Consider the following 56531-nt stretch of genomic DNA (forward strand, 5'->3'; position numbering starts at 1 on the left):
TTCGCCCGCCGCCATGGCGGGGCTGGCAAGGCCGGCGAGACCGAGCGATGCGGCAAGTGCCGCCTGATGAGCGAGCGGGCGTCGGGATCTGCGCATGGCCGTCTGTCTCCTTGGAAGGGTTCAGGATTTCTTGCGGGTGAGAAGGAAGATCACGGTGACGGCGGCGACCGAGAGCGCCAGCAGCATAGTCGAGATCGCGTTCATCTCGGGCGTCAGGCCGCGGCGGGTCTGGCCGAGGAGATAGGTCGGGAGCGTTTCCTGCCCGGCCGATTTCACCAGCTCGGTGATGACGACGTCGTCGAGCGAGATGACGAAGGCGAGCATCGCCCCGGCGACGACGCCCGGCGCCATCAAGGGCAGGGTCACGTGGCGGAAGGTGCGAAGGGGCGTCGCGTAGAGATCGGCCGCCGCGCGCTCCAGCGAGGCGTCCATCGACTGCAGCCGGGCGCGGATCGGCAGGTAGGCGAAGGGGATGCAGAAGGCCGTGTGGGCGGCGACGAGATAGCCGAGCCCCTGATAACCGGTGGCGACCTTGATCGAGGCGAATACGATGAGGAGCGCGACGCCGGTGACGATCTCGGGCACCATCAGCGACTGGTTGATAAGAGCGTAGATCGCCGTGCGGCCCCGAAAGGCGCGGCCCCGCGCGGTGGCGAGTGCGGCCAGCGTCGCACAGATCGTGGCGCCGGCGGAGGCCAGCACCGCCAGCCAGAGTGAGCGGATCGCTGCATCCTGCACCGCGGCGTTGGCGAGCGCGGCCCTGTACCAGCGCAGCGACAGCCCCTCCCAGATCGCCACCGACGACCCCGCATTGAAGGAATAGGCGACGAGGATCGCCAGCGGCGCATAGAGGAGGACGAAGGCGAGCGCCGCGGTGGCCCCGAAGCCCGGAATACGTCGAACGTCGAACCCGGCCGCGCGCTCAGCCATGCGGGGCGCCCTCGCCGTCGCGGATCGAGCGCACGTAGACGAGCAGCGCTACCATCACCAGCGCCAGGAGCGTGATCGACAGCGCCGAGCCGAGCGGCCAGTTGCGGCCCTGCCCGAACTGCAGCTCGATGAGGTTGCCGAGCATCAGCTGGCGCCCACCGCCGAGGACACGCGGCGTGACATAGGCGCCGAGCGAGGGGATGAAGACGAGGATGGCGCCGGCCACCAGCCCCGGCCGCACGATCGGCAGGGCCACGAAGCGAAGCGCCCGCCAGCGCGTGGCATAGAGGTCGTAGGCCGCCTCCATCAGGCGGAAGTCGAGCCGCTCGATCGTGGCATAGAGCGGCAGCACCATCAGTGGCAGGTAGACATAGGCCATGCCGATCATGATCGCGGTGTCGGTGAAGAGGATCTGGATCGGCTGGTCGATCAGCCCGAGCCGCAGCAGGATCGTGTTGAGGATGCCCTCGTTGCGGATCACCTCCATGATCGCGAAGGTGCGGATGAGGAGGTTGGTCCAGAAGGGAATGGTGACAAGGAAGAGGTAGAGATTGCGCTGCGAGGGCGCGCGCGTGGCGATGAACCAGGCGGTGGGAAAGCCGAGTACGAGCGTCACGACCGTGGTGGCGAACGAGAGCGTCAGCGAGCGGGCAAGGATCGAGAGATGCGCGTCGGCGAGCGACAGGCTGTCGTCGAAGATGTCGCGCTGCGCGACGACGCCGAGCCAGCCCTCCGTCGAGAACTGCCAGACGACGCCGCCATAGGCGCCCGGTGTCAGGAACGAATAGGCGATCACCACGAGAAGCGGACCGGCCGCGGCCAGCAGGATGACGAGGATCGCCGGGGAGGCGAGGAGCCAGCGCCCGCCGGCATGGTCGCTGCGCGGCGCCGCGCGCACCGCGTCCGGCGCGGTCGGGGTGGCGGGGCCGGCGGCGGCGATCTCGCTCATGCGCCCTCGCCGAGGAGCGTCGCGCCGCCGGGTGCGATGGCGAGCGCCACCGGCGAGCCCGGCGGCGGCACGCCGGCACAGTCCACCGAGGCCGGGCCGTTGGCGACGCGCACGCCGACCGGCGCGGCGCGGCCGGGGATCGCGACGAGAACGAGCGTGTCGGCGCCGGTGAAGGTGGTGGAGGCGATGGTGCCGGGTATCGCATCGGGCGTTCCCGCCGGCACGAGGCTCAGATGTTCGGGGCGCACCACGACGAGGGCCTGGGTGCTCGCGGCAAGGCTCGGGCGTGCGGCGGCACGCAGGGTGATGCCCGCCATACCGACGGTGGCGAAGTCGCCCTCGCGCCCGTGGATCTCGGCCTCGAAGAAATTGGTCTCGCCGATGAAGTCGGCGACGAAGCGGCTTTCCGGCCGGTCGTAGATGTCTCTGGGCGCGCCGACCTGATGGACGCGGCCGGCACTCATCACCGCCATCCGGTCGGACATGGCCATCGCCTCGTCCTGGTCGTGCGTCACGAAGACGAAGGTGATGCCGGTCTCGCCCTGCAGGCGCTTCAGTTCCACCTGCATCTCGCGGCGCAGCTTGAGATCGAGGGCCGAGAGCGGCTCGTCGAGGAGGAGCACCTTGGGGCGGGGCGCCAGCGCGCGGGCGAGCGCCACGCGCTGCTGCTGGCCGCCGGAGATCGCCGAGGTCATCCGGTCGCGCATCGGCTCCATGCGCACCAGCCGCAGCATCTCGTCCACGCTCGCGGCGATCTCCGCCTTCGGACGCCCCAGCATCTTGAGGCCGAAGCCGATATTGTCGGCGACGCTCATGTGCGGGAACAGCGCGTAGTTCTGGAAGACGGTGTTGACCGGGCGCTTGAACGGCGGGAGCGCCGCGATGTCGGCGCCCTCCAGGCGGATTTCGCCGGCGGAGGGAAACTCGAAGCCGGCGATCAGCCGGAGGAGGGTGGTCTTGCCGCAGCCGGAGGGACCGAGCAGCGTGAAGAACTCGTTGCGGCGGATCGAGAGACTGACATCGTCGAGCGCCGTGAAGGCCGCGCTGCCATAGCCGAAGGTCTTCGACACGCGCCGGATGTCCACGGCGACGGAGAGATGGGCGTCGATGGCGTTCAAAGGCCTCTCCACCGGGGAGCCAAGGCTTGCGCCCTGATCTCCTGCTTCAAAATGATGCACCCGCAGGCTAGGCACGAAATCTCGGCAACGCAAGTCGATCGACCAAAAATCTCACACACTTGCGAGGTCTCCGGCCGTGACCCGGCCGTCGCAGATCGTCAGGGCGATGCCGAGGCGGCCGATCGCCGCGGAAGAGGCCGCCTCGATGTCGCCGCGGAGCACCACGAGATCGGCGAGGAAGCCGGGCTTGAGCAGGCCGGTCCGCGTCTCGGCAAAGCCGGCATAGGCACCGCCCGCGGTGTAGGCTTCGAGCGTTTCGTGAAGTGACAGCCGCTGGTCCGGCAGACCGGGCGCCCAGGGCTGGCGGGTCATCGCCGCCTCGATCGAGGCCAGCGGCGCCAGCGGCGAGACCGGCCAGTCGGTGGAGAAGGCGATCCGCGCACCGGCCTCCTTCAGGGTGCGCCAGGCATAAGCTTGCGCCCAGCGGGCGCGGCCGATGCGCGAGACCGTGGGCTCCAGCGGCAGGCCGGCGCTGCCAGGCGGATGGGGCGGCTGCATCGAGGCGACGACGCCGAGCGCGGCGAAGCGGGGAACGTCGTCGGGATGAACGAGCTCGATATGTTCGATGCGATGGCGGCTGTCGCGCCGCCCGTTGGCGGCGATCGCCGCCTCGTAGCCGTCGAGAACGGTGCGCACCGCGCCGTCGCCGATCGCATGGACGGCGATCTGCAGTCCCCGCCGGTCGATCTCTACCGCCAGCGCCTTGAAGTCCTCGGCGCTGAACAGCGGGTCGCCGCGCGTCTCCGGCCGGTCGGCATAGGGATCCACCATGACGGCCGTCCAGCTGTCGAGGACGCCGTCGTAGAAAACCTTGACGAAGCCGCTGGCGAGCCGGTCGCCGCCATAGTCTCGCGCTATGGCGCTGGCGAGTTCGAGATCGGCGAGCTTGCGGACGTTGCGGTAGTGGAAGGGCACGCGCACCCGGCAGGTCAGCTCGCCGGCAGCGTCGAGCCGCGCCAGGAGGTCCAGCGTGTAGCGGTTGCCGTCCATGTTGTGGATCGAGGTGATGCCCAGCGAGGCGGCGTAGGCGAGGCCCCGGCGTAGCGTGTCGAGATCGGCGTCGATGCCGGCCGCGTCCGGATAGGGATCGGGCTCGCCGCCTGTGGAGAGCCCGAGCGAGGCGCGTCCGCCGCCGCCCAGCGCGATCACCGGTTCGAACGCTTCGCGCTCGCGCAGCTCGCCCGCCGCCAGACCGTCGGCGCCCATGACGATCTCGTTGCCCGGCCCGAGGTCGCGCCCTTGCAAGAGGCCGGCCTGCTCCAGCGCGATCGTGTTGGCCCAGACCGTGTGATGGTCGGGCGCCACCAGCGCCAAAGGGCGGCCAGGCAGGATCGTGTCGAGATGGGCGCGGGTCAGGCGCTCGGTGTCGGAGAGGATCGTGTAGTCGGCGCTCTGGCCGACGACGAGGGCAAGGCCTGAGCGCTCCGACGCATAGGCGCGAACGGCCGACGCCAGCGCGTCGAAGCCCTTGACGCCGAGCAGGCTGAGGTTGGCCATTTCGACCGCGCCCGCAAAGAGATGGATGTGGCTTTCCACGAAGCCCGGCAGGACGCTCGCTCCGCCGGCATCGACGATGCGGGTGTCCGCCTCGGCGAGCGCGACGATCTCGGCCTCGACTCCGACGGCCTCGATGCGGTTTCCGCGCACGAAGACGGCCTCGGCATGCGGGCGCTCGGGGTCCATCGTGAGAACGCGGGCGTTGCGAATGAGCAGGGATGACACGGGGGGAAGGCTCCGGATGGCGGTGCGGGTGGGTCAGAGCGCCCTTGCGATGACGCCGAAGCTGCGCACCGTGGCGAGCTTGATCGCATCGTCGAGCGGTAGGGCCTGCGAAGCCAGGCGCACGATCACCGTCTCGCGGGCCGGGTTGATGAAGATCCACTGGCCGTGAATGCCGATGGCGCAGAGGCAGTCGTCGGGATCACCGACCGCGTACCATTGGCTGCGGTAGCGCGCGTCCGGCATGGACTCGAAGGGGTCGTTCGCCGCGAGCCACACCTCGCGGCTGCCGCCGCGCCAGAGATCCCCGACGAAGGCGGCCGGCACGATGCCCCCACCGCCGCGCCGCACGAGATCGCCGAGCCGGGCGAGATCGCGCGCGGTGGCCGAGACGCCGCCGGCCGCGCGCGCCGCACCGCGCCGGTCGAGCGTGACGAAAGCGTCGTCGCGAGCGCCCATCGGCTGCCAGAGTAGCGCCTGCAGAAGCGTCGCATAAGGCGCGCCGCCCGCCCGCTCGACGATGATGCCGAGGAGGTCGGCGTTCGGCGAGGCATAGTGGTAGCGCATGCCATGAGGGTGGGCCTCGCGCGGCAGGGTGGCGAGGAAGGTCAGGAGATCGCCCTCGGCCGCACCGGGCGGACAGGGGTTCCAGAGCATCGCCCGGCGATAGCGAGCGAAGGCGCCGCCGGGATCGAGATAGCTTTCCTCGAACTCGAGGCTGACCGCCATGTCGAGCACGTCGCGCACGCTGGCCGACCCATAGGCCGGGGAGGCCGCCATCTCGGGAACGTAGGTCGTGACGGGGGCCTGTGGATCGAGGCGCCCTTGCCCTTCGAGGATGCCGGCAAGGAGGGCGGTGATCGACTTGGAGACGGAGAAGAGGAGATGCGGCTCGCGCGGATCGCTGTCCGGCGCCGTCCAATGATAGGCCGGGCGCCCGCTCTTCCAGACGAGAAGCTCGTCGGCGCGGCTGGCGAAGAGGAGCGCGGCGAGATCGCTTCGCGCGCCGCCGGGGAGTTCGACCTCCAGCCCGTCCAGCGTCTTGGTTGGCGCATCCGGCTCGCTCTCGCTCTGGGCAGCGGCCCGGATCCGCGCCGACGGCACGAGTTCGCCGGCATGGCGGAAGGTCCATCGGTTCTGCGGCGCCTCCCGCCAGTTGGAAAGGTCGGTGCCGGCCGGCCGGCCGGGTTCGAAGGCGGATGTCGTCAACGCATGTCCCTCTTCAGCATCGCCGCATTCGGGCAGGCCCATCAGCGGACGCCTGCGACGAGATCGGCCGCCTTCATGATCTCCGCCTCCTGGTAGGGCTGGAGCGTCTGGCCCTCTTAGGTCTGGAAGACCGGCAGGAAGGGATCGTCGATCGGCGACCTCCAGCCGGAGAGTTGCTCCATGACGGCCAGTCCGCAATAGGGCACGTAGGAGGACGAAGTATCCTGCGCCTGCGCCGACCCGTTCAGCCCGACCAGCATGGTGCCGGCCGCGTCGGCGTTTAGTGCGCCCTGAAGTATCGAACGTCTGCTGATCCCTGTCATGGCGCTTGTCTCCTCGGGTTCAAAACGATGGGTTGCGACGGTCGTCCGGCTCACGCCGGCAGGCCGGACAGGATGCGTTCGGTGGCGGCGCCGATGGCGAGGACCCTGGCGTCCTCGCCGCGCGCGCCCACGATCTGGAGCCCGACGGGCAGTCCGGTCCGTGTGACGCCGCAGGGAAGAACCAGCGCCGGCTGCTGGCTGAGATTGATTGGAAAGCTGAAGCTCGCCCATTCGGTCCATCGGCGGTAAGGGCCGTCGGCCGGGACTTCGAGGCCGGCGCCGAAGGCGGGAATGGCGGCGCCGGGCGACAGCAATCCGTCAAGCCGCGCCAGAAGCCGGTCCATCGCCGCGCCGAACGCGGCGCGCTTGGCCTGCGCCGCCACGAGGTCGGCCGCTCCGAAGGCGGCGCCCTGGCGTGCGATGTCGAGAAAGCCCGGATCGATCGCGCGCCGCGCATCGTCGGGCACCTGCGCCCGTCGCCGCCGCGACCGCCGCGCCGCCGGACGATCCGCCCGGCGTCTTCGAGGGATCGTGCGGATTGCGCGTGATGCCGCAGAGCGCGCTGTCCGTGACGGCCTTCCAGCCGAATTCGGGTGTCGTGGTCTGCCCGATGAAGACGCAGCCGGCTTCGCGCAGCAGGCGGACCGCCGGTGCATCCGTCTCGCAGGGCTCGGGATCGGTCGTCGTGGAGCCGTAGCGCACGCTCCAGCTCTTCGCCCAGACGATGTCCTTCAGCGTCGTCGGGATGCCGTCGACGCTCGACAGCGGCGTGCCCCCGCGCCAGCGACTTTCGGAGGCCACGGCCGCTTCCAGCGCGCCGGCCCGGTCGATCCAGGTGAAGGTGTTGAAAGCCGGGCTTATCGCTTCTGCCCGGTCCAGCACCGCTTTGGCAACCTCGACCGGGGAGATCGTGCCGTCCGCATAGCCCGTCCGAAGGGCGTCCGCGCCCAGCCGGGCCAGGTCGGACGCATCGGCGAGGGGATCGGCTGGCGGGGCGGCGAGAGGCATGCGGACGCATCCTTCACGAAGTCGGCACCGCTGGGAAATCAAAGCGGCTGACCGGTTCGAAGGCAGTGTGGCGTGGCTTCCATTTTTTCAGCAAATGTATTCTTTGGACGCTTCCCACCATAAAATGTTGGAAGCCTGGTCGATGAACCTCACGATCCGCCACCTGCGCTACATCCAATGCGTCGCGCAGTCCGGCAGCGTGCAGGCGGCCTCGCGGCTTCTCAGCATTTCGCAGTCCTCGATCCTGGCGGCGATCGATTTGGCCGAAGGCGAAATCGGTGCCCGGATCTTCGACCGCCGCCCGGCGCGCGGCGCGACGGTGACGCCGGCCGGCGAGCGCTTCCTCGTCGCGGCGCAGCCCATGCTGCTCGCCGCGACCGAGTTCGATCGTGCCGTCGGCGATCTCGGCCAGCGGGTGCCGAAGGTGCTGCGCATCGGCTGCTTCGAACCGTTCGGCGCGCTGTTCATGCCGGACATGCTCCGCACCTATGTCGAGAGCGTCGGCGACGTCGAGATCGCGCTTCTGGAGGGGGATCAGCTGCAGATCCAGGCCTGGCTTGCGGCGGGGCTGGTCGATCTCGCCATCGTCTACGACATCGGCACCATCGAGGCGAACGGAGTGACGCCGATCTGCCGTGTGCCGGCCCATGCCATGCTGCATGCCGAGGATCCCTTGGCCGAGCGTGACGCGGTCTGGCTGGCGGACCTAGCCGAGCGGCCTCTCGTGCTCCTCGATCTGCCGCAGACGGCGACCTACCTGATGACGCTGTTCGACATCCTGGCCAAGCGACCCGAGGTGAAGTTCCGCACGCGGTCCTACGAGACGGTGCGATCGGCGGTGGCCTGCGGCTTCGGCGTTTCGATCCTCAACATGCGCCCCGTCGGCCGCGCCACGGCGGACGGCAAGCTGATCGCCCGGCGCCCGCTGCTCGACGAGCTGCCGATCCCGACGCTTCTCGTCATCGATATGTACGGCGCAGCCAAGCCGTTCTTCGTGCGCGTCTTCATCGAGACGGTCCGCCAGTTCTTCAGGACCGTCGGCCCTGCCGGCTTCTCCGTCACGACCCCGGAACTCGCACCGACGCTTCTCAGCCCGTAGCGCTCGTGACTGCCGTCATCGAGAAACGGCGGTCTGGATCCCGCGGGGAAACCGCATGCCGGACCACGCCGCAGCATGCCAACCGGATCTGGCCGATAGCTCGGGTCGTTTCGACTGCGCTTGGCCATTCCGGGCCTTGGCAACCCCCTTCAGCAACGCATCGAGGTTGGATCAGGCTATTGGTGGACTATTGGATCCCCGTATCCGAGCCAGCCAATTGAGCGAAAGCCATCAGTCGGGAAATCGTCGTAAATCCGTCGCCGAGGCTGGCTAGTCGTTCACGGTGATGTGTGGGCGCAATCGCCTTTGCGGCTGCCGTGCGGTTGACGGCGCGATGAGGCGACGACACGTGTTCGGTCGGACGTGGGTCAGATGAACCGAGCCGATGGTTCGAACGCTCGATCCGGCAGGCGAGTTGGGATTTTCGCGGCGTCCTCGGCGCGGCTTTGCGGGAACTGGCAGACGTCGTCCGGCAGCACGTCGGCCACGGGGACGCCCGTCGTCCCGAACCGACCCCGCGGCGTCCGCCCGCAACGGAGGCACGACACGAGTGGATGCGGTTCTGGCGGATATCGGGCAACTCATCGAGACCCATCGCGCATGGGCGGGGCCGATCGTCGCCGCGATCGCGTTCGCCGAATCGCTGGTGCTCGTCGGTCTCCTGATGCCGGCGACGGCGCTGATGCTGCTACTCGGCGGGTTGGTGGGCTCCGGCGTCGTCGGCCCGGTTCCGGTTCTCGTCGGAGCGATCATCGGCGCCATTCTCGGCGACATCGTCTCCTATGTCATCGGTCGCTGGCTGGGGCCGGGCATCGTCCATCGCCGACCGCTGCGCCGCTACCGGCCCGCCGTCGCCAAGACCCGCCTGTTCTTTCGCAAATACGGGTTCGCGGCGGTGGTGATCGGGCGCTTCCTCGGCCCGATCCGCTCGACCGTGCCGCTCGTCGCCGGCATGATGCGGATGGACCACACGCGGTTCCAGGTGGCCAATGTCCTCTCCGCCATTCTCTGGGCGCCGCTGGTGATGGCGCCGGGCTGGCTGGGCGCGAGGGGCATGGCCGGGTTCGACGGGCTAGGCGGTGTCCATGTCCTCGCCCTTCTGGCGGTGGTCCTCGCCGCCACGGCGATCGCGACCGTCCTCGGCGGACGTCATCTCGGCCGCAGGCGCGAGCGACCCCAGCGCCGGGACGCCGCATCCAAGACCTGATCGCGACAGGCGTGAACGCGCGAGCAATGGCGGCGCGATGTCGGCCCGCGAAGACGGGCGAGGGCATACACCGTTCGATGGCCTAAGCGTCATCCCCCTGTCACCTGCCTCTGCTTGGTCGCGGCGACCGACCAATCACAGGGATCGCCTCCACCGTGTTGACCCATCCGACGCTTCCCCTCGCAGCGGTTCTCCTGGCGTCCTCGTCGATGGCGGTTCAGGCCGAACCCGTGTTCAACCGCGTCTCGTCCTTCGCAGTGGCGCAGAACCTGCCGGCGGATGCCGATCCGAAGTCGCCGACCTCCGCCGAAATCGTCGCGGCCTCGCAGGACGGCAACACGCTGGTCTATTCCGACAGCCCGCATGGCGGCATCGGCTTCATCGACATCACCGATGCCAGGGCCCCGAAGGCCGGCGGATATCTTGCCTTCGACGGCGAGCCGACCTCGGTCGCGGTTGCCGGGGGGCAGGTGCTCGTCGGCGTCAACACGTCCGAGAGCTTCACCAAGCCCTCGGGCCGGCTGGCGGCGGTGGATCTCGCCACGAAGACCGTCGGGGCGTCCTGCGATCTCGGCGGGCAGCCCGATTCCGTCGCCGTCTCGCCCGACCTCACGCTCGCGGCGGTGGCGATCGAGAACGAGCGCGACGAGGACGCGAACGACGGCGCCCTGCCGCAGATGCCGGCCGGCTTCGTCGTCCTCGTGCCGCTGAAGGACGGCGTGCCGGACTGCGCGGCGATGAAACGGGTGGACCTCACCGGCCTCGCGGCGGTCGGCGCGGAAGATCCCGAGCCCGAGTTCGTCGCCTTCAACACGCGCAACGAACTCGCGGTGACGATGCAGGAGAACAATCACGTCGTCCTCGTCGACGGTGCCAGCGCCAGAGTGATCGGCGATTTCAGCGCCGGTTCGGTGGCGCTCGACGGCGTGGATGCGCAGGACGACGGCAAGCTCGCCTTCACCGACGCGATCGAGGCGCGCCCGCGCGAGCCCGACGCCGTGAAGTGGCTGGGCACCGACCGGCTCGTGGTCGCCAACGAGGGCGACTGGAAGGGCGGCACTCGCGGCTTCACGATCTTCGAGCGCGACGGCACGGTGTCCTACGAATCCGGCCCCGCCTTCGAACGGCTGGCCGCGGCGGCCGGCCACTATCCCGACAAGCGCTCCGACGCCAAGGGCATCGAGCCCGAGGGGCTGGAGGTGGCCAGCTTCGGCGAGGACCGGCTGATCTTCGTGCTCGCCGAACGCGCCTCGCTCGTCGGCGTCTACAAGGACACCGGCGCCGAGCCGCAATTCCTCCAGCTGCTGCCGTCCGGCATCTCGCCGGAAGGCGCGGTGGCGATCCCCGGCCGCAATCTGCTGGCCACTGCCAACGAGGCGGACCTCGTCGAGGACGGCGCGGCACGCAGCCACGTGATGCTCTTCGAGCGCAGCGAGGGCACGCCGGCCTATCCGCAGCTCGTCTCGGCCGAGGTGGACGGCAAGCCGATCGGCTGGGGCGCGCTCTCGGGCCTCGCCGCCGACCCGGCCGACGCCGCGCGGCTCTTTGCCGTCAGCGACAGCGTCTACGGCAAGGCGCCGACGATCTTCACGATCGACGCCGGTCAAACGCCGGCCCGGATCACCGCCGCCCTGCCGGTGACGCAGGGCGGAAAAGCCGCCGCCAAGCTCGACCTCGAAGGCATCGCGCTCGACGGGCAGGGCGGCTTCTGGCTCGCCAGTGAGGGCAACCCGGAGAAGGAGATCCCCCACCGCCTCGTCCATGTCGATGCCGCCGGCGCCATCACCGAGGAGGTCGCTTTCCCGCAGGCGCTGCTCGCCTCGCAGACGCGCTTCGGCGCGGAGGGCATAACCAAGGTCGGCGACACGCTCTGGGTCGCCGTCCAGCGCCCGTGGAAGGACGACCCGAAGAACACCGCGAAGCTCCTCGCCTACGATCTGACCACCAAGACCTGGGGGGCGGTGCGCTATCCCCTCGACGCCGCCCCGTCCGAGGGCGCCTGGGTCGGCCTGTCCGAGCTGACGGTCCACGGCGAGCACGCCTATCTCGTCGAGCGCGACAATCTCGTCGGAGCCGACGCGCAGGTGAAGCGGCTGACGCGCGTCGCGCTGTCGGACTTGAAGCCGGCGCCGCTCGGCGGCGATCTGCCGCTGGTGACGAAGGAGACGGTCCGGGACCTCGTCCCCGACCTGAAGGCCGGCAACGGCTACGTCCTCGACAAGGTCGAGGGCTTCGCGATCGGCGCGGACGGCATCGGGCATGTCGTGACCGACAATGACGGCGTCGACGACGCCTCGGGCGAGACGATGTTCTTCCCCATCGGCACGATCGCGAAATAATGGCGGGTTCTGCTTCGGCCCACGCCAGCGCCCTCGCGGGGGCAGCGGAGTTCGGCAGATGAAACGGAGCGAGGGGGCGGGGCTTGGGCTCGCGTCCCCTCGCTCCGTTCTGCGATCTGGACGTGCCGTCCGATGCCTGCCCGATCAACCTGTGCCTGAACACATGTTTTTTAGATTGACAGAAAGTTCAGTCCGGCTATGACTGTCCATCATCGAGACTGCGGCTGAACGCAGCGAAGGACACGTCGGCACGACGCAGATCGTACCCGCGGGAGGACACATGGTTGAGATCTACGATCACGCCGGTCGACCGGTGAAGCACGGTCGTGCGCGGGTGAACGGTCTGCGCATGCACTACGTGACCGCCGGCGCGGGCGAGCCGCTGCTGCTGATGCACGGGACGCCGAAGACGCACTATTACTGGGCCAAGCTGATGCCGCTCCTGACGGAGCACTTCACCGTGGTCGCCCCCGATCTGCGCGGCTTCGGCTACACCGACAAGCCGCCGGCGGAAGAGGGCTACGACTCGCTCACCAACGCCAACGACATGGCGGAGCTGATGACCCAGCTCGGTCACGAGCGCTTCCATCTTCATGGCGAGGACCGGGGCGCGGAATTCGCCTACGCGCTTGCCGCCACGCAGCGCGACCGAGTGAAGACGCTGTCCTTCTGCGAGATGCTCCTGTCGGGGCAGGGGCTGGAGGAATGGTCGAACTTCACCCCGGACAACATCTCCGCGCAGTTCCGCCAGCAGGGCGTCTGGGTCTGGCACATCCCGTTCTTCTGGATTCCCCATCTGCCGGAAATGCTGATTCAGGGCCGCGAGCGCGAGTTCTGGGAGTTCTGGATCAAGGCGGAGACCTGGAACCCGACCGCGATCAGCGACGAGGCGATCAGCGAATGGATCGCGCGCCTGTCGGCGCCGGGCGGCCTGCGCGGCTGCCTCGAAACCTACCGCGCCGGCCTCAAGAACGGCCGCATCAACGACGAGCTGAAGCAGACGAAGCTGACCCTGCCGATCATGACGGTCGGGGCGCCGGAGTTCTTCGGGCCGCTGGTGCGCGACCAGATGCTCAAGGTCTCGAACGGCGTGGAGCGCTCCGAGATCTTCGAGGAATGCGGCCACAGCCTCGCCTGGGAGGCCGAGGAGCGCCTCGCCACCATGCTGCGCGAGTTCATGCTGAACCGCGGCTAGATCGTCGGGCGAGGCGGCACGCTTCGCCCCGGATGACACGGCCGGAACCATCGTTCGAAGGACCCTCGGTGAACCCACGGTTCATCGTCGGCGCTTCGGAAAAAGCGACAAGCCGGAAAACCGGCACGACCTTCACAATTGTCCAACTGGGAGGACATCCATGCGTATGCTCAAGCGGGCCGCCTTCGGTGCTGCCTTCACGATCCTGTCGGCCACGGCGCTGACCTCCGGGGTGTGGGCCGCCGACAACATCGCCCCCGATCTCGACCAGCCGCTCTGGTATCAGGCGCCCACCGAGAAGACGCTCGAACTCGCCAAGATCGACGATCTCTCCTCGACCGTCGTCAGCGACGGCCAGCGCGGCGAGAAGGGGGTTCTGGGATCCTCGATCCAGATCACGCCGGAGCAGGCGGAGAAGATCAAGGCTGGCAAGTTCAAGGCGGCGATCTCGCTCGGCTGGCTCGGCGACGACTGGGCGTCCGAGCAGCTGAACGGCCTGAAGGAGACCTTCGCCTCGCTCGGCATCGAGGTCGTGGCCGAGACCAACGCCAACTGGGACGACGCCCGGCAGATCTCCGATCTCGACTCGATCGCCATCCTGAAGCCCGATCTTCTCGTCTCCATCCCGCTGAACGGGCAGACCACGGCCACCGCCTACAAGCGCATCGCCGAGGCCGGTACCAAGGTCGTCTTCATCGATCAGGCGGTGGACGGCATGGACCCCGGCAAGGACTACGCCTCGATCGTCTCCTCCGACAATCTGGCGCTCGGCATGTACATCGCCGACGAACTGGCCAAGGCGATCGGCGGCAAGGGCGACGTTGCGGCCCTGTACTTCGCCAACGACTTCTACGTCACGAACCTGCGCTACGAGGGCTTCGTCGCCCGCCTGATGGCCAAGTATCCCGACGTGAAACTCGTCGCCGTCGCCGGACACGACGACCCGAACAAGGGCCAGGAAGTGTCGCAGGCGCTGCTGGCCCGCTATCCCAACCTCAACGGTCTCTACGGCTCCTGGAGCATTCCGGCCATGGGGGCGGCCACCTCGGCCGAGATCGCGGGACTGTCGCCCGAGACGTTCAAGATCGTCTGCGAGAACTTCGACCAGATCGTCGCGGCCAACATGGCCAAGAACGGCTTCATCGCCGGCATCTCCTCGCAACGTCCCTACGACCAGGGCACGGCCGAGGCCAAGATCGGTGCGCTCGCGCTGATCGGCGAGACGACCCCGCCCTACGTCGTGGTGCCGCCGCTGGCCGTGAACCGCGCCAACCTGCCGGCCTCCTACAAGACGATCTACCGGCACGACCTGCCGCCCGAGATGGCGGCCGCCCTGTCGAACTGACCAGAGGCCAGCCGGGCGGCGAAGTGGCGCGCCACCTGCCGTCCGGCTGGCCCATCGGCCGAGCCGGACGCTTCGAGGAGGGGTGCAGGGATGCAGGACGCGACCGTTCTTGAGATGCGGGACATGGAGAAGTCGTTCAACGGCATCCCCGTCCTGAAGAAGGCGCGCTTCGAGCTGCGCCGCGGCGAGATCCACGCCCTGATGGGCGGCAACGGCGCCGGCAAGTCGACGCTGATGAAGATCCTCACCGGCGTCTACACGCGCGATGCCGGCACGCTGGTCCTCGACGGGCGCACGCTCGACTTCCAGACGCCGGGCGAGGCCGAGGCGGCGGGCGTCGCCATGATCTTCCAGGAACTCAGCCTCGTGCCGACCCTGACGGTCGCGCAGAACATCCTCCTGCACCGCGAGCCACGCCGCATGGGCGGGTTCCTCGACGACGGCGAGGCGCGGCGACGGGCCGCCGAGATCCTGGCCGATCTCGGCGAGGACATCGACCCGCGCCTGCCGGTCGAGCTGCTCTCCACCGGCGCCCGGCAGATGGTGGAGATCGCCAAGGCGCTGTCGAAGAACACCCGCATCCTCATCATGGACGAGCCGACCTCCTCGCTTTCGGAGGCCGAGACGCAGTCGCTCTTCCGCATCGCCCGGCGCCTGCGCGACGGCGGCATTTCCATCGTCTACATCTCCCATCGCATGTCGGAGATCTTCACGATCTGCGACCGTGTCACGGTGATGCGCGACGGCGCCACGGTGCTCACCGACGCCTGCTCCAACGTCGGCATGGACGGCCTGATCGAGGCGATGCTCGGCACCGGTTCGGTCGCCGCACTCACCTATCGCGAACGCCCGCAGGTGCCGGCCGGCCAGCGCCCGGTTCTCGAAGTCGAAGGGCTCGACGTCGGCGACCGGGTGCGCGGCGCGAGTTTCGCGGTTCATGCCGGCGAGATCGTCGGGCTCGCCGGCCTCATGGGGTCGGGCCGCACCGAGATCGCCGAGGCCGTCTTCGGCGTGCGGCCGGCCAGCGCCGGCACCGTGCGCATCGACGGCGAGCCGGTCGCGACGGTCGCCGAGGCGATGGCGGCGGGCGTGGCGCTCGTGCCCGAGGATCGCCGGCGGCAGGGCCTCGTGCTCGAGCACACGATGCACGCCAACTTCATGCTGCCGAGCCTCAAGCGCTTCGCGCGCGGTCTCTTCGTGCGGGACCGCGAGGCGGCGGTGGAGGGGGAGGCGGCGGTGCGCGATCTCAAGATCCGCACCGACGGACTCGGCAAGGTCGTGCGGCTGCTCTCGGGCGGCAACCAGCAGAAGGTGGTGCTGGCGAAATGGCTGGCCCGCCACCCCAAGCTCCTGATCCTCGACGAGCCGACGGTCGGCGTCGACATCGGCGCCAAGTCGGACATCGTCGAGATCGTGCGCGCCATCGCCGACCGGGGGACGGCGGTGCTCGTGATCTCCTCGGAGTTCGAGGAACTGCTCGCTCTGAGCGACCGTCTCGTCGTGCTGCACGACGGTCGGGTCGTGCAGACCATGGAACGTCGCGACATCGCATCGGAGGAGGTGCTGCACCATGCAGTCCAAGGCTAACGCATCGCCGGCTCCGGCCGCCCCCGTGCCCCGCCCGGCGGGTCTTCGCTCGAAGATCCAGTGGAGCGACTTCGTCGTCTATTTCTTCTTCGCGGCCGTGCTCCTGTTCTTCGCCGTCACCATCGGCGACAAGGGCTTCCTCACCACCGCCAACCTCTTCAACATCACGCGCACCACCTCGATGATCGCGGTGATGGCGATCGCCATGACCTTCGTGATCGCGGCGGGCGAGCTCGATCTCTCGATCGGATCGACGGCGGCGCTGTCGGCGCTCGTCGCGGCCCTGACGATGCAGGCGGGCTTCGGCGTCGTCGGCGGGGTCGTCGCGGCGATCCTGGCAGGCATGGCGGTGGGTGCGGTGAACGGCTTCTTCGTCACCGTCGTCAACATCCCGTCCTTCCTCGTCACGCTCGGCATGATGCAGTTCGTGCGCGGGCTCGACATGCGCCTGACCTACACCAAGCCGGTGCCGATCGCCGATACCGGCTTCACCGGCATCTTCGGCTCCGGCAACGTCGCCGGCGTGCCCTCGCTCTTCATCTGGTCGCTGGTGGTGGCGGCCGCCGGCCACGTGGTGCTGCGCTACACGCCGTTCGGCCGGCAGGTGCTGGCGACCGGCGGCAACCGCATCGCCGCGCAATATTCCGGCGTGCCGACGAAGCGCATCAAGCTCTACTGCTTCCTCATCAGCGGCGCGGCCGGCGCCGTGGCGGGCATGCTCTACTCCGGCATGATGCAGACGGCCCGCTACAATTTCGGCACGGGTGCCGAGCTTGCCGCCATCGCCGCGGTGATCCTCGGGGGCACCAGCCTCTTCGGCGGCAAGGCCACGATCATCGGCACCTTCGTCGGCGCGCTTCTCATCGGCACGATCAACAACGGCCTCATCATCATGGGCCTCGACGTCAGCGAGCAGAACATGGTGGCCGGTGCGCTGATCGTGCTCGCTGTCGCCTTCGGCCGCAAGCGGGCCAGCAGCTGAAGCCGGCTTGCCCACCGGCGTTGTTGGGGAGCGTGGAAGGCGGCCTCCGGGCCGCTTCCCGTCATGCGGGTCTGCGGCTCACGCGGTCTGCGGCAAGGCAGAGAAGCTCGAACAGCATCTGCGCCCCGCATTGCGCCGTGTTGGACGTGGCGTCGTATTGCGGCGCGACCTCCACGACGTCGCCGCCGACGAAGTCGATGCCGCGCAGGCCCCGCAGGATCTCCAGCACCTCGCGCGGCTGCAGGCCGCCGACCTCCGGCGTGCCCGTGCCCGGCGCAAAGCCAGGATCAAGGCTGTCGATGTCGAAGGAGACGTAGGTCGGGCCGTCGCCGACGATGGCGCGCGCCTTCGCGATGAGGGCTTCGAGCCCGATCTTCGGCACCTCCTCGGCGTGGATCACGGTCATGCCGGAGGCGTAGGAGAACTCCCAGAGATACTCGGCGCCGCCGCGAATGCCGATCTGGATGGTGCGGTCGGGGTCGAGCGTGCCCTCCAGCACCGCCTGGCGGAACGGCCCGCCATGGTGGAACTTCGAGCCTTCGTAGAGGCCGCCGGTGTCGCAATGGGCGTCGATGTGGATCATGCCGACGGGGCGCTCGCGCCCGACTGCCGCCAGGATGGCGCGGCTGATCGAATGGTCGCCGCCGACGGCGAGCGGGATGACCCCGGCCGCGACGATCCGGCCGAAGACGTCCTCGATGTCCTCATGGCAGGATTCGAGCGAGAAGCGCGAGCGGAAGGGCACGTCGCCGATGTCGGCGACGCGGCAGTCGGCCATCGGCGTCATCCGCAGCACGTGCTCGTAGGGGCCGATCCGCTCGACCGACCGCACGGCGCGCGGTCCGAGGCGCGCCCCGGCGCGGTTGGTGACGCCGAGATCCATGGGCACGCCGATGAGCGCCACGTCGAGGCCGGCGAACCCCGTCTCGACCGCATCCTGCCGGAACGGCGCGTCGAGAAGGGTCGCGGGATCGGCGAAGGGCCACTTGCGCCGGTCGCTCTCGGAGAACTGCTGGCGCGAGGCCTTGGCGAAGTCGGGATCGTCGATGTCGCCGCCGGTGGCATCCTGGTAGCGGGCCCGCAGGGCCTCGAGCTTCGTCCTGTCCATGGCGGATCGTCCTTCCCTCAAAGCATCGGTCTTCGGCGAATCTCGCAGGCCATCGAGTTTGCCGGCTTCAGGAGGAGGGCCGATCTCGGCGCCGGTGACAAGCCGGTCGCCGGCTTTCCCGTTGGGCGTCGCCCGAAACCTCGACAACCGATGGACCTCGTGCCGCCTTTTCGAAGCGGCCGACCGGTCAGCCGAGCGCGGGGAGGGGGATGGCGGACGCGGCCTCCACGACGGCGCCGGAGCGGACGAGTTCGAGCGCGGCCTCGATGTCGGGATGGAAGTGCCGGTCGTCGGTGAGGGTCGGGACGCGCGAGCGCAGAAGGCGCCGCACGGCTTCCAGTGCGGGGCTGGAGGCGAGCGCCGGGCCGAGGTCGCAGCCCTGCGCCCCCGCCAGAAGCTCGATGGCGATGACGCCGTAGGCGTTGTCCACCATGGCCAGGAGCCGGCGCGCGCCATGGGCGGCCATGGAGACGTGATCTTCCTGGTTGGCGGAGGTCGGGATGGAATCGACGCTGGCGGGCATCGCCCGCTGCTTGTTCTCCGACACGAGCGCCGCCGCGGTGACCTGCGGGATCATGAAACCGGAGTTGAGGCCCGGGCGCGGCGTCAGGAAGGCCGGCAGGCCGGAGAGGGCGGGATCGACGAGCATGGCGACGCGGCGCTCGGCGATCGATCCGATCTCGCAGACGGCCATGGCGATCATGTCGGCGGCGAACGCCACGGGTTCGGCGTGGAAATTGCCGCCCGACAGCGCCTCGTCCGTATCGGTGAAGATCAGCGGATTGTCGGAGACACCGTTGGCCTCCGTCTCTAAGGTCGCAGCGGCCTGGCGCAGGAGGTCGAGAACGGCGCCCATCACCTGCGGCTGGCAGCGCAGGCAGTAGGGGTCCTGAACCCGCGGATCACCGACGCGGTGGGAGTCGCGGATGGCAGAGCCCGCCATCAGCGCCCGCAGCGCCGCGGCCGTCTCGATCTGTCCGCGATGCCGGCGCAGCGCGTGGATGCGCGGGTCGAAGGGCGTGTCGGAGCCGCGCGCGGCGTCGGTCGAGAGCGCCCCGGTGATCAGCGCGCCCTGAAACAGGCGCTCGGCCTCGAACAGGCCGGCCAGCGCGTTGGCGGTGGAGAACTGCGTGCCGTTGAGCAGCGCCAGCCCCTCCTTGGCCGACAGTTCGAGCGGGCGAAGGCCGGCCTGCGCCAGTGCGTCCTGTGCGGGAACGCGCCGGCCGTCCACGAGAAACTCCCCGACGCCGATCATCGCGGCCGTCATATGCGCGAGCGGCGCCAGATCGCCGGATGCGCCGACCGAGCCCTGGCACGGCACGACCGGCACGAGATCCCGCTCTATCAGCGCGCCGAGGAGGTCGACCGTGGCGCGGGTGACGCCCGAGGCGCCCTGTCCGAGGCTCACCAGCTTCAGCGCCATCATCAGGCGGCAGACGGCGGCGGGCATGGGGTCGCCGACCCCGGCCGCGTGGCTGAGCACGATGTTGCGCTGGAGCGTGGCGAGGTCTTGCGTGCCGATGCGCACGCTCGCGAGTTTTCCAAATCCCGTGTTGATGCCGTAGACCGGCTCGCCCCGCGCCAGGATGCGCGAAACCGCCGCCGCCGCCGCCTCGACCGCCGGCAGGCAGGCGGGATCGAGCCTCGGCACGGCGCCGCGATAAACGGCGCGCCAGTCGGCGAGGGTGACATGGCCGGGGGTGAGGAGGAGCGGGGTCATGGGTCTCTCCGGACGGAGCAGGGCGAGGGGATGCTGTGGGATCGCCGCCCTTGGCGGGCCGACATCGTCGCGGTCCATCCTCTCGGCACGGGTCCCCGGCAGCCCGGGTGGAAGCGAAAGGCTATGTCAGGATTTCCATCATGTATAGACATAATCCGCATCGAGGTCGTCGCCTGTGGTGTGTCGGGCACCCCAAAGGGTGGAACGACAAGGCGTACGGTCCTGATTATGTTAGACCTTGGATCACGATCGATGTCGTCACGAATGGCCCCTGCGGAGTCGCCAGCCGTTCCATCCCCCGTTGCCGGAATGCGGGCGCAGCTGCCCAGTCGTTGGGCGAAAATTGTTTTGCACAGCAATTGACACTCATGGCCCGAATGGCTGTTATGTCTAGGCTTATCGCCGGCGACGACGCGTGTCGCGCGGCCCTTCGATTTTCAGTTCCCAACGGGAGACCGGCATGAACAAACGCTCGCTTCTCAAGGTCGTCTTCGGGCTGACCCTGTCGCTTGGCCTGCCGTTGTCGGCCCATGCCGAGGATGCGCTGGCCCGCGTGAAGGCGGCGGGCGTCCTCAAGGTCGGCACCGAGACGGCCTTCGCGCCGTTCGACTTCATCGACGAGGCGGGCGAGCATGCCGGCCTCAACGTCGATGCCTTCGCGGAGATCGGCAAGGAACTGGGCGTCAAGGTCGAGTGGGTCGAGCTGCCCTGGGACGGCGTCCTGCCGGGTCTCGAAGCCGGTCAGTTCGACGTCGTCGCCGGTCCCGCCACGATCACCAAGGCCCGTCTCGAGCGCTACCGCTTCCTGTCGCCGGTGGCCGAAGCCACGGTCGCCCTCCTCAAGGCCAAGGGCGACGAGACCATCACCAAGCCCGAGGACATTGCCGGCAAGCTGGTGGGCGCCGGCAAGGCGACCTCGCAGCTCGCGCAGGTCCAGGCCTACGGCAAGACGCTGCCGACGCCCGTCGAGACGCGCGAATATGTCGGCTTTAACGAAGCCTATGCCGATCTCGCCGCCGGTCGCATCGCGGCCGTCGCCAACTCGCTCCCCAACATCTCCTATGTCGCCGAGAAGCAGCCCGACATCTTCGCGGTGGTGACGCCGCCCTTCGGCCAGAAGAGCTATTTCGGCTTCATCGGCACCAAGAAGGCCGACGACCAGCCGCTGCTCGACGCGATGCAGGCCGCCCTCGTCAAGATGAAGGGCGACGGACGCCTCGCCGACATGCAGACGAAGTGGTTCGGCGTCAGCTTCGACACGCCCGACGTCGCTCCCGAACCCGCATTCTGATCGAGGATCGGGCCGCGTCCTTCACCGGGGCGCGGCCCGTTTCGCCGTCAAGGATAGTGTCATGTCGATGAGGCTCTTCGAGCTGATGCTGTGGGCGGCGGGAAACACCCTGCTCCTCAGCCTCGTGTCGATCGCGATCGGCCTTGCGATCGGGCTTCTGGTCTGCGCCGCCCGCCTCTCGCCGAGCGCAGCTTTGCGCTGGCCGGCGGTCGCCTTCATCAGCTTCTTCCGGGGCGTGCCGCTCCTCGTGCAGCTTCTCCTGATCTACAATCTCCTGCCGGTGCTCGGGCTGATGGTGCCGAGCACCGTCGCGGCGCTGATCGGCCTGTCGCTCTGCACCGCCGCCTATCAGGCCGAGAACCTTCGCGGCGGCTTCGCCTCCGTGCCCCGAGGCCTTCTCGAGGCCGCCGACATGGTGGGCCTCGGCGCCTGGCAGCAGTTCCGCCGGATCCGCGCGCCGATCGCGCTGCGTCTGACCCTGCCCGCCCTCGTCAACGAGGCCATCCTCATTCTCAAGGCCTCCTCGCTCGTCTCGGTGGTCGGCGTCATCGAGCTGACGCGCATGGCGCAGAACCTCTCGGCCAGCACCTATCGCCCGCTTCTCTTCTACGCCGTCGCCGGCGGGCTCTATCTGGCGATGAACTGGACCCTGGCCGGCGCCGGTTCGCTCACCGAGCGCCTCGTGAAGACGGGCCGCACATGAATTTCGACGTCGCTCTCATCCTCGGCCAGCTGCCCGCCATCCTCTCGGGCCTCTGGCTGACCGTCGGCATCTGGGCCGCCTCGACGATCGGTGGTCTGGTGCTCGGCTTTCTCGTCGCCACCGTGCGCCAGTTCGGTCCGGGCTGGGCGGGCGCGGCCCTTCGCATCGTCGTCGAGATCCTGCGCGGCACGCCCTTCCTCGTGCAGATCTTCCTTCTCTATTTCGGCGGGCCGGCCATCGGCCTGCGGCTCGACCCGATCCCCGCCGGGCTGATCGGCCTGACGATCTACGGCGCGGCCTATTTCTCCGAGATCTTCCGGGCCGGCTTTCGCGCCATCCCGCCCGGCCATGTCGAGGCCGCCGAGTGCGTCGGCCTCACCCGCAGCCAGATCGTCCTGCGCATTCTCCTGCCGGAAATGACCATGCTGGTCCTGCCGCAATGCGTGAACATGACCATCCTTCTGGTGAAGGAGACGGCCGTCCTGTCGATCATCACCGTGCCGGAAATGACCATGGTGATCGGCGCGATCGGCTCGCAGCAATATGCGTTCGTCGAGGCGATGTTTCTCCTCGCCCTCTTCTACTGGCTCCTGGTGGAGATCTGCGGGTGGCTCGGCCGCTTCAGCGAACGCCGGCTTTCCAAGTTCAGGTTCTCATGACGACGAGCACTCCCGCCATCGCGGTCCGCAACCTCACCAAGCGCTTCGGCGCGACCGAGGTTCTGAAGGGGCTGGACCTCGAGATCCAGCGCGGCGCCACCACCTGTCTCGTCGGCCCCTCCGGCTCCGGCAAGTCGACGCTGCTGCGCTGCATGGCCTTCCTCGAGGAGGCGACGAGCGGCACGATCCATGTCAACGGCGCGCCGCTCGGCTTCACCGAGGATGGCAGCGGCCGGCGCGTGCGCCTGCCGCAATCGAGCATCCGCGAGGTGCGCGGCCATATCGGCATGGTGTTCCAGCAGTTCAATCTCTGGCCGCACATGACGGCGCTCGGCAATGTCTGCGAGGCGCTGAAGCGGGTGCGCGGGCTGAAGCGCGACGAGGCGGAGGCCAAGGGCATAGAGCAGCTGCGCCATGTCGGCCTCGCCGACCGCGCCGGCCATTATCCCTCGCAGCTCTCGGGCGGCCAGCAGCAGCGCGTCGCCATCGCCCGGGCCCTGGCGCTGTCGCCGGCCATCATGCTCTTCGACGAGCCGACCTCCTCGCTCGACCCGGAGCTGACGGGCGAGGTGCTGAACGTCATGCGCGATCTCGCGACTGAGGGCATGACGATGGTGGTGGTGACGCACGAGATCGGCTTTGCCGCCTCGGTCGGCCAGAAGATCGCCTTCCTCGACGGCGGCAAGCTGCTGCTCGTCGGGCCGCCCTCGGAGGTCTTCGCCCATCCGCGTCATCCCCGCCTGACGCAGTTCCTCGAAACCTATCTCGATCGCGGCGCAGCCATGCTGCTCCAGTCCCCGTGAGCGCCGCGACGCGCTGAAGCCACTCATGACATCGCCCGTACGCCCTTCGCTGCACCAGACGATCCTGGCGGATCTGCGCGGCCGCATCCTGTCGGGCGAGTGGCCGCCGGGCACGCAGATCCCGTTCGAGCAGGCGCTCGCCACCCGGTTCGGCTGCTCGCGCATGACGGTCAACAAGGTGATGGGCGAGCTCGTCTCGGCCGGGCTGATCGAGCGCCGGCGCAAGGCCGGCAGCTTCGTGCGCCGGCCCCAGTCCTATTCCGCGGTGATGGAGATCGCCGACATCCGCCGCGAGGTGGAGACGCTCGGCCTCGCCTACGGGTTCGAGCTGGTGCGCCAGGAGCGTCGCGAGGCCGGTCCCGCCGACCAGAAGCGGCTGGGCCTGTCGGAGCCCCACCCGATCCTCGCCATCCTCTGCCGCCACTTCGCCGCGCGCCAGCCCTTCTGCGTCGAGAACCGGCTGATCGACCTCACCGTCGTGCCCGATGCCGCGCAGACGGATTTCGCGGTGGAATCGCCGGGCGCCTGGCTGATGGCGCGCGTGCCCTGGACGAGCGCCGAGCACACGATCCGGGCGGCGGGCGCCGACAAGCTCGTCGCCTCCGCGCTGCTCGTCGCGCCCGGCACGCCCTGCCTCGTCATCGACCGGCGCACCTGGAACTCCGCCAGCAGCGTCACCGCCGTGGAGCTCACCTATCTCGGCGAGGCGCACGAACTCGTCGCCCGCTTCACGCCTTCGCCGGGCGGCTGAAGCCTCAACGCCGCACGATGACGCCCGGGTTCATCGTGCCGTGCGGATCGAGGCTGGCCTTGACCAGCCGGATGAGCGCGAGCTTGCCCGGATCCGCGGTCGCCTCCAGCGGTCCGATGCGCTGGCTGCCGACGCCGTGTTCGGCCGAGAACGAGCCGCCGCGTTCGCGGATGTCGCGGTAGACGGCGGTCTCGACCTTCGCCGCGACATCGGGTTCGAGCGGTCCCGGCCGGTTGAGGATGATGTGCAGATTGCCGTCGGCGAGATGGCCGAAGATCAGCGGCTCGAACGCACCGTCGATGCGGGCGAGCTCGGGCAGCAGGCGGCCGAGATAGGCGGGGATCTCCGACTGCGGCAGCGACACGTCGAAGGACGGGGCGGCGGGATAGGCATGGTAGACGAGGTCGGTGTCCTCGCGCAGGCGCCAGAGTTCGCGCTCCTGCCGGCTGGACTGGGCGATGAGGCCGGTCGCTTGTGGAAACCGCTCCAGCACCGTCTCGAACAGCGTTTCGAAGGCGGCCGGCAGGCTGGCGTCCTCGGCGCCGCCGATCGACAGGAGACCATAGACGGGAGCCGAGCGGTCGATCGCCTCGCTCCGCCAGCCCAGCGCCTCGGCCGTCAGGTCGAGAAAGGGCCGCCACATCGCCTCGGCGGCGCGCAGGGTCACGCCGGGAAGCGCCAGCGCCAGCTGAATCACCTCCAGCACCGCCTCGACCGAGGGCAGGCCGAACAGGGCGGTGGCGCTCGCCTGCGGCAGCGGGTCGAGCTTGAGAACGGCGCGCGTGACGATGCCGAGCGTGCCCTCGGCGCCGATGACGAGATGCTTGAGGTCGTAGCCCGCCGCGGTCTTCACGACGCGGGTGCAGTCGCTCATCACCGTGCCGTCCGGCAGCACGGCCTCCAGCCCGAGGATGCGATGGCGCATGACGCCGTTGCGGAAGGCCATGATGCCACCGGCATTGGTGGAGATCATGCCCCCGATCGTCGCCGTGCCGCGCGAGGGCAGATCGATGCCGGGCTCCAGACCATGGGCGGCCGCGGCCTCCTGCACTGATTGCAGGCTCGCGCCCGCTCCGGCCGTGACGGTGCGCTCGATGGGGTCGAGCCGCTCCACCGCGTTCAATCGCGCCGTCGAGACCACGAGCTGCCCCGGCGCCGAGACCGAGCCGCCGACGAGGCCGGTGCGCCCGCCCTGCGGGACGATCGAAACGCCCGCTTCGCGGCAGAGGCGTACCAGTGAGGCGACCTCTTCGGTCGAGCCGGGCAGGGCGAGGAGGCCGCTCTTCAGGTTGTTGCGGTTCCAGCCGGGATCGATCGCGTCCAGGGCGTCGCCGGACTTGACGTGAGCCTGCCCCAAAAGCTGGCGCAGCCGATCCTCGAAGCCGGCGGGAAGCGGCAGGGCGGTCATCGGGCGGCGCGCCAGCGAACGAGCGCGTCGAGGAACCGTTCGCCGTCGCCCTGCGAGCCGATGGTCACGCGCAGGGAGCGCTCGAAGCCGCTCTCGCGCCACGGCTTGACGATGATCCCCTCCGCCAGCAGCGCCTCGGCGGCCGCGGCGCTGTCGCCGCCGCAATCGACGAACAGGAAGTTGGTGCGCGAGGGCGCGGTGCGAAAGCCCGCCGCCGCAAGGCCTTGGGCGAGCGCGGCGCGGCGTGCTTCGAGGCGGCTTACAGAGGCGCGCATCCAGTCCTGGTCCGCCAGCGCCGCGATCGCGGCGATCTGCGCCGCGCCGTTGACGTTGAACGGCGTCTTGGCCGCGGCAATCGTGCGGGCGAGAGCGGCGTCCGAGGCGATGGCGTAGCCGACGCGCAGCCCTGCGAGACCGTAGGCCTTGGAGAAGGTGCGCAGGATCACGAAGGGCAGGCCGGCATCGGACAGGATCTGCAAGGCGTCCGGCAGGGCGCCGCCGCCATATTCGAAATAGGCTTCGTCGAGCACGAAGAGCGTGCCGCGCCCGCATGCCGCCTCGGCGAGCCGCGTCAAGCCGGCTTCATTCAGTGCGGGGCCGACCGGGTTCCAAGGCGAGGAGAGGAAGACGAGGGCGGGGCCCGTCTCGATCGCCGTGGCCAGCGCGTCGAGGTCGAAGCCGAAATCGGGCAGCATCGCGATCTTGCGCACCCGCGCCCCGGTGGCGAGCGGCTCGATCTCGTGCAGGCCGAAGCTCGGGGCGACGGTGAGCACCTCGCGTCCCGGCTCGAGCGCGGCCCGCGAGATGGCGGCGATCATCTCCTCCGACCCGTTGCCGCAAACGATCCGATCGGGCGCAACGTCCAGAAACGAACCGAGCGCGGCGCGCAGCGCGGTGCAGGCGGGATCGGCGTAGCGCGAGGGATCGTAGCCGGCGAGGGCTTCGAGGACGCGGGGCGAGCAGCCGTCGGGGTTCTCGTTGCTGGCGAGGCGGGCGATGTCGTGGCGCCCGCTCACGCGCCGCGCGGTTTCGACGCTGAGGCCGGCATTGTAGGCCGGCAAGGCCGCGACGTGGGGATTGAGGCGAAGGGCGGCACGGGCCGTGGGTTCGAGGACGTCGCTCACGGGAGGGCTCCGGTCGGTGGGGTTCGGGAGGATGGCGGGGCGCCATCAGATGTCGAGCGTGACGTCGCCTCGCGGGCGCGTGCAGCAGAGGAGGACCTGGCCCGGCGCGGGCTCGTCCAGCGGCTCCTCGGTATAATCCACCTCGCCCGAGAGAAGCGTCGCGCTGCAGGTCATGCAGACGCCCGAACGGCAGCTGAAGGCCGGCGACAGGCCGGCCGCCTCGGCCAGCTCCAGAAGCGAGCCGGCGCTTGGCGTGAACAGTGCGGCGCTGCCCGAGCGCGCGAACGCCACCACCGGGCCCGAAGCCGGCTCCGGCTCCGTCATGGTGAGGGCAACCGGTTCGGGTGCCGCCGGGGGCGGCGGCGATGGGCTGCCGAGAAGCGAGGCGGGACCGAAGAACTCGTAGGCGATGCGCTCCGGCCGGATGCCGAGGCCGAGCAGCGTCTCGTGGAGGGCGCGCATGAAGGGCGGTGGCCCGCAGAGATAGACGTCGTAGTCGTCGAGCGGCAGGAGCGACTGGAGCACCGCGCGCGTGACGAGACCCGAGGTGGCGTGGCGGGCGCGCACCTCGTCCTCCGCCGTCGGATTGCGGTAGACGAAGGCGGTGCGGATGCCCGGCCGCTTCGCCGCCAGCGCGTCAACCTCGTCGCCGAGCGCATGGCTGCGCCCGTCTTCGCAGGCGTGGACGAAATGCACGGGGCGTCCCGGTCGCTCGGCCAACCGGTGCAGCATCGCCAGAAGCGGCGTGATCCCGACGCCGCCCGACAGGAGAAGCACGGCGCGTTCGCTCGTCTCGTCGAACACGAACTCGCCGCGCGGCGCGCTCGCCCAGACCACGTCGCCGGGCTGGAGCCGATGGTGAAAGTGGCCCGAGCCCAGCCCCGTGCCGTCCGGCCTCTCCTCGCAGGGCTCGCGCTTGACCGAGATGCGGTAGGTCCGCCCGTCGGAGGGCCCGGAGATCGAATAGTTGCGCAAGGCCCAGCCGCCCGGCGAGGCGGCGTCGGGCACGCGGACCGCGAGGAACTGGCCCGGCCGGAACGGGGTCCAGCCGTCCGGCTCGCCCGGTTCGAGGAGAAAGGAGGTGATGGCCTCGCTTTCGCGCCGGGCCTCGATCAGGCGCAGGCGCCGGAAGCCGGCCGGCCCCACCGGCGTCAACGCCGGATCGCTCATTCCGCGGCGATCGAGGCGGTGGGCGCGAGGGTTGCCCGCTCGGCCTCGATCATCTGCTGCAGCCGCCGCCGGAAGCGCAGCGGGCCGACGTCGATCTTCAGGTCGAGATGGGGGGTCTGCCTGTTCGCCATGCCCTGATTGACAGCTTCGAGGACGACGCGGTCCTCCTCGAAGGCACCGCGCACGGAACTGGCGAACCGCGCCGAGACCTCGGCATCGTCGGGCGCGAAGTTGCGCATCTGGAACCAGTAATATTTCGTGTGGTTCTCGTCGACGGGCGTCATGAAGTTGTAGCTGTCCATCAGGAACACGTCCTCGTGCAGCGGCTCGCCCTCGCGGTGGCTGTTGGCCGGCACGAAGATCGCCTTGATGATGGCGTTCGAGGGATAGCGCACCTCGTAGTGCTGCTTGCGGTCGCAGGGACCAGAGAACTTGAGGAAGGGCGCGTAGAAGGGGGCGGGCTCGGAATCGATCATCCAGCGCCAGACCGTGACGCCGTCAGGGGCCACCGTCGTTTCCAGCGGCGTCTCCTCGCAGGCGGAACTGGCGAACGAGCTCTGGTGGACCCAGGCGACGTGCGAGGGGTCGAGCAGGTTGTCGGTCATGTAGAGATAGTTGCAGGCGAGCACCATCGACTCGCCGCGATTGATCCCCCAGGCCGGGTCGCCCCAGTGGTCGACGGCGAAGATCTCGGCGGGATCGGCCTTCTCGGCCTCGCCCATCCAGATCCAGAGCAGGCCGTAGCGTTCGTGGATGGGATAGGCGCGCACCCGCGCCACATGCGGAATGCGCTCGGCGCCGGGCACGCGGGTGCAGGCCCCCGTGCCGTCGAAGGTGAGGCCGTGATAGCCGCACTCGACGTCGTCGCCCTTGATGCGGCCCATGGAGAGCGGCAGCTTGCGGTGCGGGCAGGCATCCTCGAGGGCCGCCACCGAGCCGTCGCGGCGGCGGTAGAGGACGATGCTCTCGCCGAGCACTCGCACGGGCATGAGACCCTCGGCGACCTCGTGCTCCCAAGCCGCGACATACCATGCGTTTCGCAGAAACATCGGTCCATCCTCGCTCTTGAATTCAGGCCATTGTCGAAACTTTCCGCACTGGGGACAACCGGTCGAAAACTGTGCTATCGTTTAGTTATTCTAAATCCAAACTGCAGCCGATCGACGAGGGTGCATGGCGGGGATCCCGCATCTCAAGGCTCTACAGGCCTTCGCGGCCTTCGGGACGCAGGGCAGCGTCAGCGGCGCGGCGCGCGAACTCGGCGTCTCGCCGGGCGCCGTCACGCAGCAGCTCCAGAAGCTGGAAGAGCATCTGGGCCTGGCCCTGATCGAGCGGCAGGGCCGCCACATGGAACTGACGCGCTGGGGCCGGCTGTACCATGCCGAAATCCATGCGGGGTTCGAGCGGCTGTCCGGGGCAAGCGAGATCGTGCGCCGGGCGCGCGGCGACACGGCGCTCAGCCTCAGCGCGCTCACCTCCGTCCTCGGCAAGTGGATCGGGCGCGAGATCTTCGAGTGGCGGGCGCTCTGCCCCGGCTCGGTCGTCCAGCTCGTCGGCACGGAGCAGGAGCCGGACCTCGAACGCGACGGGATCGACTTTCGCATCTGCTACGGGCCGCAGGCGCGCTATCCCCACGCCGTCGACCTCTTTACCGACTGGGCGGTGCCCGCCTGCTCGCCGCGACTGATCGAAGGACGGCGGCCGACGGAGGGCGCCGACATTTTCGGCTTCCCGCTTCTTCATATCGTCTGGGCCGGCGCGGCCTCGCTGGCGCCGAGCTGGGAGGACTGGGCGGCGCTGATCGGCGCGCCGCCGGGCCCGATCCCCTGCGATCTCTCCACCATGCTCTCGTCCAGCGCCATCGACGCGGCGGTGGCCGGGCGGGGCTTCGTGCTGGCGCAGATGTCGATGATCGCCGACGAACTGGACGCGGGCCGGCTCGTCATCCCCTTCGACCATCGGCTGCGGCTGGCCGCGCCCTACCGGCTGGCCTGGAGCGCGGCCTCGCTGGACAAGCCCTTCGCGCGGGACTTCCATCGCTGGCTGCTCGCCAAGGGCCGCCGGCAGGGCGTCCTCTCGGCGCCCGCACCAAGCGCCTGACGCGGCGGCAAGCGATCCGTCAGGACTCGCTTTCCAGACGATAGCGCGTGCCGGGATAGAGCAGCCGGACGAAGGAGACGACCTGTCCGCCGGACCAGGTGCGGCGGCGCACGAGGAGGCACGGTTCGCTGCGCGCGATCGACAGCATCCGGCATTCCCAGGGCTGCGCGGTCACCGCCTCGATGAACTGCTCGGCCCGCTCGATCGGGGCAAGGGCAGACAGGTAGCCGTTGGGCGTCGCCGTCGTGAAATCCTGCCCGGCATAGTCGGGAGCGAGCGCCGGGTTGACGAAGCGGTCCTCGATCTGGATCGGCAGGTCGCCTTCGCGGTGGACGATGATCGAATGGACGGCGATCGCGCCGAGCGGCAGGTCGAGCGCATCGGCGAGTTCGGGCCCGCAGGCCTCGCTCTGCAGGAGAAGCACGCTCGCGCCGTGCGCGCCGCCGCGGGCGCGGATCTCGTCGGCGATGTTGGGAACGCTCTGGAACTGCGAGCTTCGCTTGCGGGCCGCGACGAACGAGCCCTTGCCGCGAATGCGCGTGATGAGCCCCTCGGCCGCCAGCTCGCGCAGCGCCCGGTTCGCCGTCATCCGGCTGACGCCGAGCGACTTCACCAGTTCGTTCTCGGAGGGGACGCGGTGGCCGGGCGGCCATTCCCCGCTCTCGACGCGCGAGCGCACGTGACGCTTGAGGCGCGCATAGAGCGGCGCGGACGCATCGGCCGCGTCCGGGGAAGAGGGCTCGGGCGCGCTCGGCGACATGCGGTCCTTTGGTGATTGGGGGGACAATGGGGGACAATGGGGTGCGATGCGGGCGACGATCCGACGAGCGGTTCGCGGTCGAACCTGCCCGATCCCGGCTTGCAATTCCAGAGGTCTTCGTCAATGTTGTATAGGCAACTTGATCGGAGACGCCGAGAATGCCCCCCCATCGCCGCCGCCTCTTCTGCCCGGTCGCGCTTCTCGCCGATGGCTGGGCGCGGGAGGTCGTGCTGGAGTTGGACGGGCAGGGCCGCATCGCCTCGATCGACCTCTCGGGCGATGCGGGAGGCTCCGAACGCCTGTCCGGCCCAGTCGTGCCAGCTCTGACGAACCTTCACTCCCATGCCTTCCAGCGCGCCATGGCGGGGCTGGCGGAAGTGGCGGGCACGGGCGAGGACAGTTTCTGGACGTGGCGCACGGAGATGTACCGCATCCTGGCGCTGATGGGGCCGGACGATATCGAGGCGATCGCCGCCAAGCTCTATATGGAACTTCTGAAGGGCGGCTTCGGGCGCGTCGCCGAGTTTCACTATCTCCATCACGGACCGGACGGCACGCCCTATGCCGACGCCGCCGAGACCTCGCGGCGCATTCTTGTCGCCGCCGGACGCACCGGCATCGGCCTGACCCATCTTCCGGTCTTCTACGCCCACGCCAATTTCGGCGGCGCGGCGCCCGGCGAGGGGCAGCGCCCCTTCCTGCACGATGTCGACGGGTTCCTCGCGCTGCTGGACGCGCTGGCGCCGGCGTGCCGCGAAGCGGGCGCGACGCTGGGGCTCGCCATCCATTCGCTGCGGGCCGCGACGCCGGGCGAGATGCATGCGATCCTCGGCCATGAGCGCACGGGCGGGCCGATCCACATCCACGTCGCCGAGCAGGAGCGCGAACTCGCCGACTGCCTCGCCTGGAGCGGACGCCGCCCGGTCGAATGGCTGCTCGACGAGATGCCGGTGGACGCCCGCTGGTGCGCCATTCACGCCACGCAGATGGACGAGGCCGAGACGGTTCGTCTCGCCCGCTCCGGTGCGGTCGCCGGCCTCTGCCCGGCGACGGAGGCCAATCTCGGCGACGGTCTCTTTCCGGCGACGGGGTTCCTGGCCGCCGGCGGGCGGTTCGGTATCGGCACCGACAGCCATGTCGCCACGAGCGTCGCGCAGGAGCTTCGGCTGCTCGAATACGGCCAGAGGCTGCGCGATCGGCGTCGCAACCGGCTGGCCGCCGCGCCGGGTGCCTCGGTCGGCCGCTCGCTTCTGGACGGCGCGCTCGCCGGCGGGGCGCAGGCGGCGGGTCAGTTCACCCACGGGCTCGGGATCGGCGCCCCCGCAGATCTCCTCGTTCTCGACGGCACGGAGCCGTTCCTCGCCATGGCGGAGGGGGACGCGATCCTCGATCGCTGGATCTTCGCGCTCGGTGACGGTGCGGTGCGCGACGTGATCATCGGCGGGCGCTTCGTCATTCGCGACCACACCCATTCGGCCGAGGCGGAGATCGATGCCGCCTTCGCGCGCACCCTGGCCAAGCTGCGGGCCTGACGGCTCGCCAGTACCTTTCCATCGAGGACACCGGCATGAAACGACTTCTGACCCATGCGCGCCTCGCGACCCTTGCGGAGGGGACGCAGGGTCTCGGGATCGTCGAGGACGGCGCGATCCTGATCGAGGCCGGGCGCATCGCCTATGCCGGGCCACGCGCCGGCTTGCCGGCGGTGGAGGGGGCCGAGACGGTGGACCTCGGCGGCCGCTGGGTGACGCCGGCCCTCATCGACTGCCACACCCATCTCGTGCATGGCGGCAACCGGGCCCGCGAGTTCGAGATGCGCTTGTCGGGCGCGAGCTACGAGGAGATCGCGCGGGCGGGCGGCGGCATCGTCGCCTCGCTCGCCGCGACACGCGCCCTCTCGGTTCGGGATCTCGCGGACACCGCGCTGCCGCGCCTCGACGCGCTGCTGGCCGAGGGTGTCTCGACGGTGGAGATCAAGTCCGGCTACGGGCTGGAGATCGAAGCCGAATGCCGGATGCTGGAAGCCGCGCGCCTCTTGGCGACCCTGCGCCCGGTGCGGATCGCGACGAGCTGGCTCGCCGCCCACGCGACCCCCGCCGAGTACAAGGGCCGCAATGCCGACTATCTCGCCGAGGTGGCGATCCCCGGCCTTCGCGAGGCGCATCGGCGCGGCCTCGTCGATGCCGTGGACGGGTTCTGCGAGGGCATCGCCTTTTCCGCTGCCGAGATGGAGGCCGTCTTCGAAGCGGCGCGCGCGCTCGGTCTGCCAGTGAAGCTCCATGCCGAGCAGCTGTCGCATGCCGGCGGCGCGGCGCTGGCGGCCCGCTACGGCGCGCTCTCGGCCGACCATCTGGAATATGCCGACGCCGAGGATGCCGCGGCCATGGCCGCGTCGGGAACGGTGGCCGTGCTCCTGCCGGGCGCCTACTATTTCATCCGCGAGACGAAGGCGCCTCCCGTCGAGCTTTTCCGCCGGGCGGGCGTGCCGATGGCGCTGGCGACCGACTGCAACCCCGGTACCTCGCCGCTCACCTCGCTGCTCCTGACGATGAACATGGGTGCGACGCTCTTCCGCATGACCGTGGAGGAGTGCCTGGCCGCCACGACCCGCGAGGCCGCCCGCGCCCTCGGGCTCCTGGCCGAGACCGGCACGATCGAGACGGCCAAGTCCGCCGATCTCGCGGTCTGGGATATCGCAAGCCCGGCCGAACTCGTCTACCGCATCGGCTTCAACCCATTGCACGCCCGCTACTTCCAGGGAGAGAGAACCGGCCGATGACCGTCTTCGAGCTGCACCGGGGCACATCGCCCATCATCCTCGCCTTCCCCCATACGGGCACGTTCGTTCCGCCCGAGATCGAGGCACGGCTGAGCGAGGAGGGCCGCGTCCTTCGCGACACCGACTGGCACATCCACCGCCTCTATGACGGGCTGCTGCCGGGGGCGAGCATCGTGCGCGCCACCTTCCACCGCTACTGCATCGACGCTAACCGCGATCCGGCGGGTGCCAGCCTCTATCCCGGCCAGAACACGACGGGGCTGGTGCCCATCACGAATTTTGACGGCGTGTCGATCTGGCGCGAGGGCGAGGAGCCCACCGAGGCCGACATCGCGGAGCGCCTCGCGCGGTTCCACGCGCCCTACCACGCGGCGCTGCGAGCCGAGATCGCGCGGGTGCGGGAGGAACACGGCGTCGCCGTGGTCTACGACTGCCATTCCATCCGCGCGCGCGTGCCGTTCCTCTTCGATGGGCAGCTGCCCGATCTCAACATCGGCACGGATGGCGGGAAGACCTGCGATCCCGCCATCGAGCGCGCCGTGCTGGAAGCCTGCGTTGATGCGACGGGCTACTCCCACGTCCTGAACGGGCGCTTTCGCGGCGGCTGGACGACGCGGGTCTATGGCGAGCCCGCGCGCGGGGTGAATGCCGTTCAGATGGAACTCGCGCAGATCTCCCATCTGGCAACGGAGACGCCGCCCTTCGCGCTCGACGAGGTGCGCGCCGCGCGGCTTCGCCCCGTTCTCCAAGCCGTTTTGACGCGCCTCGAAGCCGTCGCCCTTTCCCTTGCCTTGAAGGACCGTTCCGCATGAGCAACCCCCGCCACAACATCCGCGAGGTCCGGGCGGCCCGTGGGACCCAGTTGACGGCCAAGAGCTGGCTGACGGAAGCGCCGCTGCGGATGCTGATGAACAATCTCGACCCCGAGGTCGCCGAGAACCCGAACGAACTGGTGGTCTACGGCGGCATCGGTCGGGCCGCGCGGACCTGGGACGATTTCGACCGCATCGTCGCAAGCCTTCGCGATCTCGACGAGGACCAGACGCTGCTCGTCCAGTCCGGCAAGCCGGTCGGCGTCTTCCGCACCCACAGGGACGCCCCCCGCGTCCTCATCGCCAATTCCAACCTCGTGCCGCACTGGGCGACCTGGGACCATTTCAACGAACTGGATAAGAAGGGTCTGGCCATGTACGGCCAGATGACCGCCGGATCGTGGATCTATATCGGTACGCAAGGCATCGTGCAGGGCACCTATGAGACCTTCGTGGAGGCCGGGCGCCAGCATTACGGCGGCAGCCTGAAGGGCCGCTGGATCCTCACCGGCGGCCTCGGCGGCATGGGCGGCGCGCAGCCGCTCGCCGCCGTCATGGCCGGGGCGTGCTGCCTCGCCGTCGAGTGCAATCCGGATTCGATCGAGTTTCGCCTGCGCACCCGCTATGTCGACGAGAAGGCCGAGACGCTCGACGAGGCGCTGGCGATGATCGAGCGCTGGACGGCGGCGGGTGAGGCGAAATCCGTCGGGCTGCTGGGCAACGCCGCCGAGATCCTGCCCGAGATGGTCCGGCGCGGCATCCGGCCCGACATGGTCACCGACCAGACCTCGGCGCACGACCCGATCAACGGCTACCTGCCCGCCGGCTGGACGATGGCCGAGTGGAAGGCCAGGCGCGAGAGCGATCCGAAGGCGGTTGAGCGCGCCGCGCGCGCCTCGATGCGCACCCATGTCGAGGCCATGCTGGCCTTCCACGCCGCCGGCGTGCCGACCCTCGACTACGGCAACAACATCCGGCAGGTGGCCAAGGACGAGGGACTGGAGAACGCCTTCGACTTCCCCGGCTTCGTGCCCGCCTATATCCGGCCGCTCTTCTGCCGGGGCATCGGCCCGTTCCGCTGGGCGGCGCTCTCGGGCGACCCGGAGGATATCTACAGGACCGACGCCAAGGTTAGGGAACTCACCCCCGGCAACGCCCATCTGCACAACTGGCTCGACATGGCGCGCGAGCGCATCGCCTTTCAAGGCTTGCCGGCGCGCATCTGCTGGGTGGGGCTCGGCGACCGCCACCGCCTCGGTCTCGCCTTCAACGAGATGGTGCGCACCGGCGAGCTGAAGGCGCCCGTCGTCATCGGCCGCGACCATCTGGATTCGGGCTCCGTCGCCTCGCCGAACCGCGAGACGGAGGCGATGAGGGACGGCTCGGACGCCGTCTCCGACTGGCCGCTACTCAACGCGCTGCTCAATTGCGCGTCGGGCGCGACCTGGGTGTCGCTCCACCACGGCGGCGGCGTCGGCATGGGCTTCTCCCAGCATTCCGGCATGGTGGTCTGCGCCGACGGCACCGACGATGCGGCGCGCCGGCTCGCCAACGTCCTGTGGAACGACCCGGCCACCGGTGTCATGCGCCATGCCGATGCCGGCTACGAGATCGCCCTCGACTGCGCCCGCGAGCAGGGGCTCGACCTGCCCGCCATCCTGCGGTGAGCCGTGGCCGGCTCCTGCGCGCGAGTGATCACCGGCGCATGCTTTGGAAGAACGGCGGCGGCGAGACGATCGAGATCGCCGTCCATCCGCCGGGCGCCGACCTTGCCGGGTTCGACTGGCGGATCAGCATGGCGAGCGTCGCCCATGACGGCCCGTTCTCGCGGTTCGAGGGCGTCGACCGCACGCTCGCCGTTCTCACCGGACACGGAATGGATCTCGAGATCGAAGGGATGGGGCGACGGAGCCTGACGGCGGGGTCCGACCCGCTGGCGTTTCCGGCGGACGCACCGACGGGCGCCCGGCTTCATGACGGGGCAATTACCGATCTCAACGTGATGACGCGGCGCGGCGTCTGCCGCCATCGTGTTGCGCTGGCAGAGCTTCGAGCCGGCGTCATCGAGCTTCGCGGTCGCTGGTGCTTCGTGATCCCCCTGCGGGCCTGCCGGATCGCTGTCGATGAGGCGGTGATCGAAGCCGGCCCCGGCGACGCCGTCGCGTTCGAGGCGCCGGACGGGCGGCCCATCGTCATCGGGGCGGAGGCGCTGGCGGCCTACCTCATCGAGATCGATCCCTCGGGAGACTGACGGATGCCCGGAGGGTCCCGCGCTCGCGGAGCTTCAGAGATACCGCGCGACAAGCGTCTTCACGTCGACGCGCGCCTTGAGGCGGGCGGCGAGGAGATAGGTTCCCCCGACCTTGCGCTGGAGGAACAGCGCGTCGGTCGGCGGCAGGCGCCAGCCGTCGCGCTCGCCGGCAAATTCCATGCCTTGCTCGCGAAGCCGGCCGAGGATCGTCGTGTCGGCGAAATCGAAGACGTCCGAGCGCAGGACCGACGCCCTCACCATGTCGAACATCGCCATGACCTTGTCCTGATGGCGCTGCGGCACGCTCTCGTCGATGAGGCCCATCACTGTGAGCGCCGACCGCACGCCCGGCCGGTCGTTGCCGAGGCCCGCCGCCGCCAGCCGACGGCAATCCTCGGCGAAGGCTGCGGGAAACGCCCGAGTCGCGCCGAAGTCGAGAAGGACGATGCGCCCGCTCGTCGGCTCGTAGCGGTAGTTCGCGAGGTTCGGGTCGGTCTGCATCAGCTGGAACGTGAAGAGTTCGCGCAGGACAAGATCGATCAGACGCGCCGCCACGCGATCGCGCTCGGCCTGCGAAGCCTGCTCCAGCGTCTCGATCGGCACGCTGTCGAGATAGGTCATCGCAAGGACGTTCTCGCCCGTGAGATCGCGGTGGACGAGGGGGATGACGAAGTCCGGGTCGTCCTTCAGAAGAACGGCGAAGCGCTCGATGCAGTCGGCTTCGCGCCGGTAGTCGGCCTCCTCGCGCAACTGCCGCTTGGCTTCGCCGAGAAGCGGCGCCACATCGAGATGCCGCGGCACGATGCCCGACATCCTCAGGAGCGTCGCGACATTGTCGACATCGCTGTCGATCGAACGCCGGACGCCGGGATACTGGATCTTGATCGCGATGTCCCGCCCGTCTCTCGTCAGGGCTCGATGCACCTGCCCGATCGAGGCGGCGGCGACCGGCCGGAACGAGAAGCTCTCGAACCGCGCCAGCCAGCCCGGCCCCCATTCCCGGTCGAGCACGGCCTGGATCTGGTGGCGTGGCATCGGCTCGGCGTCGGCGCGAAGGCGCGCCATGATCGATGCGAGTTCGGGCGGCAGGACGTCGCCGGCCTCCATCGAGATCAGCTGACCCATCTTCATCGCCGCGCCGCGCAGATGGGCGAGCTGGCCGGTCACCCGCAGCACGTTGGCAGGGGTCAGCAGCAGGTCCTCGACACGCGGTCGCTCGCCGCGCGCCAGACGACCGGCACCCTCGATCAGCATGCCGCCCGCCACGCCCGCCGCCATGCCGCCGAGCCTTGCGAGCCGCGACAGGCGGCGACTGGGGACCGAGGAACCGTCGGAACGGGGATTGCGTGGCGCCAAGGGAGGATCCTTCGATGGGCGCGCCGGGAGATATGTATGGCACGCGGCTCGTCGCCCCAGACCTGCGTCCACCCGCGCCGAAGGCAACGCCCGGCGCCTGCGACCCATCGTCTGGCATGGGGACCCCGCACGCCGGACGCGATCCGCGACCCCTCGGACATCAGCGTGATCGCGTGGAACGGCTTGTCGTTCGCATCACAATCTTCATGCGGGCCTGGCTATCCTCTTCTCGACAATTTGGAGCATCGCATGCCGTTCGTCGCCGCGTATTTCGTGATCGTCAACATCGCGGCCTACGGCGCGATGGCGCTCGACAAGGCGAAGGCCGAAGCCGGCCACCGCCGGATCCCGGAGCGCAAGCTGCTCGGGCTCGCCCTGATCGGCGGCTCGATCGGCACGGTCCTCGCGCAGCGGATGGTTCGCCACAAGACGCGCAAGGAGCCGTTCCGCTCGCGCCTCATCGGGATCGTCGTGTTGCAGATCGGGCTTCTGGCCGTGGCAGCTGTTGCCGGTCCGGACCGCATCATCGCCGGCTTCACGGCGCTGACGGAAACGCCTGTTGCCGGCCAAGCCGGCCGCTGAGATCGAGGTGTCGGCGGCCGGCCGCCGCCCCGTCGTCGCCCTCAAGCGACCTGCGCGTGAGCGGTCGGCGCCTGCAGCTTCGTCGGCCGCCGGGTGAAGGCCAGCGTCTCCTCGAAGCTCGTGACGCCCGCCTGGCTGCCGAGGCCGGTGGCGTTGAGCGCGGAGGTCGCCTGCGCGAAGCGGACCATGCTTTCGGGGTCCATTCCGCGCACGATCCCGGTCGCGATGCCGGCGTTGAAGGCGTCGCCGCAGCCGCAGGAGCAGATCATCTCGATGTCGAAGGCCGGCATCAGGAAGCGGTCGCCGTTCGAGTGCCGGTAGTAGGCGCCGTTCTCGCCGAGCGTCAGGATGCAGCAGGTCACGCCCTTGTCGAGGAAGAAGCGGGCGACGTCGTCGATGTCCTCCAGCCCCGACAGAACGCGGGCCTCCTCGATCGAGGGCAGGAAATAGTCGGTGTGGGGGAGGAGCCCCGCGACGTTGGCGAGGTCCTTTTCCGTGGCGGCGAAGACGTCCACCGTCGTGACGGCGCCGCGCCGCTGCGCCTCGGCGAAGAGGCGGGCCGAGGGTTCGCCGTCCATGCGATCCATCAGGCCGACGCCGCCGATATGGACGACTTTGGCGTCCAGCACCTGATCGACGGCGCTCTCGGGAATGACGAAGGCGCCGGTGGCGCCGCGCATGTGCAGCGCCGGGCGCGATCCGTCCGCGCGCGTCAGCACGATCGAGGACGAGGTGCCGACGCCGCTCAGGCGTTGCATCGTCGAGACGTCGACGCCGAAATGCTGCAGGCGCTGGAGCACCCAGTCGGCCATCAGGTCGTCGCCGACGCCGCCGACCGCCAGGCACGACAGCCCATGCTTGGCGGCGGCGATGACGGCCGCGCCCGCCGCGCCCGACACCGCCATGGCGATCTCGTCGATGAACAGGGTTCCCCCGCCGGGCGGAATGGCGCCGACGGGGCGGCCGAGGCAGTCGAACGTGTAGAAGCCGATCGACGTGTAGTCGTAGCGCATGGTGGTTCCCTCCCAGAAATCTCGGATCCCTTCCCGATCCGTCTCTCAGATCCCCGCGCGCGCCTCAGGGCGACGGCGAGGCCGTCTTGATCTCGCATCCGGCCCGGATCGCCTCGATCTCGGCCCGCGCCTCGGCGCTCGCGAGGCCCCGCAGCGCGATGTCGGTGCGCCGGCGCAGGATGTCGTCGCCCGTGCGAACGCGCTCGTTCGAGGCGATCCAGGCGATCTCCGCGACATGATAGTCCCGCAGGCTGGCCAGCGTCTCGCCGTCCGATCCGCCGATCGCCGCGGCGACCGCTCGGGCGCGCGTGCCGTAGCGCGAGAGAAGCCGCTCGCCGACATCGGCGTCGGCGTTCGCCGAGCCCGCCAGTTCGGCGACGAGGCGCGCGCGCTCCGGCGCGGTGCGCGGAAAACCGCGCCCCCCGCCGATGGGCAGTTCGGCGGTGGAGGCCAGGCGCGGGCGACCGAGACGGGCGAGGATGCGATCCGTCACCTCTTCCGAGAAGCCGCGATAGGTCGTCCACTTGCCGCCGATCAGCGACAGGACGGGGATCTCGGTGCCCGGCAGCTTGTCCTCGGCGATCGAATGATCGCGGCTGATGGCGCCGGGATCGGAAACATCGGCACGCGGCAGAGGGCGAACGCCGCAGAAGGCGAAGACGACATCCTCGCGGCTGAGCTGGATGGCGGGAAACACCTCGGCCACGACCGCGATGAGATAGTCGGTCTCGGCCCGGCTCGCTTGCGCCTCGTCGGGATCGCCGACGGGAATGTCGGTGGAGCCGATCAGCACCTTGCCCTTGAACGGGTAGAGGAGGTTCACGCGCCCGTCGGCCGAGCCGAAATAGACCATGCGCCCGCCAAGCGCCGCCAGAAGCGCGGGGCTGTCCACCACCACGTGCGAGCCCTTCGTGCCGCCCATGTAGCGACTGTTCAGGCCGAGCGCGGCGTTGACGCCGTCGATCCAGGCGCCGCCCGCGTTGACGACGACATCCGCGGTGAACCGGCTGGTCTCGCCCGTCAGCGTATCGGCGATCTCGATGACGCCGCCGGCCGTGCCGCGAACGCTGGCATAGGTGCGAACCACGCTCGCGGAATGGTCGGCGAGGGCATCCTCCACGAGTTCGAAGCCGAGCCGTTCGGCATGGTCGAGCCGGGCTTCGTAATAGAGGCCGACGGCTGATATCGTGGGGTCGAGCCCCGGCAGTTCGGCCTGCGCCTGGCGCCGTCCGATGAAGCGATGCACCGGCATGGCGCGGAACCGCCGTCCGAAGACGTCGTAGAGCGTCAGCCCGAGCTTGGTGATGAGGACGCCGCGGTCGTTGAGCCTGGCGGACAGGCCGAGGAAGCGGCGGATCGAGGGCACGATGCCGCCGAACCAGGACCGGATCGGCAGGGCGGTCTCCAGCGGGGTCACGACATGCGGCGCGTTGCGCAGGAGAATGTTGCGCTCCTCGGCGGACTGGCGCACCAGCCGGAACTCGCCGGTCTCCAAATATTTGAGCCCGCCATGCATGAGGCGCGACGAGGCCTCGCTCGCACCCGAGCAGATGTCGGCGCGGTCGATCAGCAGACAGTCGACACCCTGCAGGCAGAGGTCGCGGAACGTGCCGACGCCGTTGATGCCCGCGCCGATGATGGCGACGCTGACATGCCGGGGCGTGACGGGGAGCGGTTCGAACGCGGTCATTGTCAGGATACGATGGCGACCTTGATGGCGTCGCCGCGTGCCGCCGTCGCCAGTGCCTCCGAGATCGCCGGCAGGGCGAAGCGGTGGGTGAGGAAGGGTTTGGTATCGAGCTGGCCGGAGGCGATCAGGTTCAGCGATTGTTCGAACTGAAGCCGCGACAGGCCGAAGGATCCGGTGACGATCAACTCGTTGTAGTGGATGGCGTTGACGTCGAGCGCGGCCATCTCGCCCTTCGAGAAGCCCGCAAAGAGACTGACGCGGCCACGAAGGCGCGCGAGCCCCAGCGCATCGTTGGCGAGCGAGGGCACGCCGATGGCGACGATCACGACATCGGCGCCGATGCCCCCGGACTCAGCCCGCACGATCGCCGAGAGGTCCTCTGCGACGGGATCGACCACGATGTCGGCGCCGGCCGCGAGCGCTGCGGCGCGCCGGCCGGCATTGGGCTCGGACACGATGATGCGGCGCGCGCCCGACAGGCGGGCGACCTTGACGTGGAGCAGGCCGATCGGGCCGGAGCCAAGAATGGCGACGACATCGCCGCGCTCGACGCCGACCCGTTCCTGCCCGTTGATCACGCAGGCCAGCGGCTCGGCGAGCGCCGCCTCCTCGAAGCTGATGCCCGCGGGCATGGGAAAGACGTTGCCGGTCTCGAGCGCCCGTCCGGGAATGCGAACGTATTCGGCAAACGCCCCGTCGACCTCGTAGCCGATGGCGGTAAGGTTTGCACAAAGGTTCTCGGCGCCGCGCCGGCAATAGGCGCAATGTCCGCAGGCGATGGCGGGATCGACGCAGATGGCGTCGCCGACCTTGAAGCGGGTCGATCCGCCGTTGTCGACGATCTCGCCGGAAAATTCGTGGCCGAGGACGCTGGGATAGCGCACGCCCATGGTCTTGCGCCCGGTGACGATGCGGATGTCGGTGCCGCAGATCGTGGCGGCGCGAACGCGCAGCACAAGGTCGCCGCGCTCGGGGACGGGGTCCGCGATATCGTCGAAGAGCACGTCGTTGGGGGCACGCAGGAGGGCGGCTTTCATGGATCGGATCCCTCGAACCAGGACGCTGGGCAGCGCGGTTTGGCAGGGGTAGGCCGATTTTATGTGATTTGCAAATGTAAAATGTTCAGATGCTTGATGGGGCTTGGACGCAGTGCAAGCTGCCAAGTTTACAGCAGAAACTCGCACCCACATCAAAGATATTCGACCATGCACGCGTAGAGCATTCGGCCAAGCCGGTGCAAAAACGATCGGCGATGAACAAATGTGTTGACGAACATCTGCCGTTCGGTTGATCATTTGTGCGTCAAGGGCCGCGGGAGACGGTCGCCGCAAGGCTGGATGGCGACCATCCGCTGACGTCAGGGCCTTGGCCCGCTTCGGGAGGAAATCGAACATGCGGAATGGAACTCTGTCGGCCGTCCTCATCGGCTGCACGCTGATCGGCACGGCACTGCCGGCGCTGGCCCAGAGCCAGCAGGACCTGATCAAGCCGATCGACAAGGAGCTGACCTTCGTCTTCATCCCGAAGGTCATCCATCCCTGGTACGACGTGGTGCGCCAGGGCGGCCAGTTCGCGGTGGACGAGTTCGCCAAGGAGGGCATCAAGATCAACATGATCTGGGATCAGCCGCCGCAGGCCGACGTCGCCGACCAGAACCAGCGCATCGAGGCCAATATCGGCCGCAAGCCCGACGGCCTCGCCGTCGCGTGTCTCGATCAGGCCACCAACGTCCAGCTCCTGGGCGAGGCGCGCGAGGCCGGCGTCAACACGATTACGTTCAACTCGTTCTGCTCGCCGGACTTCGCCTTCGTCGGCCAGAAGGACAGCTTCGGCGACGGCTACGATCTCGGCAAGTTCCTCGCCGAGCATATCGGCGGCGAGGGCAATGTCGGCGTCCTCTCGGGTTCGCTCACCGCCACCGACCATGTCGAGCGCATCAAGGGCTTCAAGAAGGCGCTCGAGGAGTTCCCGAAGGTCAAGATCGTCTTCGAGCAGCCCGACGACGACGTTCTCGAGAATGCCGTGTCGCTGACCGAGAACGCGCTGCAGGCCCATCCCGACATCAAGGGCTTCTTCGGCTGCAACGCCTCCAACCCGATCGGCATCGCGCGCGCCGTGCAGAACGCCGGCAAGGCGGGCACCGTCGCCGTGGTCGGCATGGACGATCTGCCCGAGGCCGTGGATTTCGTGAAGGAGGGCGTCATCACCGCGCTGAAGGCCCAGCGCCAGTGGGACATCGGCTACTGGGCGGTCAAGTACATGGTCGCCATGAACCAGAACCACACGATCCCGATGGACCACAACACCGGCTCGCGGCTGATCACCAAGGACTCGATGTAACGTCGGGCGGGACCGGGCGCGCCAGCGCGCCCGGCCGCTGGCCAAGGAGGGATCTCGATGGACGCCATCGCCACCGCCTTCGAGGCGCGCAGCGTATCCAAGAGCTTCGGCGTGGTGCAGGCGCTTCGCGACGTCAGCGTCTCGATCCGGGCCGGCGAGGTCCATGCGATCATCGGCGAGAACGGCGCCGGCAAGTCGACCCTGATGAACGTCATCTGCGGACGAATGCGCCCGACCGCCGGCACGCTGCACGTCGACGGCGCCGAGGCGCAGTTCCATTCGCCGGGCGAGGCGCAGCGCGCCGGCATCGCCATCGCGCCGCAGGAGATTAACCTCGTGCCGGCGCTCAGCGTCTGCGAGAACATCCTGCTCGGCGCCGAGGTGACGCGCGGCCTTCGCATCGACTGGCGCGCCACGCGCGAGGAGGCGCTGACCCACCTCCATGCCGTCGACGATACGATCGACGGCGAGGCACGCGTCGAAACCTTGTCGAAGGCGCAGCAGCAACTCGTCCAGATCGCCCGCGCCGTCGCCACGAAGGCGCGAATCCTCATCTTCGACGAGCCGACCGCGGCGCTGACGATGCGCGAAACCGAGAAGCTCTACGCCTTCATCCGGCGCTTTCGCGAGGGCGGCGGCGCGGTCTTCTACATCTCGCACCGGCTCGACGAGATCCTGATGCTCGCCGACCGCATCACCGTGCTGCGCGACGGCGCCTTCGTCGGCGAACTCGACCCCAGGCGTGCGACGAAGGGGGAGATGGTGTCCCTGATGGCGGGGCGCGACGTCGTCCTCTCGCATCACATGCCGCGCCGCCTCGAAGACCGGCCAGTGGTGCTCAAGGTGTCCGGCCTGACGCGCGCCGGCGAGTTCGAGGACGTCTCGTTCGAGCTGCACGAGGGGGAGGTCCTCGGCATGTCCGGCCTGATCGGCGCCGGCCGCACCGAAGTCGCCAAATGCCTCTTCGGGCTGACGCGGCCGCAGGCGGGAACGGTCGAAATCTTCGGCGACGCGCGCCCCGTCGCGGATCCCGCCGATGCCATCGCGCGCGGCCTCGTCTACCTGCCGGAGGAGCGCAAGCAGGAGGGGATCTTCCCGCTGCTCTCGATCGCCGAGAACCTCACCATCGCCACGCTCGACCGGTTTCGAAGGCCCGCCTGGATGGATTTCGCGGCGATGGGGCGCACCGTCGAGGATTATGTCGACAAGCTGCGCATCAAGATCGGTTCGCCGGGCGACCCCATCACCAGCCTGTCGGGCGGCAACCAGCAGAAGGTCATTCTCGCCCGCTGGCTCTCGAAGAATTCGCGCATCCTCATCCTCGACGAGCCGACCCGCGGCATCGACGTCGCCGCCAAATCCGAGATCCAGGGCGTCCTCGACGTTCTGACCGCGCAGGGGCTGTCGATCATCTACATCTCGTCCGAGCTCGAGGAGGTCCTCAACGTCTCCGACCGGATCGTCGTGATGCACGAAGGCCGGGTGAAGGGCACGCCGCGCACCGAGGACATGACCCAGGAAGCGCTGCTGCAGCTCGCCATGAGTTGAGCCGCGCTCCGGCCGGCATGTCCTCAAAGACCGACAGTCGCGGGCGAGAGGCGAACGGCCGGCCCGCTCTCCTTTCGACCCGATCCCATTTCCAAGAGGCATCGTCATGACCAACACCGTTCTGGCCGAAGGTCGCAGGCGACGGGCCGCCGCACCATCCCTCCTGTCCCGGTTCAAGTCCTGGGAGGCGAGCGGCATCCTCATCGCGCTCGTCGCCTTCACGATCCTCCTGTCGATCGCGGCGCCGAACTTCCTGTCGAGCTACAATCTCACCGTGGTCGCACGCGCCGCCGCCTTCGTCGGTCTCGTCGCCCTCGGGCAGACGCTCGTGCTGCTCCTCGGCGGCATCGACCTGTCGGTGGGCACGTCGGCGGGGCTCTCGGCGATCATCGGCTCGCTGCTGCTGACGGCGGTCGGCGTCCATCCCTATCTGGTGCTGCCGCTGGCGGCCGGTTTCGGGATGTGCCTCGGCCTCGTCAACGGCTTCCTCATCGCCTATCTCAGGCTAAACCCGTTCATCGTGACGCTGGCGACCGGCGAGATCTTCGCCGGCCTCACCCTCGTCATCACCGAAGGCTATCCGATCCGCCCGCTCGGCGCGCAGTTCCGCGTCTTCGGCCAGGGCGAACTTCTCGGCCTGCCGGTGCCCGTCTGGTTCTTCCTCGTCGCCTCCGCGATCCTGATCTGGATGCTGCGGCACACCAAGTTCGGCCGAAACATCTTCGCCATCGGCGGCAACCGCGACGCCGCGACGCTGGTGGGCATCCGCATCCGCCGCGTCGAGCTGCTCGTCTACGGACTGGCCGGCATGTTCGCGGCGCTGGCGGGCATGCTCTATGCCAGCCGCATGGACGCCGGCCAGCCCTCGGTCGGCGAGGGCTGGATGCTCCAGGCGATCACCGCCGCGATCATCGGCGGTACCAGCCTTCGCGGCGGGCAGGGCACGATCGTGGGAACCGTTCTCGGCGCCCTGCTCCTGGCGATGCTCGCCAACGGCACCGTGCTCCTCAACGTCTCCGGCTTCTGGCAGCGGGTGATCGTCGGCCTCGTCGTTCTCGTCGCCATTCTCGTCGACCTCGCACGCCGCCATCGCAGCTGAACCGAGACACCGCATCCCGAGCGGGCCCGCCCGCCCGGGCATCGTGGACGAGGAAGGGGCTGTCGGAACCGGGCGCGGACGCTTTATCACCGCACGATCGGTTCTCTCCCAGCGAAAGGCTCTTCGTGTCCAACGAAAGCGAAGACATCAAGGCGCGGGCCGCCTGGCTCTACTACATGGAGGGGCTGACGCAGGATCAGGTGGCCCAGATCCTGAACCTCACGCGCACGAAGGTGCTGCGCATGCTGGCGGCTGCCCGCGAGGACGGCACCGTGCAGATCCGGGTCACCTCGCCGATCGCCCATTGCGCGCGGCTCGAGCGCGAGGTGCGCGCGCGCTTCTCCATGGAGCGCGTCGTCGTGGTGCCGAACCCGCAGGACGAGGCCAAGGTCCCCTCCGTCATCGGCGCGGCGCTCGGCCAGCTTCTGCCCGACCTCCTCGTGGACGGCATGACGATCGGGCTCGGCTGGGGGCGCACGCTCTCCTCCAGCCTGCCTTTCCTCCTGCCGATGGGCCATGCCCGCTCCACCACCATCTCGATGCTCGGCGGGCTGACCCATGTCAGCTCCTCCAACCCCTCCGAGTTCGCCTGGCGCTTCGCCGACCGGCTGGGCGGCGACTGCTACATGCTGGCCGGCCCGGTCTTCGCGCCCGATCGCGCGACGCGCGACGCGCTCGTCGGCCATCGCGGCATCGCCGAGGTGTTCCGGCGCACCGACCGGCTGGATCTCGCCATCTGCAGCGTCGGCGACTTCACGCGCGACTCGATCTTCGTCCAGTACGGGCTGCTGGAGCGCGCCGACCTCGATTCGCTGGAGCGCGCCGGGGCGGTGGGCGACATTCTCTGCCGGTTCATCGATGCCGACGGTGCCGTCCTCGACCATTTCGTCAACGACCGCGTGCTCGCCGTCGATCCGCGCCAGCTGACGCAGGCCCGCCGCACGATCCTGGCGTCCGGCGGCTGGTCGAAGTTTCCCGCCATCAAGGCCGCGATGACCCTGCTGCAGCCCGACATCCTCGTCACCGACGAGCGGACCGCCGAACGGCTTCTCGACGGCGCCTGACGGGAGCCCGCCTTGCGATGCCGCGGGGGCCTGTAAACGGCGATCCATGCTATGGGCGACGTCGAAGCCACTTCGGCGCATCGGGAGTTTGAGGAACATGGCGCGCAAGATCCGGGATGAGAGCTGGAACACCGACGAGCCCGCCGAGAGCGCGCCGGCCGAGCTGTGCTGGCTTTGCGGGCGACCGCTCGGCAAGACCGTGGACCGCTTCCACCCCATCCCGAAGAGCCGGGGTGGGCGCGACACCGTGCCGGTCCATCCGATCTGCCGCGAGACGATCGACGCCAACTTCTCGGCCGGCGAACTCGTCCGCCACGCCGAAAACTCCATCCCGCTCAGCGACAACGAGACGGTCGCGCGCTTCATCAAATGGGTCGCCAACAAACCCGCCGACTTCCACTCCGCGACGAAGGCGGGCCGATAGCGCCTTCACGCGCAAGGCGGCGTCACGCGGCATGCGGCGAGGGCCCACTCGCTGGCGGACTGGCGCGAAGCAGCGGCACGAGGCAGAGGGCCGCCGCCGTCAGGGCGGCGATCAGCGCCCAGGCGAGATCCGTGGTCTCGACGAGGGCGAGGACCCGGATGCGCGGCTCCACCAGGGAATGCAGGGCGTGGTCGCCGATCGTCACGCCCGAACCGCTGGTGAAAAAATCGGGAAGACGCAGCGTTGCCAGGGTCTGGGCATCGCCGGCCTTAAGGCGCTCCGCGATCGCCTGCCCATAGGACGGTCCGAGCCCGTAGAGGATGGTGTCGATGGCGGCGATGCCGATCGCCCCGCCGAGATTGCGCATGAGATTGAAGAGGGCGCTGGCATCGGCGACACGCGCGGCCGGGAGATGGCCGAGCGCGAGGCGCGTCGGCGGCAGCAGACAGAACATGAAGGCGGCGCCCCGCAGCAGCTGTGGCAACAGCATTTCGGCCGCATCGGTCTCGGCGCTCTGAAATGCGCCGAGACCGCAGCCGAGCGCCAGCAGCGCGAAGCCGAAGGCGCTGAGCCAGCGCGCGTCCACCCGCCGCTCCAGGAACACTGCGACGGGCGCCGCGACGAGTTGCGCCAGCCCCGTCGCCAGCATGATCCGGCCGATCTCAAGCGCGTCGTGGCCGCGCACATAGGCCAGAAACACCGGCATCAGGTAGACCGAGCCGAACAGGGCGATGCCGAGCAGGAAGCTGAAGGCGGAGCCGACCGCAAAGTCGCGGTCCCGTAGAAGCGATAGGTCGAGAAGCGGCTGCGTTGCGCGCCGGCACCGCGCGAACAGGCCGGCGCCCGCACCGGCGGACAGCGCGAGAAGCAGCGTCACGGGCGCCGAGCCCCAGCCGCGATGCGGCGCTTCCTTCAGCCCGATCACCAGCGCTGCGAGCCCGCCCGCCAGGAGCACGACGGCGACCGGATCGGGCCATCCCGTCTCCCTGTCTCGCCCGCCGCCCGGCAGCAGCGCGAGCCCGCCGATCACGGCCAGGACACCCGGTGCCACATTGACGAGGAACAGCCAGTGCCAGGAATAGGTACCGGTGATCCAGCCACCGAAGATCGGGCCGACCGTCGGCGCGAGAACGGCGAGAACGCCGGCAATGGTGGTCGCCGCCGTCTGGTGACGCTCGGGAAAGAGAAGGAAGACCGCCGCGAAGACGGACGGGATCAGCGTTCCCCCGGCAAAGCCCTGCACCACGCGCCAGGCGACGAGCGGCGCGAAGCTCTGGCTGGCGGCGCATCCGCAGGAGGCCAGCGTGAAGGCCAGCACCGCCGTGCCGAACAGCCATCGAAGGCCGAAGCGGCGCAGGAGGAAGCCGGTGAGGGGGATCGCGACGATCTCGGCGATGAGATAGGCGGTCTGCATCCAGCTCGCATCCTCCGGCGCGATGGCGAGCTGGGCCTGGATCGTGGGAAGCGAGGTGGCGACGATCTGAATGTCGAGGATCGCCATGAACATGGCGAGGCACATGGCGCCGAACCCGGCGAAGAGCCGCCAGCTCGTGGCCTCCGATGCCAGACCATCGCCGTGCCGAGCCGCAGGTTCCACGCTCATCTCCCGGCCCCACACCCGCCCGGTGCTCGCGCGCCGCAACCACTGCCCGGCTCGAACCACCGGACCGCGCGACGCATCCGGTCGGACCATCGGCCCCGCCGCTCGGCCTCGTCAATGCGGTCCCGTCCGCCCTCCGATCTGCACGTCCTCGAATCGACTGGTCGCGTTCGCCTTCACGTCGCGAGCGCGACGGTGCCGACATCCGGCTGATGCCCGGAAAGCGGAAGAACTGCCGTCGGATGGGTTTGTCCAGCGCTCGTCTCGCGCCGCAGGTCGTCAAAGTCTCACGTCGACAGCGCCGACGAATGCTCGTCCGAACAACGAGAGTCGGGCTGACTTAGCCTCCACCGTTGCAGGACTGCGAAGTCCACGGCGAAGCCATCGAAATCGCACGGGAACGCGATCGAGACTAGGATGAAACTGTTCGAAAGTCTCGGACACTCGCGCCAGATGGAGTTGTCACAATCTGGCAGATGTGTCGAATGGTGCGCCCGAAGAGATTCGAACTCCTGACCCCCAGATTCGTAGTCTGGTGCTCTATCCAGCTGAGCTACGGGCGCATCCATGAAGCGGTTGAGGCGGTTGGCCTCGGCCGTTCGTGAGCGCTTACTAGCTGCCCCCCGGGGCGATTGCAAGCGCCGTTTGTCGCAAAAGCGTCGTCGTCTCCGCCCGTGCGGAAGGTCGGGCAGCGGAGGTCAGTGCAAGGCGTTGATTGCAAAGGCCGCATGCCGGAATGACCGCTCGCAGGCTTGGACGAACGGCGTCAGTCGTCAGTGCGAACGGGGGCGGGGGAGGGGAGGTCGACCTCAAATCGGGCGCCCGCCAGCGTCTCGTCGGACAGCCGGATCCGGCCGCCGTGGGCGGCGACGATCTCGGCGGCGATGGCCAGCCCGAGGCCGGTACCGCCGGCGCGCGTCGAACCGCGGAAGGCCTTGAAGAGGTGGGCGCGCGCGGGTTCGCTGAGGCCCGGCCCCGTGTCCTCGACTGACAGCCTCACCCCGGCGTCGCCGGTGCGCTCGGCGAGAACGCTGACGCGGCGCACGATGGCCTGCGAATCGTCGCCCTCCAGCGCCTGGACCGCGTTGCGCACGAGATTGGACAGGGCGCGAAACATCTGCTCGGGATCGACCTCGACCTCGAAGCGCTCGGGAACGGCATTGACGAGCTCGATCCCGCCGTCGGGCGGTAGCAGCTGCATCTCGAAGACCTCGTCGACAAGCCGCCGCAGCAGGATGTGCCGGCGCGTCGGCAGGCTTTCGGTGGCTTGGCCGTAGGCGAGGACCGACTGGGTGTAGACGAGGGCGCGGTCGAGCGAACGGATGAGGATGGGGGCGAAGCGCTGCACCTGCGCGTCCGGCAGGTCGGAGAGGCGGTCGGAGACGAGCTGGGCGGACGCCAGGATGTTGCGCAGGTCATGATTGATCTTCGACACCGCAAGGCCGAGATCGGCGAGGTGGCGCTGCTCGCGCAGCGTGCGGGCGAGCGCGCTCTGCATGCCCGCCAGTTCGCGCTCGGCCATGCCGAGTTCGTCCCGGCGCCGGCTCGGCGCGATGATGCGGGAGGGATCTTCCGGATCGGCGGCAAAGCGCACCATCGCCTGCGTCATCCGGCGGATCGGACCGAGCAGCGCCAGATTGATCGCGCCGAAGACGAGGGCCCCGGCAAAGCTGGCGATCGACAGGGAGAGAAGCAGGATGTTGCGCGAGGAGGCGAGCATGGCCCGGCGCAGCGGTCGCTCCTCGATGACGATCTCGCCGGTGATCGACCCGTCGCCGATCGGCCCGACCAGCCGGATCAGCCGCTCGCCGCCGAAGGCGAGCGTGTCGAAGGCGGCAGCGACGGCGGCGAAGGGGCCCTCGCTTTCGAGTTCCACCATCAGGTCGACGCCGCCGACATCGGGCGCCCGCGCCAGGAGCTTGGTGACGCCGGGCTCTCGGATGGCGATGAGGCGGGCATCGAGCGCGCGCAGGAGTTCGGCCTCCTGCTCGGGCGAGAGAAGCACGCCGCCCTCGCCGAATTCGGAGACGAGAGTGGCGACCGACACGGTCTCGAGCTTCGATTCCAGCCAGTCGCGCCGGAAGTTGGCGATCGAGGGCACGAAGATCAGGACCTCGGCCGACATCACGGCGAGGGCGGTGATGGCGAAGAGGCGAATCGACAGGCGGCTGGACAGGGACGGGCGTCCCGCCGGGCCCGCCCCCGTCCCCTCGCCGTCCCGTTCCCTCATCGATCGTCCTCGAACCTTGGATGACATCGCTCGTCACGCACTGGTGAAGATGGAGGAACGGGACGGGATCGACAGGGCCGCAGCGATCGGGCGTCCGATATTTTGCGCGCGAGCTTTGTGGGGTGCGCGCGAGGGCTAAGCCACGACGACTGTCGTCTCGGGCGGGTGCGGCTTGTGGGAGGGGACGGCACAGGAGGATGGGGCGCCCGGATTGACTTTGCGTCCCGTCCTTTCCTATAAGCGCGTCCAAGAGCGGATGCCGTGTCGCCTGGGAGGTCCCGTGCGACGATTTCGTGCGTTCGCGCGGCGACCCGAACCCTAACCGATTTGAGAAGGCCTGCGGGCAATCCCGCGGGAGTTGAACAATGAAGCGCACTTATCAGCCGTCCAAGCTCGTCCGCAAGCGTCGCCATGGCTTCCGCTCGCGCATGGCCACCGTCGGCGGCCGCAACGTGATCGCCTCGCGCCGCGCCAAGGGCCGCAAGCGCCTGTCGGCCTGAGCCCCGTCCCGGACGCGGCCCGCAACGGGCGGGAGGCGAGTCCGATCGTCGCTCGCATGACATCACGCGCCGAGTTTCTTGCGGCGCGGCGGGGCCGTCGTCTGAACGGCCCCTTCTTCTTTATCGAGGCGCTCGATCGGGCCGACGGTGGCGTCGCCCGGCTCGGGCTGACCGTGACCCGCAAGGTCGGCAATGCCGTCGAGCGCAATCGCATCCGGCGCCGTCTTCGCGAGGCCGTCCGGGTGACGTGCCGGGCTGACATGACGCCCGGCTTCGACTATGTCGTCGTCGCGCGGCGCGAACTCCTCAACCTGCCTTTCGACACGCTGACCGTCGAACTTTCGCGACGCCTCGCGAAGGTCAAGCCGACGGGTCGGCCGGCCGCACGGCCTCCCTCGGGGACTGAATGATGGAAAACAGCCGGAATTTCCTGATCGCCATGGCGCTGTCGCTCGCCGTCCTGATCGGGTGGCAGTTCCTGGTGGTCAACCCGCGCGTCGAGGCCCAGCGGCAGGCCGAGGTGACCCGTCAGGGTTCGCTGCAGACGCCGACGACCCCGGCCGGCACGGCGCAGGATCAGGTGGTGGCGCCCGCGGGCCGCGAAAGCGTCGTCCCGACGTCGGGCACGCCAGCGATCACCGGTCAGACCCGTGACGCCGCACTCGCCGCCTCGCCGCGCGTTCCCATCGATACGCCGGCGCTGTCGGGCTCGATCAACCTGCAGGGCGCGCGTCTCGACGATCTGCGCCTCAAGGGCTACCACGAGACCGTCGACGACAGCTCGCCGACCATCGTTCTCCTCTCGCCCGAGACGATCGGCTCGAACGCCTATTTCGCCGAATTCGGCTATTCCGGCCAGGGTGCCGGCGACCTGCCGGGCCCCGGCACGATGTGGCAGGCCGCGGCCGGCCAGACGCTCTCGCCGCAGACGCCTGTCACGCTTACCTACACCAATCCGCAGGGCACGGTGTTCACACGCACCCTCTCGGTCGACGCGAACTACATGTTCACCGTCGCCGACAGCGTCCAGAACGCAGGATCGGCGCCGATCACCATCTCGCCCTATGGCCGCGTCGTGCGCTTCTCCAAGCCCGAGGTCGCCGCGGCCTACGTGCTGTTCGAAGGGCTTCTCGGCGTCTTCGGCGACGAGGGCCTGCAGGAGGTCAAGTACCACGCGATCGAGGAGGACGGCCGCGTATCGCCGCCCAAGGTCTCGACAGGCTGGCTCGGCATCACCGACAAGTACTGGGCGACCGCCCTCGTGCCCGCCGCCGGCGTCGGCCAGTTCCAGCCGAACTTCCGCTATTCCGCCGAGGGCCGCGCCTTCTACCAGTCGGACTATCTGGCCGATCCCATCACGATCGAGCCCGGCGCGACCGCCGAGACCACCAACCGGGTCTTTGCCGGCGCCAAGGTCGTCGATCTCATCAACAGCTACGAGCAGAGCCTCGCCATCCCGCATTTCGGGCAGCTGATCGACTGGGGCTGGTTCTACTTCATCACCAAGCCGATGTTCTGGTTCATCGACCATCTCTACGGTCTGACCGGCAATTTCGGCGTCGCCATCCTGCTCGTCACCGTCACGCTCAAGCTCGCCTTCTTTCCGCTCGCCTCGAAGTCGTACAAGTCGATGGCGAAGATGAAGATGGCGCAGCCCAAGATCGCGGAGCTGCGCGAGAAATACGCCGACGACAAGATGAAGCAGCAGCAGGAGATGATGCGCATCTACAAGGAGGAGAAGATCAATCCGGCGGCGGGCTGCTGGCCCGTTCTGATCCAGATTCCGGTCTTCTTCGCCCTCTACAAGGTGCTCTACATCACCATCGAAATGCGGCACGCGCCGTTCTTCGGCTGGATCCAGGATCTGGCGGCGCCCGATCCGACGAGCGTCTTCAACCTCTTCGGGCTGATCCCACTGACGCTGCCGCACCTGCTGATGGTAGGCATCTGGCCGATCCTTATGGGCATCACGATGTTCGTGCAGATGCGCCTGAACCCGACGCCGCCCGACCCGGCGCAGCAGATGATCTTCACCTGGATGCCGGTGATCTTCACCTTCATGCTGGCTTCGTTCCCCGCAGGTCTCGTGATCTACTGGACCTGGAACAACACGCTCTCGATCGCCCAGCAGACCCTGATCATGAAGCGCAACGGCGCCAAGATCGAGTTGTGGGACAATCTTCGCGACACGTTCAAGCGGAAGAAGAAAGAGGCCTGACCGCCTCATCGCCTGCCACATCGATTCTATGGGCCCGGTCTCAGGCAGATCCTGAGACCGGGCCTTTTCGTTTTGCCTCGACCGCTCCGGCGGTTCTTCGGGCGCTCTTGGTGCCTGCCGGTTGGACGCTGGGCGCCAGCCCATGTTAGGGACGCCCATGCCCCAAGGTCCTGATCCCCGCATGATCCATCCGGTGCCCGAGCACCAGCGGATCGTCTTCCTCAAGCCGCTGATCGATAGCCCGCGCATCGAGATTGGCGAGTACACCTATTACGACGACCCCGAGGATGCGCTTGATTTCGAGAAGCGCAACATCCTCCATCATTACGAGTTCCTCGGCGACAAGCTGATCATCGGGCGGTTCTGCGCGCTGGCGACCGGCGCCTGCTTCGTGATGAACGGCGCCAACCATGCGATGACCGGGCTCTCGACCTACCCGTTCAACATCTTCCGCTTCGGCTGGGAGGAAGGGTTCGATTTCGAGACCATCCGCGCCGGGCTGAAGGGGGATACGGTGGTCGGCAACGACGTCTGGATCGGCTCGGATGTCACGATCATGCCGGGCGTTCGCATCGGCGACGGGGCGCTGATCGCGGCCAAAAGCGTGGTGACGCGGGACGTCGCGCCTTACGCGGTCGTCGGCGGCAATCCGGCGGAGGAGCACCGCATGCGCTTTGCCCCCGAGATCGTCGAGCGGCTGCTGGCGCTCGCCTGGTGGAACTGGCCGATCGACAAGGTCTCGGCCAACCTCGCCGCCATTCGCGGCGGCGATATCGACGCGCTGGAGAGAGCGGCATGACCGAACGCAGGATTTCCGCCATTCCCGGTCCCGAGGACCCGCAGGCCGACACGCGCCTGTTCTTCGCGCGTCCCTGGGTCTTCATCCGCGGCGTGCCGTCGATGAAGTTCCTGCCGCCGGAGGGGCCGCCCGAGGTGGCGTTCGCGGGCCGCTCCAATGTCGGCAAGTCGTCGCTGATCAACGGCATCGTCGGTCAGAAGGGGCTGGCGCGCACGTCGAACACGCCGGGCCGCACGCAGGAACTCAACTATTTCGTGCCGGACGGCTACACGGGCGAGGGCGACGACATGCCGCCGATCGCGCTCGTCGACATGCCCGGCTACGGCTACGCCAAGGCGCCGAAGGACCAGGTCGACGCCTGGACGAAGCTCGTCTTCGACTACCTGCGCGGTCGCGCCACGCTGAAGCGCGTCTTCGTGCTGATCGATGCCCGCCACGGTATCAAGGCCAACGACCAGGAGGTGCTGTCGCTGCTCGACAAGGCGGCGGTCTCCTATCAGATCGTGCTGACGAAGGCCGACAAGATCTCGGCGCTGGCACTCCCCAAGCTCGAGGCGGCGACGCGCGAACTGATCCGCAAGCGGCCCGCCGCCTTCCCCGAAATCATCGCCACCTCGTCGGAGAAGGTCGAGGGGCTGGATCAGGTCCAGTCCGTCATCGCCGACTTCGCCCGCGAGGGCTGAAAGGCGACGGGCCCGCCGATCAGCGCTTCGGCCCGTATCCGCTCATGAACAGGGTGACGGCCGCATCCACCGTGCGTGCGATGTCCTCGGACGTCGCCGGCGGGGCCTCGTCGTCGAAGAATCGGCGCCGCAGCAGGCCGGCTGTGGTCAGTTCGATGAACTGCGCGGCGGCAAGCGGCACGTCGTCGATGGCGAGCGTCCCGGCCTCGCAGGCGCGCGTCAGGTAGTCCGATACGAGGGCGAGGCCGCGCGCCGGCCCATGCCGGTAGAACTCGCGGCCGAGATGCGGCATGCGAGAGGCGACCGCGATCACGGTGCGCTTGGCGTGCATGGCCGCCGGGGAGAGCACCATCGTCGCCAGCCGCGTGCCGAAGAGCGTCAACGTCTCCGCCGGGTGGTCGGCGTCGCCGAGCAGCGCCTCGACCTCCGCGAAATAGCGCTCGCGCTCCTCCTCGATCAGCGCGTGGAAGAGATCTTCCTTCGAGCGGAAATAGACGTAGAGCGTCGATTTCGAGACGCCGCTCTCGCGCACGATGTCGTTCATCGACGCCGCATCGAAGCCCACGGAGACGAAGATCTGGCGCGCGCCCTCCAAAATCTGCCGACGCTTGGCGGGATCCTCGCCCGCTGCGCTCCGCCCGTCGGGAGCGGACGGCGCCTTGCAGACCGGGATCGGATAAAGCGTCGCGGATGGAGGCACCGGTGAAACTTTCCTAAGCATCGCAAATTATTGTGAGGGTCGGCGTGATCGACGTCTTGCACTGCACCCACACTCCCGCTAAGTCAACATCGAACCGAACGGTTCGGTTCGATTGAGGTCCCGTGTCATGCTGAAGTCCGTTCCCAAGACCGACAGTGCCACCGATGCGACGGAGG

52 protein-coding genes and 1 tRNA gene (1 of these 53 running past the window's edge) are annotated in these 56531 nt (G+C 68.8%); 30 read left to right on the forward strand and 23 right to left on the reverse strand.

The annotated features are described in order from the left end of the window. Nucleotides 1-120 precede the first annotated feature (120 nt). From AUL33_RS08465 to AUL33_RS08500, 8 genes are all read right to left on the reverse strand, one after another. Nucleotides 121-930 carry an ABC transporter permease gene (locus tag AUL33_RS08465; RefSeq protein ID WP_062206561.1) on the reverse strand — a complete coding sequence of 270 codons (810 nt, stop codon included), beginning with the start codon at nt 928-930 and terminating at the stop codon, nt 121-123. Continuing rightward, nucleotides 923-1879: an ABC transporter permease gene (locus tag AUL33_RS08470; protein ID WP_062206563.1), complete on the reverse strand. Its 957-nt coding sequence runs from the start codon at nt 1877-1879 to the stop codon at nt 923-925. The genes AUL33_RS08465 and AUL33_RS08470 overlap by 8 nt, the downstream gene beginning before the upstream one ends. Beyond that, a complete protein-coding gene (locus AUL33_RS08475) occupies nt 1876-2988 on the reverse strand; it encodes an ABC transporter ATP-binding protein (RefSeq protein ID WP_062206666.1) in 1113 nt (370 codons plus the stop codon). The genes AUL33_RS08470 and AUL33_RS08475 overlap by 4 nt, the downstream gene beginning before the upstream one ends. Before the next feature lie 120 nt (nt 2989-3108). Then, nucleotides 3109-4740, reverse strand: coding sequence for an amidohydrolase (locus AUL33_RS08480; RefSeq protein ID WP_082652448.1), 1632 nt, complete (start codon nt 4738-4740; stop codon nt 3109-3111). A 72-nt stretch (nt 4741-4812) separates the two neighbouring features. Continuing rightward, nucleotides 4813-5985 carry a serine hydrolase gene (locus AUL33_RS08485; RefSeq protein WP_062206668.1) on the reverse strand — a complete coding sequence of 391 codons (1173 nt, stop codon included), beginning with the start codon at nt 5983-5985 and terminating at the stop codon, nt 4813-4815. Between the two features lie 116 nt (nt 5986-6101). Beyond that, a complete protein-coding gene (locus tag AUL33_RS08490; RefSeq protein WP_062206566.1) occupies nt 6102-6308 on the reverse strand; it encodes a hypothetical protein in 207 nt (68 codons plus the stop codon). Nucleotides 6309-6358: 50 nt separating this feature from the next. Further along, complete coding sequence (locus AUL33_RS22630; protein WP_062206568.1) at nt 6359-6691, reverse strand: amidase family protein; 333 nt, start codon at nt 6689-6691, stop codon at nt 6359-6361. Further along, nucleotides 6627-7316, reverse strand: a complete 690-nt coding sequence (locus tag AUL33_RS08500; protein WP_062206570.1) for an amidase family protein — start codon at nt 7314-7316, stop codon at nt 6627-6629. The genes AUL33_RS22630 and AUL33_RS08500 overlap by 65 nt, the downstream gene beginning before the upstream one ends. 142 nt (nt 7317-7458) lie before the next feature. Here AUL33_RS08500 and AUL33_RS08505 point away from each other — a divergent pair, with 142 nt between their 5' ends. From AUL33_RS08505 to AUL33_RS08535, 7 genes are all read left to right on the forward strand, one after another. Further along, complete coding sequence (locus tag AUL33_RS08505; protein WP_062206572.1) at nt 7459-8415, forward strand: LysR family transcriptional regulator; 957 nt, start codon at nt 7459-7461, stop codon at nt 8413-8415. Nucleotides 8416-8965: 550 nt separating this feature from the next. Next, nucleotides 8966-9622 carry a DedA family protein gene (locus tag AUL33_RS08510; protein ID WP_062206574.1) on the forward strand — a complete coding sequence of 219 codons (657 nt, stop codon included), beginning with the start codon at nt 8966-8968 and terminating at the stop codon, nt 9620-9622. 209 nt (nt 9623-9831) lie between these two features. Continuing rightward, nucleotides 9832-11961, forward strand: coding sequence for an esterase-like activity of phytase family protein (locus tag AUL33_RS08515; RefSeq protein WP_062206670.1), 2130 nt, complete (start codon nt 9832-9834; stop codon nt 11959-11961). 280 nt (nt 11962-12241) lie between these two features. Then, on the forward strand, nt 12242-13156 hold the full coding sequence (locus AUL33_RS08520) for an alpha/beta fold hydrolase (RefSeq protein ID WP_062206576.1): 915 nt from the start codon (nt 12242-12244) through the stop codon (nt 13154-13156). A 160-nt stretch (nt 13157-13316) separates the two neighbouring features. Then, on the forward strand, nt 13317-14501 hold the full coding sequence (locus AUL33_RS08525; protein WP_082652440.1) for a substrate-binding domain-containing protein: 1185 nt from the start codon (nt 13317-13319) through the stop codon (nt 14499-14501). A gap of 90 nt (nt 14502-14591) precedes the next feature. Continuing rightward, on the forward strand, nt 14592-16088 hold the full coding sequence (locus AUL33_RS08530) for a sugar ABC transporter ATP-binding protein (protein WP_062206581.1): 1497 nt from the start codon (nt 14592-14594) through the stop codon (nt 16086-16088). Continuing rightward, complete coding sequence (locus tag AUL33_RS08535; RefSeq protein WP_082652441.1) at nt 16072-17070, forward strand: ABC transporter permease; 999 nt, start codon at nt 16072-16074, stop codon at nt 17068-17070. Before AUL33_RS08530 ends, AUL33_RS08535 begins: the two co-directional genes overlap by 17 nt. Before the next feature lie 61 nt (nt 17071-17131). Here AUL33_RS08535 and speB read toward each other — a convergent pair whose 3' ends face one another. After that, on the reverse strand, nt 17132-18178 hold the full coding sequence (speB, locus tag AUL33_RS08540; RefSeq protein ID WP_062206583.1) for an agmatinase: 1047 nt from the start codon (nt 18176-18178) through the stop codon (nt 17132-17134). Between the two features lie 187 nt (nt 18179-18365). Beyond that, on the reverse strand, nt 18366-19898 hold the full coding sequence (gene hutH / locus AUL33_RS08545; protein ID WP_062206585.1) for a histidine ammonia-lyase: 1533 nt from the start codon (nt 19896-19898) through the stop codon (nt 18366-18368). Between the two features lie 460 nt (nt 19899-20358). On the opposite strand from hutH, the gene AUL33_RS08550 reads away from it, so the two are divergent. The 5 genes from AUL33_RS08550 to hutC (AUL33_RS08570) all read left to right on the forward strand — a co-directional run bounded on the left by AUL33_RS08550 (nt 20359) and on the right by hutC (AUL33_RS08570) (nt 24105). Next, nucleotides 20359-21189 (forward strand): transporter substrate-binding domain-containing protein, encoded by an 831-nt coding sequence (locus AUL33_RS08550; protein WP_062206587.1) that lies wholly within the window; start codon nt 20359-20361, stop codon nt 21187-21189. Between the two features lie 61 nt (nt 21190-21250). Next, on the forward strand, nt 21251-21892 hold the full coding sequence (locus AUL33_RS08555) for an amino acid ABC transporter permease (protein ID WP_062206589.1): 642 nt from the start codon (nt 21251-21253) through the stop codon (nt 21890-21892). Continuing rightward, nucleotides 21889-22551 (forward strand): amino acid ABC transporter permease, encoded by a 663-nt coding sequence (locus AUL33_RS08560; RefSeq protein ID WP_062206591.1) that lies wholly within the window; start codon nt 21889-21891, stop codon nt 22549-22551. The genes AUL33_RS08555 and AUL33_RS08560 overlap by 4 nt, the downstream gene beginning before the upstream one ends. After that, entirely contained in the window at nt 22548-23354 is an 807-nt protein-coding gene (locus AUL33_RS08565) for an amino acid ABC transporter ATP-binding protein (protein WP_062206593.1), read from the forward strand. The genes AUL33_RS08560 and AUL33_RS08565 overlap by 4 nt, the downstream gene beginning before the upstream one ends. A 25-nt stretch (nt 23355-23379) precedes the next feature. Continuing rightward, complete coding sequence (gene hutC / locus AUL33_RS08570) at nt 23380-24105, forward strand: histidine utilization repressor (RefSeq protein ID WP_062206594.1); 726 nt, start codon at nt 23380-23382, stop codon at nt 24103-24105. A gap of 4 nt (nt 24106-24109) precedes the next feature. Here hutC (AUL33_RS08570) and AUL33_RS08575 read toward each other — a convergent pair whose 3' ends face one another. From AUL33_RS08575 to AUL33_RS08590, 4 genes are read right to left on the reverse strand one after another with little or no spacing between them, the layout of a single operon-like run. Beyond that, entirely contained in the window at nt 24110-25513 is a 1404-nt protein-coding gene (locus tag AUL33_RS08575) for an FAD-binding oxidoreductase (protein WP_062206596.1), read from the reverse strand. Further along, entirely contained in the window at nt 25510-26637 is a 1128-nt protein-coding gene (locus AUL33_RS08580; protein WP_062206598.1) for an aminotransferase class I/II-fold pyridoxal phosphate-dependent enzyme, read from the reverse strand. The genes AUL33_RS08575 and AUL33_RS08580 overlap by 4 nt, the downstream gene beginning before the upstream one ends. A 45-nt stretch (nt 26638-26682) precedes the next feature. After that, the gene (locus AUL33_RS08585; protein WP_062206600.1) at nt 26683-27807 is read right to left on the reverse strand and encodes a 2Fe-2S iron-sulfur cluster-binding protein; all 1125 of its coding nucleotides are present in this window, start codon (nt 27805-27807) and stop codon (nt 26683-26685) included. Continuing rightward, nucleotides 27804-28856, reverse strand: coding sequence for an aromatic ring-hydroxylating dioxygenase subunit alpha (locus AUL33_RS08590; protein ID WP_062206602.1), 1053 nt, complete (start codon nt 28854-28856; stop codon nt 27804-27806). Before AUL33_RS08590 ends, AUL33_RS08585 begins: the two co-directional genes overlap by 4 nt. Before the next feature lie 124 nt (nt 28857-28980). On the opposite strand from AUL33_RS08590, the gene AUL33_RS08595 reads away from it, so the two are divergent. Beyond that, nucleotides 28981-29907 carry a LysR family transcriptional regulator gene (locus AUL33_RS08595; protein WP_062206604.1) on the forward strand — a complete coding sequence of 309 codons (927 nt, stop codon included), beginning with the start codon at nt 28981-28983 and terminating at the stop codon, nt 29905-29907. A gap of 19 nt (nt 29908-29926) precedes the next feature. Here the strand turns inward: AUL33_RS08595 and hutC (AUL33_RS08600) are convergent, their stop codons facing one another. Then, nucleotides 29927-30667 carry a histidine utilization repressor gene (hutC, locus tag AUL33_RS08600; protein WP_062206605.1) on the reverse strand — a complete coding sequence of 247 codons (741 nt, stop codon included), beginning with the start codon at nt 30665-30667 and terminating at the stop codon, nt 29927-29929. A 158-nt stretch (nt 30668-30825) separates the two neighbouring features. On the opposite strand from hutC (AUL33_RS08600), the gene hutF reads away from it, so the two are divergent. Genes hutF through AUL33_RS08625 form a run of 5 tightly spaced genes read left to right on the forward strand, consistent with a single transcriptional unit; the run spans nt 30826 to nt 36509 of the window. Continuing rightward, the gene (gene hutF, locus AUL33_RS08605) at nt 30826-32199 is read left to right on the forward strand and encodes a formimidoylglutamate deiminase (RefSeq protein ID WP_062206608.1); all 1374 of its coding nucleotides are present in this window, start codon (nt 30826-30828) and stop codon (nt 32197-32199) included. Between the two features lie 35 nt (nt 32200-32234). Further along, nucleotides 32235-33446 carry an imidazolonepropionase gene (gene hutI / locus AUL33_RS08610; RefSeq protein WP_062206610.1) on the forward strand — a complete coding sequence of 404 codons (1212 nt, stop codon included), beginning with the start codon at nt 32235-32237 and terminating at the stop codon, nt 33444-33446. Next, nucleotides 33443-34258 (forward strand): N-formylglutamate deformylase, encoded by an 816-nt coding sequence (hutG, locus tag AUL33_RS08615; protein WP_062206612.1) that lies wholly within the window; start codon nt 33443-33445, stop codon nt 34256-34258. The genes hutI and hutG overlap by 4 nt, the downstream gene beginning before the upstream one ends. After that, nucleotides 34255-35925 (forward strand): urocanate hydratase, encoded by a 1671-nt coding sequence (gene hutU, locus AUL33_RS08620; RefSeq protein WP_062206614.1) that lies wholly within the window; start codon nt 34255-34257, stop codon nt 35923-35925. Before hutG ends, hutU begins: the two co-directional genes overlap by 4 nt. A 38-nt stretch (nt 35926-35963) precedes the next feature. Continuing rightward, on the forward strand, nt 35964-36509 hold the full coding sequence (locus AUL33_RS08625) for a HutD family protein (protein ID WP_062206616.1): 546 nt from the start codon (nt 35964-35966) through the stop codon (nt 36507-36509). Nucleotides 36510-36542: 33 nt separating this feature from the next. On the opposite strand, the gene AUL33_RS08630 is transcribed toward AUL33_RS08625, so the two are convergent. Next, on the reverse strand, nt 36543-37865 hold the full coding sequence (locus tag AUL33_RS08630) for an AarF/ABC1/UbiB kinase family protein (protein WP_244492074.1): 1323 nt from the start codon (nt 37863-37865) through the stop codon (nt 36543-36545). Nucleotides 37866-38114: 249 nt separating this feature from the next. Between AUL33_RS08630 and AUL33_RS08635 the strand changes: the two genes are divergently transcribed. Beyond that, entirely contained in the window at nt 38115-38447 is a 333-nt protein-coding gene (locus AUL33_RS08635; protein WP_082652443.1) for a DUF1294 domain-containing protein, read from the forward strand. Between the two features lie 41 nt (nt 38448-38488). Here the strand turns inward: AUL33_RS08635 and AUL33_RS08640 are convergent, their stop codons facing one another. The 3 genes from AUL33_RS08640 to AUL33_RS08650 form a co-directional block, all read right to left on the reverse strand. Beyond that, nucleotides 38489-39460, reverse strand: coding sequence for a carbohydrate kinase family protein (locus AUL33_RS08640; RefSeq protein ID WP_062206618.1), 972 nt, complete (start codon nt 39458-39460; stop codon nt 38489-38491). A gap of 64 nt (nt 39461-39524) precedes the next feature. Beyond that, a complete protein-coding gene (locus AUL33_RS08645; RefSeq protein WP_062206620.1) occupies nt 39525-41150 on the reverse strand; it encodes a glycerol-3-phosphate dehydrogenase/oxidase in 1626 nt (541 codons plus the stop codon). Nucleotides 41151-41152: 2 nt separating this feature from the next. Continuing rightward, nucleotides 41153-42187, reverse strand: coding sequence for an alcohol dehydrogenase catalytic domain-containing protein (locus tag AUL33_RS08650; RefSeq protein WP_062206622.1), 1035 nt, complete (start codon nt 42185-42187; stop codon nt 41153-41155). 355 nt (nt 42188-42542) lie between these two features. On the opposite strand from AUL33_RS08650, the gene AUL33_RS08655 reads away from it, so the two are divergent. The 5 genes from AUL33_RS08655 to AUL33_RS08675 all read left to right on the forward strand — a co-directional run bounded on the left by AUL33_RS08655 (nt 42543) and on the right by AUL33_RS08675 (nt 47625). Next, entirely contained in the window at nt 42543-43490 is a 948-nt protein-coding gene (locus AUL33_RS08655; protein WP_062206624.1) for a substrate-binding domain-containing protein, read from the forward strand. A gap of 57 nt (nt 43491-43547) precedes the next feature. Further along, entirely contained in the window at nt 43548-45038 is a 1491-nt protein-coding gene (locus AUL33_RS08660; RefSeq protein ID WP_192843162.1) for a sugar ABC transporter ATP-binding protein, read from the forward strand. Between the two features lie 106 nt (nt 45039-45144). After that, on the forward strand, nt 45145-46137 hold the full coding sequence (locus AUL33_RS08665) for an ABC transporter permease (protein WP_062206627.1): 993 nt from the start codon (nt 45145-45147) through the stop codon (nt 46135-46137). A 125-nt stretch (nt 46138-46262) separates the two neighbouring features. Then, nucleotides 46263-47201 carry a sugar-binding transcriptional regulator gene (locus tag AUL33_RS08670; RefSeq protein WP_062206629.1) on the forward strand — a complete coding sequence of 313 codons (939 nt, stop codon included), beginning with the start codon at nt 46263-46265 and terminating at the stop codon, nt 47199-47201. Between the two features lie 97 nt (nt 47202-47298). Then, nucleotides 47299-47625, forward strand: a complete 327-nt coding sequence (locus AUL33_RS08675; protein ID WP_062206631.1) for a hypothetical protein — start codon at nt 47299-47301, stop codon at nt 47623-47625. A gap of 22 nt (nt 47626-47647) precedes the next feature. Here AUL33_RS08675 and AUL33_RS08680 read toward each other — a convergent pair whose 3' ends face one another. From AUL33_RS08680 to AUL33_RS08690, 3 genes are all read right to left on the reverse strand, one after another. Further along, a complete protein-coding gene (locus AUL33_RS08680) occupies nt 47648-49228 on the reverse strand; it encodes a DHA2 family efflux MFS transporter permease subunit (RefSeq protein ID WP_062206634.1) in 1581 nt (526 codons plus the stop codon). A 483-nt stretch (nt 49229-49711) separates the two neighbouring features. Continuing rightward, nucleotides 49712-49788, reverse strand: a tRNA-Arg gene (locus AUL33_RS08685). A 203-nt stretch (nt 49789-49991) separates the two neighbouring features. After that, entirely contained in the window at nt 49992-51455 is a 1464-nt protein-coding gene (locus AUL33_RS08690; RefSeq protein WP_062206636.1) for a HAMP domain-containing sensor histidine kinase, read from the reverse strand. A 365-nt stretch (nt 51456-51820) separates the two neighbouring features. Here AUL33_RS08690 and rpmH point away from each other — a divergent pair, with 365 nt between their 5' ends. The 5 genes from rpmH to yihA all read left to right on the forward strand — a co-directional run bounded on the left by rpmH (nt 51821) and on the right by yihA (nt 55655). Beyond that, nucleotides 51821-51955, forward strand: coding sequence for a 50S ribosomal protein L34 (gene rpmH, locus AUL33_RS08695; protein WP_062206638.1), 135 nt, complete (start codon nt 51821-51823; stop codon nt 51953-51955). Between the two features lie 56 nt (nt 51956-52011). Further along, entirely contained in the window at nt 52012-52365 is a 354-nt protein-coding gene (rnpA, locus tag AUL33_RS08700; RefSeq protein ID WP_062206640.1) for a ribonuclease P protein component, read from the forward strand. Beyond that, nucleotides 52365-54173, forward strand: a complete 1809-nt coding sequence (gene yidC, locus AUL33_RS08705) for a membrane protein insertase YidC (RefSeq protein WP_062206642.1) — start codon at nt 52365-52367, stop codon at nt 54171-54173. Before rnpA ends, yidC begins: the two co-directional genes overlap by 1 nt. 157 nt (nt 54174-54330) lie before the next feature. Beyond that, a complete protein-coding gene (locus AUL33_RS08710; RefSeq protein WP_062206644.1) occupies nt 54331-54972 on the forward strand; it encodes a CatB-related O-acetyltransferase in 642 nt (213 codons plus the stop codon). After that, nucleotides 54969-55655 (forward strand): ribosome biogenesis GTP-binding protein YihA/YsxC, encoded by a 687-nt coding sequence (gene yihA / locus AUL33_RS08715; protein ID WP_082652444.1) that lies wholly within the window; start codon nt 54969-54971, stop codon nt 55653-55655. The genes AUL33_RS08710 and yihA overlap by 4 nt, the downstream gene beginning before the upstream one ends. A gap of 19 nt (nt 55656-55674) precedes the next feature. Here yihA and AUL33_RS08720 read toward each other — a convergent pair whose 3' ends face one another. Further along, nucleotides 55675-56355 (reverse strand): TetR/AcrR family transcriptional regulator, encoded by a 681-nt coding sequence (locus AUL33_RS08720; protein WP_192843163.1) that lies wholly within the window; start codon nt 56353-56355, stop codon nt 55675-55677. Between the two features lie 127 nt (nt 56356-56482). Between AUL33_RS08720 and AUL33_RS08725 the strand changes: the two genes are divergently transcribed. Then, a protein-coding gene (locus AUL33_RS08725; RefSeq protein ID WP_062206646.1) for an HlyD family secretion protein crosses the window boundary here: on the forward strand, nt 56483-56531 show its beginning. It continues 1220 nt past the right edge of the window; 49 of the gene's 1269 nt are visible here — the first part of the coding sequence; it begins with the start codon at nt 56483-56485; its stop codon lies off the right edge, out of view.

The sequence above is a fragment of the Aureimonas sp. AU12 genome (assembly GCF_001463705.1).
Lineage (GTDB): Bacteria > Pseudomonadota > Alphaproteobacteria > Rhizobiales > Rhizobiaceae > Aureimonas.

Bases quoted from the DNA above. Each gene is read 5' to 3' on its own strand.
- AUL33_RS08465 (WP_062206561.1), bottom strand. From the start codon at position 930: ATGGCTGAGCGCGCGGCCGGGTTCGACGTTCGACGTATTCCGGGCTTC.
- AUL33_RS08470 (WP_062206563.1), bottom strand. From the start codon at position 1,879: ATGAGCGAGATCGCCGCCGCCGGCCCCGCCACCCCGACCGCGCCGGAC.
- AUL33_RS08480 (WP_082652448.1), bottom strand. From the start codon at position 4,740: ATGGACCCCGAGCGCCCGCATGCCGAGGCCGTCTTCGTGCGCGGAAAC.
- AUL33_RS08490 (WP_062206566.1), bottom strand. From the start codon at position 6,308: ATGACAGGGATCAGCAGACGTTCGATACTTCAGGGCGCACTAAACGCC.
- AUL33_RS08500 (WP_062206570.1), bottom strand. From the start codon at position 7,316: ATGCCTCTCGCCGCCCCGCCAGCCGATCCCCTCGCCGATGCGTCCGAC.
- AUL33_RS08505 (WP_062206572.1), top strand. From the start codon at position 7,459: ATGAACCTCACGATCCGCCACCTGCGCTACATCCAATGCGTCGCGCAG.
- AUL33_RS08515 (WP_062206670.1), top strand. From the start codon at position 9,832: ATGGCGGTTCAGGCCGAACCCGTGTTCAACCGCGTCTCGTCCTTCGCA.
- AUL33_RS08520 (WP_062206576.1), top strand. From the start codon at position 12,242: ATGGTTGAGATCTACGATCACGCCGGTCGACCGGTGAAGCACGGTCGT.
- AUL33_RS08525 (WP_082652440.1), top strand. From the start codon at position 13,317: ATGCGTATGCTCAAGCGGGCCGCCTTCGGTGCTGCCTTCACGATCCTG.
- AUL33_RS08530 (WP_062206581.1), top strand. From the start codon at position 14,592: ATGCAGGACGCGACCGTTCTTGAGATGCGGGACATGGAGAAGTCGTTC.
- AUL33_RS08535 (WP_082652441.1), top strand. From the start codon at position 16,072: ATGCAGTCCAAGGCTAACGCATCGCCGGCTCCGGCCGCCCCCGTGCCC.
- speB (WP_062206583.1), bottom strand. From the start codon at position 18,178: ATGGACAGGACGAAGCTCGAGGCCCTGCGGGCCCGCTACCAGGATGCC.
- hutH (WP_062206585.1), bottom strand. From the start codon at position 19,898: ATGACCCCGCTCCTCCTCACCCCCGGCCATGTCACCCTCGCCGACTGG.
- AUL33_RS08550 (WP_062206587.1), top strand. From the start codon at position 20,359: ATGAACAAACGCTCGCTTCTCAAGGTCGTCTTCGGGCTGACCCTGTCG.
- AUL33_RS08555 (WP_062206589.1), top strand. From the start codon at position 21,251: ATGTCGATGAGGCTCTTCGAGCTGATGCTGTGGGCGGCGGGAAACACC.
- AUL33_RS08560 (WP_062206591.1), top strand. From the start codon at position 21,889: ATGAATTTCGACGTCGCTCTCATCCTCGGCCAGCTGCCCGCCATCCTC.
- AUL33_RS08565 (WP_062206593.1), top strand. From the start codon at position 22,548: ATGACGACGAGCACTCCCGCCATCGCGGTCCGCAACCTCACCAAGCGC.
- hutC (WP_062206594.1), top strand. From the start codon at position 23,380: ATGACATCGCCCGTACGCCCTTCGCTGCACCAGACGATCCTGGCGGAT.
- AUL33_RS08575 (WP_062206596.1), bottom strand. From the start codon at position 25,513: ATGACCGCCCTGCCGCTTCCCGCCGGCTTCGAGGATCGGCTGCGCCAG.
- AUL33_RS08585 (WP_062206600.1), bottom strand. From the start codon at position 27,807: ATGAGCGATCCGGCGTTGACGCCGGTGGGGCCGGCCGGCTTCCGGCGC.
- AUL33_RS08590 (WP_062206602.1), bottom strand. From the start codon at position 28,856: ATGTTTCTGCGAAACGCATGGTATGTCGCGGCTTGGGAGCACGAGGTC.
- AUL33_RS08595 (WP_062206604.1), top strand. From the start codon at position 28,981: ATGGCGGGGATCCCGCATCTCAAGGCTCTACAGGCCTTCGCGGCCTTC.
- hutC (WP_062206605.1), bottom strand. From the start codon at position 30,667: ATGTCGCCGAGCGCGCCCGAGCCCTCTTCCCCGGACGCGGCCGATGCG.
- hutF (WP_062206608.1), top strand. From the start codon at position 30,826: ATGCCCCCCCATCGCCGCCGCCTCTTCTGCCCGGTCGCGCTTCTCGCC.
- hutI (WP_062206610.1), top strand. From the start codon at position 32,235: ATGAAACGACTTCTGACCCATGCGCGCCTCGCGACCCTTGCGGAGGGG.
- hutG (WP_062206612.1), top strand. From the start codon at position 33,443: ATGACCGTCTTCGAGCTGCACCGGGGCACATCGCCCATCATCCTCGCC.
- hutU (WP_062206614.1), top strand. From the start codon at position 34,255: ATGAGCAACCCCCGCCACAACATCCGCGAGGTCCGGGCGGCCCGTGGG.
- AUL33_RS08625 (WP_062206616.1), top strand. From the start codon at position 35,964: ATGCTTTGGAAGAACGGCGGCGGCGAGACGATCGAGATCGCCGTCCAT.
- AUL33_RS08635 (WP_082652443.1), top strand. From the start codon at position 38,115: ATGCCGTTCGTCGCCGCGTATTTCGTGATCGTCAACATCGCGGCCTAC.
- AUL33_RS08640 (WP_062206618.1), bottom strand. From the start codon at position 39,460: ATGCGCTACGACTACACGTCGATCGGCTTCTACACGTTCGACTGCCTC.
- AUL33_RS08645 (WP_062206620.1), bottom strand. From the start codon at position 41,150: ATGACCGCGTTCGAACCGCTCCCCGTCACGCCCCGGCATGTCAGCGTC.
- AUL33_RS08650 (WP_062206622.1), bottom strand. From the start codon at position 42,187: ATGAAAGCCGCCCTCCTGCGTGCCCCCAACGACGTGCTCTTCGACGAT.
- AUL33_RS08655 (WP_062206624.1), top strand. From the start codon at position 42,543: ATGCGGAATGGAACTCTGTCGGCCGTCCTCATCGGCTGCACGCTGATC.
- AUL33_RS08660 (WP_192843162.1), top strand. From the start codon at position 43,548: ATGGACGCCATCGCCACCGCCTTCGAGGCGCGCAGCGTATCCAAGAGC.
- AUL33_RS08665 (WP_062206627.1), top strand. From the start codon at position 45,145: ATGACCAACACCGTTCTGGCCGAAGGTCGCAGGCGACGGGCCGCCGCA.
- AUL33_RS08675 (WP_062206631.1), top strand. From the start codon at position 47,299: ATGGCGCGCAAGATCCGGGATGAGAGCTGGAACACCGACGAGCCCGCC.
- AUL33_RS08680 (WP_062206634.1), bottom strand. From the start codon at position 49,228: ATGAGCGTGGAACCTGCGGCTCGGCACGGCGATGGTCTGGCATCGGAG.
- AUL33_RS08690 (WP_062206636.1), bottom strand. From the start codon at position 51,455: ATGAGGGAACGGGACGGCGAGGGGACGGGGGCGGGCCCGGCGGGACGC.
- rpmH (WP_062206638.1), top strand. From the start codon at position 51,821: ATGAAGCGCACTTATCAGCCGTCCAAGCTCGTCCGCAAGCGTCGCCAT.
- rnpA (WP_062206640.1), top strand. From the start codon at position 52,012: ATGACATCACGCGCCGAGTTTCTTGCGGCGCGGCGGGGCCGTCGTCTG.
- yidC (WP_062206642.1), top strand. From the start codon at position 52,365: ATGGAAAACAGCCGGAATTTCCTGATCGCCATGGCGCTGTCGCTCGCC.
- AUL33_RS08710 (WP_062206644.1), top strand. From the start codon at position 54,331: ATGCCCCAAGGTCCTGATCCCCGCATGATCCATCCGGTGCCCGAGCAC.
- yihA (WP_082652444.1), top strand. From the start codon at position 54,969: ATGACCGAACGCAGGATTTCCGCCATTCCCGGTCCCGAGGACCCGCAG.